The following is a 50271-nucleotide window of genomic DNA, read 5'->3' as shown; positions in this document are numbered from 1 at the left end:
TGGTGGTACCGGTGGTCTGGGAGGGAGTTTGGCTCGGCATGTGGTGGCCGAGCGTGGGGTGCGTCATCTGGTGTTGACCAGCCGTCGGGGGTTGGATGCTCCGGGTGCGGTGGAGTTGCGGGCCGAGTTGATCGCGCATGGGGTGGAGGTCACGGTCGCGGCCTGTGACATGGCCGACCGCGACCAGGTCGCGGCCCTGCTGGCGCAGGTGGACGACGAGCACCCGCTGACCGCGGTCATTCACACCGCCGGTGTGCTGGCCGACGGCACGATCCCGTCGCTCACGCCTGAGCGGCTGGAGACGGTCCTTCGGCCGAAGGTCGACGCGGTCTGGCATCTGCACGAGCTGACCCGGGATCTGGATCTGGCGGCGTTCATCATCTACTCGTCCCTGTCGGGCGTGATGGGCTCCGCCGGGCAGGGCAACTACGCGGCCGCGAACACGTTCTTGGACGCCTTGGCGCAGGTCCGCCGGGCCGAGGGACTGCCCGCGTTGTCGCTGGCCTGGGGGCCCTGGACCCAGGACACCGGATTGACCGGAACGCTGGGCGATATCGATATGCAGCGGATCACCCGTACGGGTATGCCGCCGCTCTCGGTGGAGCAGGGCATGGCGCTGTTCGAGGCCGCTACCGCGCTGAAGCACGCGGTGCTGGTTCCGGTTCGGCTGGATCTTCCTTCGATGCGCACCTATGGTGAGGTGCCGGCGTTGTTGCGGGGTTTGGTGCGGGGTGGTCGGCGGTTGGCGGCGTCGGGTTCGGTGGTGGCTGCGACGTTGTTGCAGCGGTTGGCTCCGTTGGGGGCGGCCGAGCGGGCCGAGGTTCTGGTGGACCTGGTGCGTGTCGAGGCGGCGATGGTGCTGGGTCATGCTTCGTCCGACATGGTGGAGGTGCGTCGGGAGTTCCGCGAGCTGGGCTTCGACTCCCTTACCGCGGTCGAGTTGCGCAACCGGCTGAACGCCGCGACGGGTTTGCGGTTGCCGTCCACGCTGGTGTTCGACTACCCGACACCGACCGTACTGGCGGACTTCCTGCTGGCCGAACTGTTCGGCGAGGACGCCGATGTGACGGTTCCCGCGATGCTGGTGCCGGTAACGAACGATCCGGTCGTGATCGTGGGCATGGCGTGCCGTTTCCCGGGTGAGGTCGCCTCTCCGGAGGATCTGTGGCGGCTGGTGGCCGAGGGCGGGGACGGGATCTCCGAGTTTCCGACCACGCGAGGCTGGGATCTGGGGACCTCGTACAGCTCGGACTATGTGCGCGAGGGTGGCTTCCTGGAGAGTGCCACGCAGTTCGATCCGGGGTTCTTCGGGATCTCGCCGCGTGAGGCGCTCGCGATGGACCCGCAGCAGCGGTTGTTGCTGGAGACGTCGTGGGAGGCGATCGAGCGGACGGGCGTGGACCCGACCTCGTTGCGCGGCAGCCGTACCGGCGTGTTCGCCGGGGTGATGTATCACGACTACGGGATGAGCGCCGCACTCCCGCCGGAGGCGATGGGCTTCATCAGTACCGGTACGGCGGGCAGCGTCGCGACCGGCCGGATCTCGTACGCGCTGGGCCTGGAGGGTCCGGCGGTGACGGTGGACACGGCGTGTTCGTCGTCGCTGGTGGCGATGCACATGGCGGCGCAGGCGCTGCGCTCGGGTGACTGCGACCTGGCGCTTGCCGGTGGTGTGACGGTGATGGCCACCCCTGCGGTGTTCATCGGCTTCAGTGCGCAGGGTGGACTGGCAGGCGATGGGCGGTGCAAGTCCTTCGCCGACGCGGCGGACGGCACCAGCTACTCCGAGGGTGTGGGCATGCTGGTGCTGGAGCGGCTGTCGGACGCCCGCCGCAACGGCCACCGGGTGCTCGCGGTGGTGCGTGGTTCTGCGGTGAACCAGGACGGTGCGTCGAACGGGTTGACGGCGCCGAACGGTCCCTCCCAGCAGCGGGTGATCCGTCAGGCGTTGGCCGGGGCCGGGCTCTCGGTGTCCGAGGTGGACGCGGTCGAGGCGCACGGTACGGGGACGACGCTGGGCGACCCGATCGAGGCGCAGGCGTTGCTGGCGACCTATGGTCAGGATCGGGACGAGGACCGGCCGCTGTTGCTGGGTTCGGTGAAGTCGAACCTCGGTCACACGCAGGCGGCTGCGGGTGTGGCCGGTGTGATCAAGATGGTGATGGCTCTGCGGCATGGGGTGCTGCCTCGGACGTTGCACGTGGATGAGCCGTCGTCGCATGTGGACTGGGCCTCGGGTGCGGTGGAGCTGCTGACCGAGCAGGTGGAGTGGCCGCAGACGGGTCGTCCGCGTCGGGCGGGTGTGTCGTCGTTCGGGATCAGCGGCACCAACGCGCACGTGATCTTGGAGCAGGGGCCGGAGGCTCCTGAAACGGAGTCGCGTGGCAAGGATCGAGCTCCGGCAGCGGGCGTGGTGCCGTGGGTGGTGTCGGCGAAGACCGAGGAGGCACTGCGGGCGCAGGCCGGGCGATTGCTGACGCACGTGCGGGCGGCCGGTGAGCTTGACCCGGTGGATGTGGGGTCGTCGCTGGTGGGGTCGCGGTCGGTGTTCGAGCATCGTGCGGTGGTGGTCGGCGGGGATCGTGGGGGGTTGCTGGCGGGGTTGGGTGGGGTGGCGTCGGGTGAGTCGGTGCCTGGGGTGGTGTCCGGTGTGGCGGACGTTGATGGGAAGTCGGTGTGGGTGTTCCCTGGTCAGGGGGCGCAGTGGGTGGGGATGGGTGCGCGGTTGTTGGAGGAGTCGGGGGTGTTCGCGGCTCGGATGGCCGAGTGTGCGGCGGCGTTGGAGCCGTTCGTGGAGTGGTCGTTGCTGGATGTGGTCCGGCAGAGCGAGGGGGCTCCGTCGCTGGATCGGGTGGATGTGGTGCAGCCGGTGTCGTTCGCGGTGATGGTGTCGTTGGCGGCGGTGTGGGAGTCGTTGGGGGTTCGTGCGGATGCGGTGGTGGGGCATTCGCAGGGTGAGATCGCGGCGGCGGTGGTGGCGGGTGGTCTGTCGTTGTCCGACGGCGCGCGGGTGGTGGCGTTGCGTAGTCGTTTGATCGGTGAGCGGTTGGCGGGGTTGGGGGCGATGGCGTCGGTCGCGCTGCCGGTCGAGCAGGTCGCGGAGCGGGTGGCGGCGTGGGACGGGCGGATCTCGGTGGCGGCGGTGAACGGTCCGAACTCGGTGGTGGTGGCCGGTGAGGTCGCGGCGGTCGAAGGGCTGGTCGAGCGGTTGGCTGCTGAGGATGTGCGGGTGCGGCGGATCGCGGTGGATTACGCCTCGCATTCGGCGCAGGTCGATTTGATCGACGAGGAGCTGGCGCAGGTTCTGGCGGGGGTGGTGCCGCAGTCGGTGCGGGTGCCGATGCTGTCGACGGTGACGGGTCAGTGGCTGGAGGGTCCGGAGCTGGAGGCCGGGTATTGGTGTGAGAATCTGCGGCGCACGGTGGGCTTCGCTCCGGCGATAGGAGAGTTGCTGGAGCAGCGGTATCGGGTGTTCGTGGAGGTGAGTCCGCATCCGGTGTTGACGGTCGGTATCGGCGAGTGTGCGGACGAGACCGACAGCGTCACCGTGATCGCCGGGACGTTGCGCCGCGAGGACGGCGGCTTGGACCGGGTGCTGACGTCGGCCGCGGAGCTGTTCGTCCGGGGCGTGAAGGTCGACTGGCAGCAGGTGCTGACCGGTGGCCGACGGGTGGATCTGCCCACCTACGCCTTCCAGCACCAGCGGTTCTGGCCGAACGCCAAGCAGAGCGGTGATGCCCGCGTGCTGGGCCTGGCCGCTACGGATCATCCGTTGCTGGGTGCGGTGATGCCTCGGGCCGACTCGGACGGGGTGGTGCTGACCGGGCGGTTGTCGGTGAGTGCGCAGCCGTGGCTGGCCGACTACATGGTGGCGGGCTCAGTGGTGGTACCGGGCACCGCGTTCGTGGAGCTGGCGGTGCGGGCCGGTGACCAGGTCGGCTGCGAGGTGGTCGAGGAGTTGACGCTGACCGCGCCGCTGGTGCTGGGCGAGGACGACGCGGTGGCGGTGCAGGTGTGGGTGGGGGCTGCGGAGGAGTCGGGCAGCCGGTCGGTGAGTGTGTACTCGCGGTCGGCGGACGCGGCCGAGGAGGTGCCGTGGGTGCGGCACGCCACTGGCACGCTTGCCACGGATGCTTCGCCTGCCGAGCCGTTCGATGTGGCGGTGTGGCCGCCGGCCGACGCGGCTGTGATCGAGCTGGCGGGGCTGTATGAAGAGCTGGCGGGGGAGGGCTTGGGCTATGGCCCGGTGTTCCAGGGGCTGCGGGCGGCCTGGCGACGCGATGACGAGCTGTTCGCCGAGGTGAGATTGCCTGAGCAGGCCGGTGATGCGGATTCGTTCGGGTTGCATCCGGCGCTGCTGGACGCGTCGCTGCATATTGTGCCGTTCGCGGGGTTGGATGATGTCGCGGGTGGCCGCCTGCCGTTGTCGTGGGGTGGGGTGTGCCTGCACGCGGCCGGAGCCTCGGTGCTGCGGGTGCGGCTGGCCAGGACGGGCGGCGATGCGGTCTCGCTGAACGCGATGGATGCGACCGGAGCGCCGGTGCTGTCGGCTCGGTCGGTGGTACTCCGGCCGATGGCCGCCGAGCACTTGGCCGGCTCCGACCCTCGCGGAGTCAGGCAGGACGCGCTGTTCCGGGTGGAGTGGCCTGCCGCGAGCGGCCTGTCGCAGACCGACGAGGTGCCGGTGTCGATACCGGTGGCGGTGCTCGGCTTGGACGTCCTGGGTCTTGCCCCCGCCTTGCAGGCGGTCGGGGACGTGGTGCCGGTGCATGCGGATCTGCCCGCGCTGGCCCAGGCGGGCCCGGTGCCGAGTGTGGTGCTGATGGAAGTGGCCTCCGACCCGGCGGCAGGGGTGGTGGAGTCGGCGCATGCACTGACCGCCCATGTTCTGGACCTGCTGCAGCGGTGGCTGGCCGAGGACCGGTACGCCGACTCGCGCCTGGTTTTCGTCACCAGGGGCGCGGTCGCGACCGACGATGGCGAAGTGGTGGCCGATCTCTCGGCCGCTGGGGTGTGGGGCCTTGTCCGCAGTGCTCAGTCGGAGAACCCGGGCCGGTTCTCGCTGGTCGACGTGGATGATCAGGAGTCCTCGCTGTCGGTCCTGCTCGATGCACTGCCCGGGGTGTTGGCCTCGGGTGAGCCGCAGGTGGCGGTGCGCGAGGGTGAGGTGCGGGTTCCGCGCCTGGCGCGGGTGGCGCCAGGATCTGACGTTGGCGACGAGGTGGGCCGGGTCTGGGATCCGGAGGGAACCGTTCTGGTCACCGGTGGTACCGGTGGTCTGGGTGCGTTGTTCGCCCGGCATGTGGTGGCCGAGCGTGGGGTGCGTCATCTGCTGCTGACCAGCCGTCGGGGGTTGGACGCTCCGGGTGCGGTGGAGTTGCAGGCCGAGCTGATCGCGCACGGTGTCGAGGTCACGATCGCGGCATGCGACATGGCCGATCGGGACGCGGTGGCGGCCCTGCTGGCCGGGATCGATGCCGATCATCCGCTGACCGCGGTGATTCACACCGCCGGTGTACTGGATGACGGGACGATTCCGTCGCTGACGGCGGAGGGTCTGGATGCGGTGCTGCGGCCCAAGGTCGACGCCGCCTGGTATCTACACGAGTTCACCCAGGGCCTGGACCTGGCCGGATTTGTGATGTTCTCTTCGTTCGCCGGAGTGATGGGCAACGCGGGTCAGGGTAACTACGCGGCGGCGAACGCGTTCCTCGACGCGCTGGCCCAGGCGCGTCGGGCCGAGGGGCTGGCGGGGTTGTCGCTGGCGTGGGGCCTGTGGGAGCAGGAGACCGGGATGACCGGCACGCTGGGCGCGGTCGACCTGCGCAGGATGGCGCGGGCGGGGATGCCGGCGCTCTCGGCCGAGCAGGGACTCGCGGCGTTCGAGGCGGCCACCGCGTCGGGTCGGACGGCGGTGGTGGCGGTGCGACTGGATCTCTCGGTGCTGCGCACGTTCCCAGAGGTGCCGCATCTGATGCGTGGTCTGGTTCGTGCGGGCCGTCGGTCGGCGGTTTCCGTCCTCGCGGGTAAGGATTCGGAGCTGTTGCGGCGGTTGGCGGGGTTGGGTGAGGCCGAGCAGGTTCGGCTGGTGGTGGAGTTGGTGCGGGCGCAGGCGGCGGCGGTGCTGGGGCACGAGTCGGCGGAGACCGTCCAGGCGCGGCGGGAGTTCCGTGAGCTGGGCTTCGACTCCCTCACCGCGGTGGAGCTGCGCAACCGCCTCAACGCCGCTACCGGACTGCGGCTGCCCGCCACCCTCATCTTCGATTGCCCCACCCCCGTGAGCCTCGCCGAACACCTTTTGGCGGAAATCGCGCCCGGAACGAACACCGCGGTAGAGCTGTCGTTGCTGGCCGATCTCGACCGGTTCGAGACCGCTCTTTCCGGCTACACACTCGACGATCTCGCCCGGAACGGTATCTCGACCCGGTTGCGGCACCTGCTGGTGAAGGTGAGCGAGAGCGGTACGGAAACTAGTGAAATCGCTGTCGCCGGCATGCTCGAATCGGCGAGTACCGAGGAAATCCTCAGCTTCATCGACAACGAACTGGGCCGCTCGAAAGATCTGTGATTCGAGCCCGCGTCTGAACAATGTGAAGGGCCACTCTCATGTCCGAAGACCGGAAGCTCGTCGAGTACTTGAAATGGGTCACCGCCGATTTGCATGAGACCCGTCGGCGGCTCGAAGAGGTGGAGTCGGGCAGGCAGGAACCGATCGCGATCGTGTCGATGGCGTGCCGTTACCCAGGTGGGGTCGACTCTCCCGAGGATCTGTGGCGGTTGCTGGTCGAGGGCGAGGACGCGATCTCGCAGGTCCCGGCTGATCGGGGCTGGGACCTGGAGTCGATGTCAGCGGTGGGTGTCGGGTCCGAGGGTGGGTTCCTGGCGGATGTGGCGGGGTTCGACGCGGGGTTCTTCGGGATCTCGCCGCGTGAGGCTCTCGCGATGGACCCGCAGCAGCGGCTGCTGCTGGAGACGACGTGGGAGGCGGTCGAGCGGGCCGGGATCGACCCGGCCTCGCTGAAGGGCAGTTCCACCGGGGTGTTCGTGGGCACCAACGGCCAGGACTACATGAGCGTGATCATGAGTTCTCCGGCGGACGCGCAGGGCAACGGCGTCACCGGTGTGGCGGCCAGTGTGCTGTCGGGCCGCCTGTCGTACACGCTGGGCCTGGAGGGTCCTGCGGTGTCGGTGGACACCGCGTGTTCGTCGTCGCTGGTGACATTGCACCTTGCGGCGCAGGCGCTGCGGTCGGGGGAGTGCTCGCTCGCGCTGGCCGGCGGTATCACGGTGATGACGTCGCCGATGGTGCTGGTCGGCTTCGGCATGCAAGGCAGCGGGGTGGCGCCCGATGCTCGGTGCAAGGCGTTCTCCGACAGTGCGGACGGCACCAGCTGGTCCGAGGGTGTGGGCATGCTGGTGCTGGAGCGGTTGTCGGACGCCCGCCGCAACGGCCACCAGGTGCTCGCGGTGATGCGTGGCTCTGCGGTGAACCAGGACGGCGCCTCCAACGGTCTGACCGCGCCGAACGGTCCCTCGCAGCGACGGGTGATCCGCCAGGCGCTGATCAGCGCCGGTTTGTCGGCGTCCGAGGTGGACGCGGTGGAGGCGCACGGGACCGGCACGGTTCTGGGTGACCCGATCGAGGCACAGGCGCTGCTCGCGACGTACGGCCAGGACCGGGACGAGGACCGGCCGCTGCTGATAGGTGCGATCAAGTCGAACCTTGGTCACGCGCAGGCGGCGTCGGGTGTGGTCGGTGTGATCAAGATGGTGCTCGCGATGCGGCACGGTGTGCTGCCCAAGACGCTCCATATCGATACTCCTTCCTCGCATGTGGACTGGTCGGCGGGTGCGGTGAAGCTGCTGACCGAGTCGGCCGAGTGGCCGAAGACGGGTCGTCCGCGCCGGGCGGGTGTGTCGTCGTTCGGGATCAGTGGCACCAACGCGCACGTGATCCTCGAACAGGGGCCGGAGGTGCCGGAGTCCGGAGAGGTTTCGCAGGGCGAGGTAGTCGCGGGTGTGGTGCCGGTGTTGGTGTCGGCGAAGACGGGGCAGGCGTTGCGGGCGCAGGCCGGGCGGTTGGTGTCCCTCTTGGGGGGTGAGCCTGGTCTGGGGGTGGTTGATGCGGCGTTCTCGCTGGCGACGACGCGGTCGGCGTTCGAGCATCGGGCGGTGGTGCTGGCCGATGGTCGTGAGGGTGTGCTGGCTGGGCTGGCCGGCCTGGCCGAGGACCGTGCGGGTGCGGGCGTGGTGCGCGGGGTGGCCGCGGGCGAGCCGCAGCTGGCGGTGTTGTTCACCGGTCAGGGTAGCCAGCGGGCGGGGATGGGCCGGGAGTTGTATGACCGTTTCCCGGTGTTCGCGACGGCGTTGGACGAGGTGATCGCGGAACTGGAGCCGCTGCTTGAGGGCTCGTTGCGTGAGGTGGTGTTCGCCGAGCCGGGGTCGGCGGAGGCGGAGGCGCTGGATCGGACCGGGTGGGCGCAGCCGGCGCTGTTCGCGGTGGAGACGGCGCTGTTCCGGCTGGTCTCCTCGTGGGGAATCCGGCCGGATGTGCTGGCCGGTCATTCGGTCGGGGAGATCACCGCTGCTCATGTGGCGGGGGTGCTGTCCTTGAAGGACGCGTGCGCGCTGGTGGCGGGCAGGGCGCGGTTGATGCAGGCGCTTCCCGCGGGTGGGGCGATGGTGGCGGTGCAGACCTCCGAGGAGGAGGTCGCCGAGCTGCTCGCCGGGCGGGAGAAGGAGGTCTCGGTCGCGGCGGTGAACGGCCCGGCCTCGGTGGTGATCTCCGGTGCTGAGCAGCCGGTCCTCGACATCGCCGCTGCCCTGGAGGAGCGAGGGGCGCGGACGAAGAGGTTGCGGGTGTCGCACGCGTTCCACTCGCCGTTGATGGATCCGATGCTGGAGGACTTCCGCACGCTGGCGAGCGGGCTCACCTACGGGGCGCCGAGGACTCCGATCGTGTCGACGCTGACCGGGCGGGCGGCCACGGCCGAGCAGTTGTGCTCGCCGGACTACTGGGTGGACCAGGTCCGTGGTGCGGTTCGCTTCGCCGACGGCGTGAGCACTCTGCGCGCGCAGGGCGTGCGGGCGTATCTGGAGCTGGGCCCCGACGGGGCGCTGACCGCTATGGCCCAGGACATCATCGCGACCGAACCGGAGACGCATGCGCATGAGTTGCCCACGGTGCTGGTGCCGGTGCTGCGCAAGGGCCGCGATGAGCATGTGGCGGTGATGGCGGCGCTGGCCGAGTTGCATGTGCACGGGGTGCCGGTGGACTGGCGCTCGGTGCTGCCGGGTGGGCGCCGGGTCGACCTGCCGACCTATCCCTTCGAGCACCAGCGGTTCTGGCCCGACAACCTCGGTTCCGACATAGGGAATGTGGCGGCGGCGGGTCTGGCCGCGACGGATCACCCGTTGCTGGGCGCCGCGATGCCGCTGGCCAACTCCGACGGGGTGGTGCTGACGGGTCGGTTGTCGCTCTCGTCGCATCCGTGGCTGGCCGATCACGTGGTGGCGGGTTCGGTGGTGGTGCCGGGTTCGGCGTTCGTGGAGCTGGCGGTACGTGCCGGGGACCAGGTCGGCTGCGAGGTGGTGGAGGAGCTGACCCTGGACGCGCCATTGGTGCTGGGCGAGCGGGACGCGGTCATGGTGCAGGTATGGGTGGAGGCCAAGGAGGAGTCGGATCGTCGGAGTGTGAGCGTGTATGCCCGTTCGGTGGAGGCCGCCGAGGAGGTGGCGTGGACGCGGTACGCCACCGGCACGCTCGCGACCGGAGTGGCGGAGGTCGTGCCGTTCGAGGCGGCGGAGTGGCCGCCTGCGGGGGCGTCCGCGATCGAGCTGGAGGGGCTGTACGAGGAACTGGCCGAGGACGGTTTCGCCTACGGTCCGGCATTCCAGGGGTTGCGCGAGCTTTGGCGCGGTGCCGACGGTGAGGTGTTCGCCGAGGTGAGGCTGCCCGAACAGGCGGCCCCGAGCGCGGGCTCGTTCGGGATGCATCCGGCGCTGCTGGACGCGGCGCTGCACGCGGTGGCCTTCGCTGATCTGGACGGTTCCGAGAGCGGTGTGCTGCCGTCTGCGTGGGAGCAGGTGTGTTTGCACGCGGGTGGGGCGTCGGTGTTGCGGGTGCGGTTGGTCAAGACGGGGCCGGATGCGGTGTCGTTGAGCGCGGTGGATGTTGCCGGTGGGCCGGTGGTGTCGGCGCGCAACGTGGTGTTGCGGCCGGTCGCGATCGAGCAGCTGGGTCTCTCCGAGGGTGTGGGTGCGGGCTGGGAGTCGTTGTTCGGGGTGGAGTGGGCGCCGGTGGGTGCTGTGGCGCAGGCGGAGCAGGCGTCGATACCGGTGGCGGTGCTCGGCGTGGACGCGCTGGGTGTGGCGGCGGCGTTGCGCGAGGCCGGGGACGCGGTGCCGGTGTATGCGGATCTGTCCGCGCTGGCCGAGGCGGGGCCGGTCCCGGCCGTGGTGATGGTGGAGGCGCTCTCGGATCCGGCGGTCGGGACGGTGGAGTCGGCGCATGCGCTGACGACTCACGTGCTGCACCTGCTGCAGCAGTGGTTGGCCGATGAGCGGTTCGCCGATTCGCGCCTGGTGTTCCTCACCCGGGGCGCGGTCGCGACCGACGGTGAGGTGGTGGCCGATCTTCCGGCTGCTGGGACGTGGGGTCTGGTCCGCAGCGCGCAGTCTGAGGAACCGGGCCGGTTCGCGCTGGTCGACGTCGATGACCGGGAATCCTCGCTGTCCGGATTGCCGGCGGTGCTGGCCGAGGCGTTTTCCTCGGGTGAATCGCAGGCGGTGGTGCGCGATGGTGAGGTGTGGGTACCGCGCCTGGCGCGGGTGGTGCCCGGCTCTGACACGGAGGGAGCGGCGAGCCGGGTCTGGGACCCGCAGGGGACGGTGTTGATCACCGGTGGTACCGGTGGTCTGGGTGCGTTGTTCGCGTGGCATGTGGTGGCCGAGCGTGGGGTGCGTCATCTGCTGCTGACCAGCCGCAGGGGCCTGGATGCTCCGGGCGCGGTGGAGTTGCAGGCGGAGTTGATCGCGCATGGAGTCGAGGTCACTATCGCCGCCTGTGACGTGGCCGACCGGGATCAGGTGGCGGAGCTGCTGGCCGGGATCGATGCCGATCATCCGCTGACCGCGGTGATTCACACCGCCGGTGTGCTGGCCGACGGCACGATTCCGTCGCTGACGGCCGAGGGGCTGGGGGCGGTGCTGCGGCCGAAGGTCGACGCGGCCTGGCATCTGCACGAACTCACTCGGAACACGAACCTCGCGGCGTTCGTCCTGTTCTCCTCCTTCGCTGGTGTGCTGGGAGCGCCTGGTCAGGGCAACTACGCGGCGGGCAATGTGTTCTTGGACGCGCTGGCTCAGGTGCGCCGGGCCGAAGGACTGGCGGGGTTGTCGCTGGCGTGGGGCGCGTGGGCTCAGGACGCGGGAATGACCGGCACGTTGAGTGCGGTCGAGATGCGGCGGATCAACCGGCCGGGGATGCCGGCGCTCTCGGCCGAGCAGGGCCTCGCGGCGTTCGAGGCCGCCACCGCGTCGGGCCGGGCGATGGTGGTGCCGGTGCGGTTGGAGCTGTCGGTGCTGCGGGCGGTGGGCGAGGTGCCGCATCTGATGCGGGGCCTGGTCCGCGCGGGGCGTCGTTCGGCGGTCTCGGCTGTGGCGGGCGGGGAAGCGGAGCTGGTGAAGCGGCTCGCCGGCCTGGAGCACACCGAGCAGGTACGACTGATGATGGACCTGGTGCGGACGCAGGCGGCGGTGGTGCTGGGACACGAGTCGGTGGACGCGATCCAGCCCGGACGAGAGTTCCGCGAGCTGGGCTTCGACTCCCTCACCACCATGGAACTGCGCAACCGGCTCAACGTGGCCACCGGGCTGCGGCTGACCGCGACCCTCATCTTCGACTACCCGACCCCGGCCAGCCTCGCCGAATACCTCCTGGAGGAGATCGCGCCCGGAGCGAACGCCGCGGTAGAACTGTCGTTGCTGGCCGACCTCGACCGGTTCGAGACCTCTCTTTCCGGTCTTCCCGGCAACGCACTCGACGATCGCACCAGGAACGGCATCTCGACCCGGCTGCGGCACCTGCTGGCGAGGGTGAGCGAGAGCGGCACGGAGAACGGCGAAGTCGCCGTCGCCGACATGCTCGAATCGGCGAGTACCGAGGAAATCCTCAGCTTCATCGACAACGAACTGGGGCGCTCGAAAGATCTGTGATCCGAGCCCTCGTCTGAACAATGTGAAGGGCCACTCTCATGTCCGAAGACCGAAAGCTCGTCGAGTACCTGAAGTGGGTCACCGCCGATTTGCACGAGACCCGCCGGCGGCTCGAAGAGGTGGAGTCGGGCAGGCACGAGCCGATAGCGGTCGTGTCGATGGCGTGCCGCTTTCCAGGTGAAGTCGCCTCTCCTGAGGATCTGTGGCGGTTGCTGTCCGAGGGGCAGGACGCGATCTCTACACACCCGGTCGATCGGGGCTGGGATGTGGAGACGATATCGATGCTGGGCGCGGAGTGTCAGGGCGGGTTCCTGTCGGATGTGACGGAGTTCGATCCTGGATTCTTCAGGATCACGCCGCGTGAGGCTCTCGCGATGGACCCGCAGCAGCGGCTGCTGCTGGAGACGACGTGGGAGGCGGTCGAGCGGGCCGGGATCGACCCGGCCTCGCTCAAGGGCAGCTCCACGGGCGTCTTCGTGGGCACCAACGGCCAGGACTACGGGAACCTGTGCCTGGAAGCCGGGGAAGAGGTGCGGAACTACATTCTCACCGGTACGGCGGCCAGTGTGCTGTCGGGCCGCCTGTCCTACGTCCTGGGCCTGGAGGGCCCGACGATGACGATCGACACCGCGTGCTCGTCGTCCCTGGTCGCCATACACCTGGCGGCGCAGGCGTTGCGCTCGGGCGAGTGCAGCCTGGCGCTGGCAGGCGGTGTCAAGGTGATAGCCACCCCGCTCGGGTTCCTTGGCTTCGGAGTGGACGGCGGGATGGCGCCCGACGGGCGGTGCAAGGCGTTCTCCGACAGCGCGGACGGCACCGGCTGGTCCGAGGGTGTCGGTGTGCTGGTGCTGGAGCGGTTGTCGGACGCGCGCCGCAACGGTCATCAGGTGCTCGCGGTGGTGCGCGGGTCGGCGATCAACCAGGACGGCGCCTCCAACGGTCTGACCGCGCCGAACGGCCCTTCGCAGCAGCGGGTGATCCGCCAGGCACTGGCCGGTGCCGGGCTGACCGCCGCCGAGGTGGACGCGGTGGAGGCGCACGGGACCGGTACCAGGCTGGGTGACCCGATCGAGGCGCAGGCGCTGCTCGCCACCTACGGCCAGAACCGTGAAGCCGGTCGTCCGCTGCTGCTGGGATCGATCAAGTCGAACATCGGCCACACGCAGGGCGCGGCGGGTGTGGCCGGTGTGATCAAGATGGTGCTCGCGATGCGGCACGGGGTGCTGCCCAAGACGCTGCACGTGGACGCGCCGTCGTCGCACGTGGACTGGTCGGCGGGCGCGGTGGAGCTGCTGACCGAGCAGGTCGAGTGGCCGAAGACGGGTCGTCCGCGCCGGGCGGGTGTGTCGTCGTTCGGGATCAGCGGCACCAACGTTCACCTGATCATCGAGCAGGAGCCGGAGGTGCCGCAGGCAGAGCCGGGGGTGCGGGACCGGACGCCGACGGGTGTGGTGCCCTGGGTGGTGTCGGCCAGAAGTGACGAGGCGCTGCGTGAGCAGGCGCGACGGCTGGCGGCGCAGGTGAGTGCGCACCGCGAGCTGGACCAGGTGGACATGGGTTTCTCGCTGGTGGCGACGCGGTCGGCGTTCGAGCATCGGGCGGTGGTGCTGGCCGAGAGTCGTGATGGTGCGCTGGCCGGCCTGCGGGCTGTCGCCGAGGATCTGCCGGGTGCGGGTGTGGTGCGCGGGGTGGCGGGGGTGGAGCCGAGGCTGGCGGTGTTGTTCACCGGTCAGGGGAGTCAGCGGGCGAGGATGGGCCGGGAGCTGTATGGGCGGTTCCCGGTGTTCGCGCAGGCGCTGGACGAGGTGTTCACCGAGCTGGAGCCGCTGCTGGAGAGGTTCGACCGGGAACGCGAGCAGGCTGAGCGGGCGGGGCACCACCGGGGTTGTTCGTTGCGGGAGGTGCTGTTCGCCGAGCCGGGGTCGGCCGAGGCGGAGTTGCTGGATCGGACGGGGTGGGCGCAGCCCGCGTTGTTCGCGGTGGAGACGGCACTGTTCCGGTTGGTGGAGTCCTGGGGGCTGCGGCCAGGTGTGCTGGCGGGGCATTCGATCGGGGAGATCGCGGCGGCGCATGTGGCCGGGGTGCTGTCGCTCGCCGACGCGTGTGCGCTGGTGGCGGGCCGGGCTCGGTTGATGCAGGCACTTCCTGCCGGTGGGGCGATGGTGTCGGTGAGGACCTCCGAGGAGGAGGTCGCCGCTCTGCTGGTGGGACATGAGGGTGAGGTGTCGATCGCGGCGGTGAACGGTCCCGCCTCGGTGGTGATCTCCGGCGCGGAGGAGCCGGTTCTCGGGATCGCCGCGGTGCTGGAGGATCGGGGGGTGCGGACGAAGCGGTTGCGGGTGTCGCACGCGTTCCATTCACCGTTGATGGATCCGATGCTGGAGGACTTCCGTGCCCTGGCCCGCACGCTGACCTACAGCGCGCCGCGAATCCCGGTCGTCTCGAACGTGACCGGCGAGGTGGCCACGGCCGAGCAGCTGTGCTCGCCCGACTACTGGGTCGACCAGGTCCGCGGCGCGGTTCGTTTCGCCGACGGCGTGCGAGCCCTGCACCACCAGGGCGTGCGGGCGTATCTGGAACTGGGCCCCGACGGGGTGCTGGCCGCGATGGCCGGCGAGACCCTCGCCGCGCTCGCCGACTCGCCCGCCAACCGGCATCGGTCGGACACGGTGCTGGTGCCGGTGCTGCGTAAGGACCGGGACGAGCATATGGCGGCCACGGTTGCGCTGGCCGAGCTGTACGTGCGCGGGGTTCCCGTCGACTGGCGCTCGGTGCTGCCGCCTGGCGGGCGCCGGATCGACCTGCCCACCTATGCCTTCCAGCGACGGCGTTACTGGCTCGGCGGAACCGGTTCGCCCACCGGGAACCTGGCGGAGACAGGGCTGGCCGCGGTGATGGGGCCGGCCGATTCCGAGTCGACCCCCGAGACGGACACCGCCCGGGAGCGGTTGCGGGGGCTTGGAGAAGCGCAGCAGCACGAGGTGTTGCGGGAACTGGTGCAGCGCCACGCGGCCGCCGTTCTCGGCCACGGCGACTCCGCGGCCGTCGATCTCGAACGTGATTTCTTCGAGCTGGGCTTCGACTCGTTCAGCGCGACCGAATTGCGTAACTCCCTTGTCAGGGCGATCGGCTGGGAATTCCCGTTGATGGCGGTGTTCGAGAACAAGAACTCCGCCGGTCTCGCCCACTGGCTGCGGCATGAGCTCCTCAACCGGACGAACGACGGTACGGCGACCACCTCGACGACGGGCCAGGTGAACGACACCTTGGCGGAGTTGTTCCGCGGCGCCTTCCGCTCCGGGAAGACGCAGGAGGCGTTCGGACTGCTGTATGCCGTGGCGAGGGCCCGGCCCACGTACGAGGCGCCTGTCGACCCGAAGGAAACACCCCGGCCGGTGACGTTGGCCGGTGGTGCGGCGCCGCCCCGCTTGATCTGCGTGAGTTCGTCCACGGTGACCGGTGGCGTTCACCAGTACGCGCGGTTCGCCGCGCACTTCCGCGGGGAAAGGCACGTCTCGGCGCTTCCCCTGCTCGGCTACGCCCTCGGTGAGGGCCTTCCCGCCACGATCGATGTCGCCCTCGGGAGTATCGCGGAAAGCATCGTGCAGGCCAGTGAGGGGGAACCGTTCGTGCTCGTCGGTCATTCGGCCGGCGGCATCCTCGCTTACGGCGCGGCCGGTGTGCTGGAGAAGTCGGGGATCTCCCCGGAGGCGGTGGTGATGATGGACTCCTTCCATCCCCGCGCGGGTGGCGATTCGCAGATGCTGTCCGAGCAGGTGCTGCAGTACATCATGCAGATGGAGACGGTTTTCGGCGGGTTCAACACCGCGCGACTTTCCGCGATGGGGCACTGGTCTGCCATTACGCACGGTATCGAACTGGCCGATGTGAGAGCGCCCGTGCTGTTCGTGCAGTGCACGGAGCCGTTCTCCGAGGTCGAACCTGAATCGGATTACTGGCGGGCGACACCGTTCGACCCGTCGCACACCGTACGGACGATCGAGGCGAACCACTTCTCGATGCTCGCCGAGAAGGCGGAGGACACGGCCCGCCTGGTCGACGGCTGGCTCCGATGGGCAGGTTGAGGGATGTCCGGTGAAGAACAGACGGATCGGGGGCCTGTGGAAGGCGCGGTAGGTCTCGAACTGTCCACGTTGCGGCTTGAGCAGTCGGGTCGGGTGCTGACGGCGCGGGTGGACGCTCCGCCGTTCAACTACATGACCCTGCCGATGCAACGGGACTTCATCCGGCTCGTCGAGGCGGTGGAGCACGACGTCTCGGTCGGCGCGGTCGTCGTCACCGGCGCGCGCCCCGGCCGGTTCATCACGCACTTCGACATCGCCGACATCTCTTCGCAGGCGGACGGCACGCCGGAGATCTCCCGCGCGGTCGCTCAGAACCTGTACCGGAGTGTGCGGGCCATGACGGGCCGGGCGGGTGAACGTCTGATCGCCCGTTCCTCGCTCAAAGGACTGCTCGCGGTGACCCGGTTCCATGACATGGCGCTGCGACTGATGCACTCCCCGGCGGTGTGGATCGCCGCGGTGAACGGGCCGTGCGGCGGTGGTGGCCTGGAGATGTCGGTCTTCTTCGACATGCGCGTGTCCGCTGACCGCGGTGCCGGTTTCAGCCTGCCCGAACTGTCGCTGGGGCTGAACACCTCCCTGGGCGGGCAGCGGCTCGTCCAGCTCGTCGGGCCGTCCCGGGCTCTGGAGATGATGCTCGAAGCGCGTTTCTACACGCCGCAGGAGGCTCTGGAGCTGGGCCTGGTGAACCGGGTGGTGCCGGCCGAGGACCTGCTGGACACGGTACAGCGGATGGCGGAACGCTATGCCAGGCGACCGCGGAAGGCCGTGGCCCTGCAGAAGCGGATCTTCAATGACGCCCCTTCCCTCTCGGCCCGGGCCAGTCTCAACCAGGAGGCCGTCGCCGCGTTGATGAGCATGTCGTCACCGGTCACCCAGGCCGCCATGCGGCGGTGGGTGCGGATGCAGGAGGGCACTGACGGCGACTCGGTGTTCCTGACCCGGCCGGAACCCTGGACCGAGGGCACCGCGCTCGACATGAACGTTCCCGCGCACGGGCCGACACCGTCATGATCCGTGCTCTCCCCGTCGCGACGGGGAGAGCACGGTCGGCGGATCTCACGATCGAAGGTTCGAGCGCCCCACCGGAGCGACCTCACGGCTGTCGCCACGAATGCCGCGCCGGCTGCCCGGAGCATCAGGACGTGACGAGGAACTGGGTCGCGGCGAGCTCACGGTAGAGGTCGTCGGCGTCGACCAACTCGTCATGGGTGCCGTAGGCGCGGACCCGGCCCGCCTCCATGAGGATGATCCGGTTGGCGCCGGTGACGGTGGAGAGCCGATGGGCGATGACCAGGACCGTGGTCTCCCGCGCCACCTCGGCCACCACCTCGCGCAGGCGCAGCTCGTTCACGGCGTCGAGCTGCGAGGTGGCCTCGTCGAGCAGCAGCAAACGGGGTTTGCGAAGCAGCGCCCTCGCGATGGCCACTCGCTGGCGTTCCCCGCCGGAGAGCAGGACGCCGCGGTGGCCGACAGGTGTGTCGAGGCCTTCGGGCAGGCGGGCGACCAGATCGTCCAGGCGGGTGCGGGCCACGGCGTGGGCGATCTCCTCCTCGGTGGCGCCGGGCGCTCCGAAGACGAGGTTCTCCCGGAACGTGCCGGCGAGGACGGGGGCGTCCTGCTCCACGTAGCCGAGCGAGGCGCGCAGCTCGCTCAGTGGCCATTCGCGGATGTCCCGGCCGTCGATGAGGATCCTCCCGGCCTGTGGTTCGTAGAACCGTTCGATGAGCCCGAACACCGTGGACTTGCCGGCTCCCGATGGGCCGACCAGGGCGGTCATGCCACCCGCGGGCACCTCGAAGTCCACCTGGTCGTGGACGATCGACCGGTTTTCGCCGTACCGGAAGACCACGCCGCTGAAGACGAGGCCGACGGGGTCGGTGCTCTCCGGCTCCCGCGTCTCGGGGACGGGCGGCTCGGACGGAAGCTCGGAGATCTCCCGGATACGGATTATCGCGGCCAGGCCGTTCTGCATCTGGGTGAGGTTCTCGATCAGCGTCCCGATCGGGGAGACCAGGTAGAACATGTAGAGAAGGAACGCGACCAGCGAAGAGATCTCCAACGCCCCGCCGGCGACGCGCGCGCCGCCCACTCCGAGCACGGCGAGGAACGCCAGCTGGGTGGCCATCCAGGTGCCGACGCTCGTGACCGAGGTCCACGCGGCGGCGGCCACACCGCGGTCACGTGCCTCGGAGGCCGCGACGCCCACCACCGCGATCTCGCGTGCCTCGGCCCCGCTGGCCTTGACCGTGCGGAACGCCTGGAGCGCGCGGTCGAGTATGGAGCTCATCTCGCCCAGGGCGACCTGGGCCTGAAGCGACGCCCGGCCGATGCGCGGCACGATCGACGCCGCTATGAGGCCGATCAGGGCGACCACCGCGAGCGTGACCATGAGGAGCAGGCCGTCGATGACGGCCATCAGCACCACCGCGCCCAGGAACATGAAGATCGCGTTCACCGAGCTGGCCAGCGCGTCCGTGCAGACGGCGCGCAGCAGCGTGGTGTCGGAGTTGACCCGGGAGAGCAGGTCTCCCGGCTTGAGCCGGTCCACGTCGGCCACTCTGAGCCGCAGGATGCGGTCGACGAGGCTCATGCGCGAGGTCAGCACGATTCCCTCGCCCATCCGCTCGAGCAGGAAGCGACCCGCCCCCAGGAGCAGGGCCGCCAGCAGGACCGCCACCGACAGCCAGAGGATCGGGCCGGCGAGGTCGCCACCCTCTCCGAAAGCGTCGATCACGCTCTTGGCGAGGATCGGCATCGCCAGCCCGGCGGAGCTCCCCACCAGGGTGAACACGCCACCCAGCAGCAGCACGCGTTTGTGCGGCCGGACCAGGTCGAACAGCGGCCGCCACGCGTTCCACCTGCCCAGGCTGCCGAGGCGCACCCGCCCGCGCAGTACCTTCTCCATCCGAGGCGCTGGTATGCCGCCTGCCTGCTGACCCCGAGGGTCTCCGCTGTCTGCGTCCATGACATCCTCTGTACGGCGCGTACCCGGCGCACCCGGACGGTGGCCAGCCGATCGACCTGGCGGCGCGACTCGGCGGCGGCGCGCAGCGACGGCCAGTGGTGAGAGTAAATGTCGAAAGACCAGGAAATCACCGGAGTTCGTGGCCTGAAGACAGGTCGGCGGCCTCGGGGCGAGACCCACCGGCCCGGCTTCTAGTGTTTTTGTGAGTCGCGATGGGCTTCACTGGTCCGAGTGCTATTCGGCGAGATGAAGGGGTCAACGGATCGTGAGTATCGCGGACGACGTCAGCACCGCATGGGTCCGTCGCTACCATCCGGCAGCGGGGGCGGGTAAGCGCCTGGTGTTCTTCCCGCACGCGGGCGGATCGGCCAGCTTCTTCCGTCCGGCCTCGGCCAGGTTCTCGCCGGGTGCCGATGTGGTGGCCATCCAGTACCCCGGGCGGCAGGATCGGTTGCGGGAGCCGTGCATCACCGACATCGGCACCCTGGCGGATCGGATCGTCGACGAGCTGATCACACTGTCGGAGAAGCCGACGGTCTTCTTCGGCCACAGCATGGGGTCGGTGATCGGCTTCGAGGTGGCCTGCCGGCTGGAGCGCAAGGGTGTCAACGCGCCCCACACGCTGATCGCCTCGGGGCGCCGAGGACCGTCCACCTATCGGGACGAGTCGGTGCACCGGCGCGACGACGACGGCATCATCGCCGAGCTCAAGCTGCTGAACGGCACGGACGCCGGGCTGCTCGGCGACGAGGAGATCCTGCGGATGGCATTGCCCGCGCTGCGAGGTGACTACCGCGCGATCGAGACCTATCGCGGAGATCCGGAGCAGAGCATGAGTGGTTCGATCACCGTGCTGACCGGTGACGCCGACCCGAGGACGACCGTCGAGGAGGCGGAGTCCTGGAGCCGGCACACCTCGGGGCGTTTCCGTATCAGGGTGTTCTCCGGCGGTCACTTCTTCCTCACCAGTCACCAGCAGGCGGTGAACGAGGAGATCGCCAGGGAACTCGGGGCGTAGCCGCGTCGGCCCGTCGCGAACGGCGGGCCTCGACCGCGCAGCCGATCGTCAGGCGTTCCAGGCGCTCCACGCCTCGGCGACCATCTCGGTAAGGCCCGATCGCTCGGGAAGCCATCCGAGCTCTTTCACGGCGCGGCCGTTGTCGGCCGTGAGGATCTGCGGTTCCGGCTTGGGCGGCGCCTTTCTGACCGGTACCGGAAGCCCGGTCACGGCTTCCGCCGTCGCCACGACCTGCGCCATGCTGGACGCGGTGCCGCTCCCTATGTTGTAGACGCGGTGCTCGCCCGCCTTCACGGCGGCGAGGGAGAGCCGTACCGCCGCCGCCACGTCGAGGATGTGGACGAAGTCGCGGACCGCGGACCCGTCGCCGTTGAGGGTGACGTACGGCGACTCGCCGGTGAGCGCGCGGAATATGTTCGGGATGATGCGCGCGGTGTCGGTGTCGGCGCGCCCGTCGGCCGCTCCGGCGATGTTGAAGCACCGCAGCGTGACCGCGCCGATCGCTCCGGTGGCGGCGTACGCCGCGACGAGCTGCTCCGCCCCGACCTTCGATGCCGCGTAGGGACTTTCCGGATGGGGCTCCACATCCTCGCCCAGGGCGCCGACGTGCCGCGAACCGTAGACCTTGTCGGTCGACGCGAACACGAAACGAACCGGCGGCACCGATTCGCGGATGTCGTCGAGCGCCATGAGGAGGTTGAGGGTACCGGCCACGTTCACGTCGTAATACGTCAGCGGGTCGGCGAACGAGTCCCGCCCCCGGGACACCGCGGCGAGGTGGCACACCGCGTCGAAGCGTCCGGCGGCGACGATCTCCCGGATGCGGCCGCGGTCGCGGACATCGCCTTGCACCAGGCCGACGTCGGCGGGCCGCTCCGCGTCCGGGTGGCCCCTGGTCAGGACGGTGACCTGGTGACCGGCGGCGAGAAGCCCGGGGGTGAGCGCACGGCCGAGATAGCCCAGACCTCCGGTGACCAGGACGTGCACGTCAACTCCTCCAGACGATCGTCATGCGATGTGCCGGACCAGCAGGATCGGCCTCACCTGATGGACAGTTCGGGGAACGGCACGACGAACGAGCCGCCGGCCGCGGAGAACGCCGCCGACCGTGCGCGGATACTGGCCTCGAAGTTCCAGGCGAACAGCACGCAGTAGTCGGTCGAGCCCGCGACGAGCCGCTCGGAGCCCACGATGGGGATACCGTCGCCCGGCGTGAACTTGCCCACCTTGCGCGGGTTGTCGTCGACGATCCAGTCGATCTCGCCGCCCACTCCCGCCTGGGAGAGGAGGGTGACGGCCCGCGCCGACGCGCCGTACCCGCTGATCCGCCGGCCGGTTTTCGACAGGCCGCCCAGCACGTCGTTGAGGGTCGTGCAGACCCGGTCGACGCGGTTCGCGAAGCCGTCGAGGAAACCGCCGTCGGGCACCCCCGCGTCGACCTCGGCCCACAGGATCCGGTCGAACTCGGCGCTCGGGGAGCGGCCGTCGTCGTCGCGGCCTATCCAGCAGCGCAGCGAGCCTCCCTGGGTCGAGATGAGCTCGGCGTCGAACACCGCGAGGCCGTTCGCCTCGGCCGCCTGGGCCAGCACGTGCAGGGAGAAGTAGGAAAGGTGCTCGTGGTAGACGAACTCGAAGATACCGTGCTGGACCATCGGCAGGACGTGCGCGACCTCGATGACGGCGCAGCCCCCCGGTTTGAGGAGCATGCGGATCGCGCGGAGGACTCCGTTCACGTCGTTGACGTGGGCGAGCACGTTACTGCCCAGCACCGCGTCGACGGGTCCGATGTCGTCCAATATCCTCTCGACCGTCTCCACACCGAAATGGGTGGTCAGCGTCGGAACCCCGTGCTCCTGGGCGTAGGTTCCCACCTCTACCGCCGGGTCGACGCCGAGCACCCGCATGCCGCGCTCGCCGAAGAAGCTCAGTTGCGTGCCGTCGTTCGAGCCGATCTCCAGAACCTTCGCCCCGGCGGCGAGCCCCAGCCGATCCGTGACCAGGGTGGCCAGCGCACGGCAGTGGTCGACGAGGGCGGGAGCGGCACCCGTGGCGTACCGGTAGTCGGCGAACAGCACCGACCGGGGAATGACGTCCACCAGCTGGACCAGACCGCATCCGGCGCAGCGCACGAGGTCCAGCGGGTATCGGTCCTGGGATCGGGCCAGCTCGGCCGTGGGCGCGATGTCGTTGGCGGGCGGAGTCGGGGTGAGCGAGACCACCTCCTCCAGGCGGTCGGCCCCGCACACCAGGCACCGGCTGGTGGTGTCCATCAACGTTCTCTCCCTCCAGCTGTCGGGTCGCCCGGCCGCCGTGGCCACCGCGCTCGATCTACCGGAAGGCGTTTCGACAGCTCACGACCAGTCCTCGATCGGCCGGCGGTCGGAGCCTACGTCCGACAACACTAGGGGAATTACCTGATCGGCTGAGGCACAATCACCTGAACGAAACCCCTTGATCTGGGGGAATCACATGATCGCCGACACCGTGTTTCCGTCCGAGTTGTCCGCCAGAGGCGAGGCAGGTAACGCGGATGAAGGAGTATCAGATGCGAATCCTGGTCACTGGCGGAGCTGGGTTCATCGGATCCCATTTCGTTCGGTCAATGCTGGAAGGCCGATATCCCGGCCACGAGGACACCCGAATCACCGTTCTGGACAAGCTGACCTACGCCGGCAGGAGGGAGAACCTGCCCGAGGAACATCCGAGGCTGACCTTCGTACGCGGTGACATCTGCGATCGGGAACTGCTCGCCGATCTCGTGCCGGGGCACGACGCGGTCGTGCATTTCGCCGCCGAGTCGCACGTCGACAGGGCGGTGGACGACGCGGAGCCGTTCGTCTGGGCCAACGTGATGGGCACCCACCGGCTTCTCGAACAGTGCGGGATGAACGGGATCCAGCGGGTCGTGCACGTGTCCACCGACGAGGTGTACGGGTCGATCGAGCAGGGGTCGTGGACGGAACGGTTCCGGCTTGAGCCCAACAACCCGTACTCGGCGTCGAAGGCGGCCAGTGACTGCCTCGCCCGATCGCACTGGCGCACCTACGGGCTGGACCTCTCGATCACCCGATGCTCCAACAACTACGGGCCCCGGCAGTATCCGGAGAAGATCATCCCTCGCTTCGTCACCCGCCTGCTCCAGGGGCGTGACCTCACCCTGCACGGCGACGGCAGCGCCGTCCGCGAGTGGCTGCACGTCGACGACCACTGCCGCGGCATCTCCATGGTCCTCGACAAGGGCCGCGCCGGTGAGATCTACAACATCGGCGGCGGGATCGAACTCACCAACCGCGAACTGACCGGCCTTCTGCTCGAACTGTCAGGTGCCGACTGGGACCGGGTTCGTTACGTGCCGGACCGGCGCGTCCAGGACTACCGGTACTCGCTGGACCACGGGAAGATCACCGAGGAGATCGGGTACGAACCCGTGATCGATTTCAAGGAGGGCCTCGCGGACGCCGTTACCTGGTACCAGGAGAACCGATCCTGGTGGGAGTCCCTTGACGCGTAGGGATCGCGACCGGAGGTCCCGGTGACGCTTCGCGGGTTGGTGTGAGGGCCAGCCCGCGCGGTGACGCGATCTCCGACGGCCCGCCGCACGGACACCCTCGACGCCTTCGATCGCCGCACCCCGGCAACACCCCGAAGGCACGGCCGCGCCCAGGTCATGCGCCTCGCCGCGCGGGTTTCGGGTGCGATGCGACTGCCACCGGGGCCATCCTCACCCGGCCGCGAACACCTTCTCGATCGCGCGAACCGCCATACCCGTTCCGTCCTCCTCACGGATCGCGGTGCCCAGCGCCCGGGCACGGGCGGCCATATCGCCGTTGTTGAGCAGGCTGTCGAGCGCGCCCCGCAACCAGCCGGCCTTGAGGGCGTGCTGGGAACGAGGAGACGGCCCGACGCCGAGCTGCGCGATCCTTCTTCCCCAGTGGAGCTGATCGCCTTGAAGCCACACGACCGCCTGCGGGATACCGGCGCGGAACGCCGCCGCGGTCGTGCCGGCACCCCCGTGATGGATGACGCACGCGGCGCGGGCATAGAGCCACCCGTGCGGGACGAAGCCCGCCAAGAAGACGTGGGGCGGGAGCTCCTGGTCTCCGAGCCCTGCCCAGCCGGACAGCAGGACGACGCGCCGGCCCAGGCCGCGAACCGCGTCGAGCAGCTGCTCGGTGACCGCGTTGGCGTCGAACCCGTTGTTCGAGCCGAAGCCGATCACGACCGGCGGCTCGTCGGCCACGAACGCCGCGAGGTCGTCCGGGGGCACGTAGTCCGGCTCGTCGAGAAACCAGTACCCCGTGTTGAGGTAGGCGGGACCGAAGAGCGGATCGTGCTCAAGGGTGTGCGGGCTGATGGCGATGAGGTTGAGCAGGCGCGAATGGCTCGCGTCGAAGAGGATGTCGCGCCAGGGGGGAAGGCCGGCCGCGGCGACGACGTGGTTGAGGAGCTTGTCGGTCGCGAGCCTGACTCCTGCGCCGGTGACCGCCCAGGCGAGGGCGTTGCCGACGGGGCCGAGATCGACATTGGTCGGGCCGTGCCCGCGTGCTCGGCGCAGCGGCCAGGTGTGGTGCACGCTCACGTGGGGCGTGCCGACCGCGCGTGCCGCGGCGACCGCGCCGATGGCCAGCGGTGAGTGGATGACGACATCTGCCTCACGGGCCAGCGCCATCAGCTGAGGTATCGCGGCACGCTGCTCCTGCGCCAGAAATTCGATCACGACGGTCAGTTGCCGCAGCTTGTTCTTCTCGCTGATGATGCGGAGGTAGTTCGCCTGGAATTCCGTCTCGTTCCAGGTCGGCCTGCCGACGAAAGGAACGCCGACGGCGTCGGCGCGTGCGGTGTAGCTGTCGGAGGCCGAGAACACGACGTCGTGACCCTCGGCGAGCAGGCGCTTTCCGAGGGCGAGAAAAGGCTGGACGTCCCCCTCGGAGCCGACGGTCGCTATGAGGGCGCGCATCGCGTCACAGTCGGACGTTCAAGGGCCGGGCCGGTGGCGGTCGAAGTCGGATTCACCCTTGGTTGCCTCCCTGGATCGGCTGCCGAGGTGACATGTGTGACGGATCCGAGCAGCGATCTTGAATTTCCTGTCCGGCACATCCTGGTGTGGCCGATTCCCGGAAATCATTAGATTTGTGAAGTCGATGCGGATGCTCGCTGCCGCCTGCCTCCGGTGTGTGGTCGGATGTTAACGGCCCGCCCGACCCTTCTGTGGCGCGGTGTCCGTTTCCTGGGGTCGGCGTGTCCGCGGGTCCAGAATGCCGCTGTCCTCCCAGGTCGGGGGCGTATTACAGGTGGCGGCGAATTTTCGGGTTCATTAGGCGTTTTCCTAGTCGAACGTTCATAGCATCAGGTTTGTGTAGAGTGCCGGAGCCGGTACCTGCATTACCGGGGCGGAAGTGGACGATGATGTCTCTCCGATGTCGCCCCAGGTCTCCAGTCGACAGAATAAGTGTCGGGTATGGGCCGCCCCCGATAAAAGACCAGGTGTCCGGCATTCCCTCGACCTTCATCGGTGATCTGCCGGGATCCGGACCGGGCAGGCCGCTCATGAGAGCCGCGGTCGATTTCTTCGACGGACAAGGAGAGAACCCTTTATGTGCGGGATCACCGGCTGGGTGTCCTATGACGCGGATCTGACCGAACGGCAGCCCACGATCGACGCGATGACCGCCACCATGGCGCTGCGCGGGCCCGACGCCTCCGGAACATGGCTTCAACGACACGTCGCGCTCGGTCATCGAAGATTGGCGGTCATCGACCTGGACGGTGGCGTGCAGCCGATGGAGTTCGCCACGCCGAACGGTCCCGTGGTCCTGGTGTACAGCGGTGAGGCCTACAACTTCATCGAGCTGCGCAAGGAACTGCGGGCCAAAGGGCACCGGTTCCTCACCGCGAGCGACACCGAGGTCGTGTTGCACGGTTATCTCGAATGGGGGGAAGGCGTCGCCGACCACCTCAACGGGATGTTCGCATTCGCCGTCTGGGATTCCCGTGACCAGAAGCTCGTCATGATCCGTGACCGGCTGGGGGTGAAGCCGCTCTACTACTACCCGACTCGCGACGGTGTGCTGTTCGGATCGGAACCGAAGGCGATTCTGGCCAACCCGCTCGCTCGCAAGGCCATCGACCTCGACGGAATCCGCACCGCGGTGACCGGAATCGGGCAGGGCCAGGCGATCTGGAAGGGGATGCACGAGGTCGAGCCGGGCACGATCGTCACCGTCCAGGCGAGCGGAATCCGCAACAGGACGTACTGGAGACTCCAGACGGCGCCGCACACCGACGACCAGAAGAAGACGGTCGAACGAGTGCGGCAGTTGCTCAACGACACCGTCAGCCGACAGCTGATCTCCGACGTGCCCCAGTGCGTTCTGCTCTCCGGTGGGCTGGACTCCAGCGCGATCGCCAGTCTCGCGTCGCCCAGGCTGGCCGCGAGCGGTGATCGGCTACGTACGTTCTCGGTCGACTTCGTCGATCACGTCGACCGTTTCAAGGCGGATGTGTTTCGGAGCACCCCGGACGCGCCGTTCGTCAAGGACATGGTCGACCTGATCAAGCCGGTACACCAGCAGGTGGTGCTGAGCGCGGATGATCTGGCCGATCCGACCATTCGCCGCTCCGTGATCACGGCACGGGACACGCCGAACGCGTTCGGTGAGTCGGACATCTCGATGTACAGACTGTTTCGAGAAATACGCAATGAATCGACGGTGGCCCTGTCCGGCGAGGCGGCGGACGAAAACTTCGGCGGCTACCGGTGGTTCCACGACGACATGCGCGCACTTCCCATCTTTCCCTGGATGGCAGCGGTGCTCAACTCGCAGCCCAGTGCTTCTGCCGTCATGCCTTTTACGGCGGAGGCACTGCAGGCCATGGGATTGGAAGGCTACCTCGGGGATCAGTACTCGACGGCGGTGGCGGCCGTCGATCACCTCGACAGCGCCTCGCGGGTCGAGCGCCAGATGCGCGTCATGTTCCACATGCATCTGACCCGGTTCCTGCGGATGCTGCTCGACCGTAAGGACCGTCTGTCCATGGCGGTCGGCCTTGAGGTGCGGGTTCCTTACTGTGATCACCGTCTCGTCGAGTACGTCTACAACACGCCCTGGAAGCTCAAGTCGTTCGACGGCAGGGAGAAGAGCCTGCTGAGGCACGCCGTGAAGGATCTGCTTCCGCCGTCGGTGGCCAATCGGGTGAAGAGTGGTTACCCGACGATGATGCATGACGTCCGCTATTCGAGCACTTTGCAGATTCAGGCCAAAGAGGTGCTGTCGGACGTCCACAGCCCGCTGTTCACGCTGTTCAACCGAGAATGGCTGAAGTCCATTGTCGAAATGGACTCGGCGAAGATATCGCACGGGGACAAGCTTCTGCTCGACAAGATAGTCGACATGCATTGCTGGCTTGACATCTACTCGCCCGAGTTCGCCCTTTCCTGACCGTTTCCCGGTGGGGCGTTGTAGTTCAAGGAAGAACAGGACGGGTGAGGGATGGGCGAGCCGGTGATGAGGGCGCGGGCGGCGACAGTGAAGGCCGCCCGGCCTCCGGACACGATCGCACCTCTCGCCCGGGGTCCCGTGTCGGTCATCGCCGGGGCGGTCGCGGTGCTGCTGCTGGCGACGAGTGGCCGATACGGCTACTTCGCCGACGAGCTGTACTTCATGGCGGCCGGTGAGCGCCTGAGCTGGGGATACGCCGACCAGCCACCGCTGCTCCCGCTGATCGCGCACGTGATGGACACGCTGTTTCCCGGATCCCTGGTCGCACTGCGGCTTCCGGCGACGGTGATCACGGCGTTGGGGGTCGTCGTCGCCACCCAGATCGCGAGGGAGCTGGGCGGCCGGCGCCGGGCACAGGTGATGACCGCCGCGGTGTCCGCCATCGGCATGGTCGTCAACGGCCACCTCCTCGCGACGAACGCCTTCGACGGCTTCCTGTGGGCGGTGGTCTCATGGCTGGTGATCCGCTGGGTCCGGCTGCGTGAGGAGGGGCGGTCCGACGACCGCCCGCTGCTGTGGGCGGGTCTCGCCACGGCCGTCGCCCTGCAGGTCAAGTTCCTCATCCCGCTGCTGTGGCTCGCGCTGGCGGTGGCCGCGCTCGCGGTGGGGCCACGGGACCTGCCGCGCAGACCGCTGCTGTGGGCCGGTGCCGCGATCACCCTGCTCACGATGCTTCCCGGACTCGCGTGGCAGGCCGCCAACGGATGGCCGCAGTTCGAGATGGTCCGGACGGTGTCGGAGGAGGTGAGCCTGAACGGTGGCCGCGCGCTGTTCCTCCCGCTCGTGCTCGCCCAGCCCGGCCTGCTGGTCGGGGCCGTGCTCGCCTGGTACGGCCTGTGGCGGCTCCTGCGCTCCCCGCTGCTCAGGCCCTACCGGTTCTACGGTGTGGCCGCCGTCACGGTGATCCTGGTCTTCTGGCTGGCCGGTGGCCGGTGGTACTACGTGATCGGGCTCTTCCCCGTGCTGTGGTCCGCGGCCGCGGTCGAGTTGCAGCGGCGCCGGCCGGCGCGCTGGTGGCGTTGGGTGCCCACCTGGCCGGTCGTCGCGCTGTCGGTGCTGCCGTCCCTCTACTGGCTACCGGTGCTGCCGGCGGAGTGGGTGCGGCAGCCCAAGGCCGGCGAGAACCTCGGGGTCGACCTCATCACGATCGGCCAGTTCGGCTGGCCGGAGTTCGCCGACACGGTCAGCCGGGCGTACCGGACACTGCCGCCGGACGAGCGGCGGGACGCCGTGGTGATCACCAGGGTCTACTGGCAGGCCGCCGCCCTCGAGTTTTACGGCGGTGAGCGTGGGCTGCCGAAAACGTACAGCGGCAGCCGTGGCTACTGGTACTTCGGGATGCCTCCCGAGGGGACCCGTACGGTGCTGTACGTCGGCGACGAGGGCGAGCGGCTGCGAACGTACTTCGGCGACGTGCGGCAGGTGGGCACCGTGGACACCGGTCTCGGCCTGGAGCGCGGCACGCCCATCTGGCGGTGCGACGATCCGCGGGCCCCGTGGCCGCAGCTGTGGCCGGAGTTCCGGCGGACGGCCATCTGAGGCGACACACGAGCGGACGCACGAGCCGGACGGACGAGCGGTGACGTGTACGCACGGACGGACGAGCGGTGACGCAGGGACGGACGACCGTCCGGAGCGACCGGCGGACAAAGGCCCGGAGACGTACCGGCCTACGGGTCACATGCGCGTGTGCCGACCCTCCAGATGGAACTCTCGCACCTTCTCGATCACGAAGTCCTGGTCGGCCTCGGACAGCCCGGGGTCGGTGGGCAGGTAGAGCCCGTCGGCCGCGAAACGGGCGGCGTTCAGCGTCGGCCAGTCGGGGTTGAAGTACATCGGCTGACGGCTCATGGGCTGGAAGAACAGCCGGGTCTCGATCCCCGCGTCGGTGAGGAACTCCCGCAGCTCCTGCCGCCGCTCCGCCCGGATGTCGTACATCCACAGGACGTCGCGGGGCGGCATGAGGGTGAGCCCCTCGATGCCTTCGAGCCCGCTGTCGTAGTGGTTCTCGATCCGCTTGCGGATGGCGAGGATCTCGTCGATCTGCTCCAGCTGGGCGAGGGCGACCGCGGCCTGCATGTTCGTCATGCGGAAGTTGTAGGCCAGCTTCTTGTGGATGAAGTCGTGTTCCTTGCTGAAGGCCATGCTGCGCAGGTGGGCCATCTGCTGGGCGAGATGCTCGCTGTTGGTGACGCAGACACCCCCCTCACCGGCACTGATGATCTTGTTGGCGAACAGCGAGAAGCATGCGATGTCACCCACGGGACGCACGCCGTGCGCCTCCGCCGAATCCTCCACCACCCTCAGGTTGTACTCGTGCGCCAGCTTCATGATCGCGTCCATGTCGCACCGCCGGCCGTAGACGTGCACCGGCATGATGACCTTGGTACGGGGGGTGATCCGGGACTCGATCAGCGAGACGTCGATGTTGAGGTCGTCGCCGCAGTCCACGAACACCGGCACCGCGCCGGTGTAGGTGACCGCCCACGCGGTGGCCACCATGGTGAACTCGGGCACCAGGACCTCGTCGCCGGGGCCGATCCCGAGCGCCCGCAGCGCGAGGGTGAGAGCGGTCGTTCCCGAGGAGCACGCGACGCCGTACGAGACGCCGTTGTACTGGGCGAACTCCTCCTCGAAGCGCCTGACGAAGGGGCCCTGCGAGGATATCCAGCCGGAGCTGACGGCCTCGGTGAGGTACTCCATCTCTCGTCCTGCGAGGTACGGTCTCGAAACCTGATATCTGAACGCCATGGGGTTCCTCACTCATCAGCCGGCCGGGCTCGTTGGCACGGGACGATAGGAGGCGCTCAGAAAATCCCGCCTTCCCCGCCGCGACGCGGGACTCTCCGGGCACGTGCCGGGCCAACCAAAGAAGAACCCGGACGGCACTCGTGAAAACACTAGGATCCGCGCCGGTCCGTCCCACACCGGCTTCTCGCGCCGCCTGACCTGCGGTGGCCGCACAACTAGTGAAACGCGCAGCCCGTGCTCGGCATAGTTCGTGCTGGCCGTGAGGCCACGAGCCGAACGCGGTGATCCGAGCGCCCACCCTCGCCGGGCGGCGAATCGAGTCTCCGCGTATCGGCATGACGACGTGTATGGGGAGCGGTGCGTGAATCGACCCGAGTTCATGCCTGACCATGACTCCGGCACGGAGGACGATCGCATCGCGATCGTCGGAGTGTCCTGCCGGTTGCCCTCCGCGCCAGGTCCGGCGGAGTTCTGGCGGCTGCTGCGCGACGGAGTGAGCGCCGTGTCCACGGTGCCACCCGGCCGCTGGAGCGCGAACACCGAGCCGGGTCCCGGCGAGCACGGCGCCTTCCTGGACGCGGTCGACCGGTTCGACGCCGGATTCTTCGGGATCTCCCCCCGTGAGGCCCGTGCGATGGACCCCCAGCAGCGGCTGATGCTGGAACTCGGCTGGGAGGCGCTGGAGAACGCGCGTGTCGCGCCCGCGCTCCTGCGCGGCACCGACGTCGGCGTGTTCATCGGCGTGATGGCCGACGACTACGCGTTGCTGAGCCGCCAGAACGGCGCGGCGGGAATCGGCCACCACTCGCTCACGGGCGTCAACCGCAGCATCCTCGCCAACCGGGTGTCGCACTTCCTCGCCCTGACGGGCCCGAGCATGGCCGTGGACACCGGCCAGTCGTCATCGCTGGTCGCGGTGCACCTCGCCTGCGAGAGCATCCGCAGCGGCGAGTCGGACATGGCCCTCGCGGGCGGGGTCCAGCTCAACCTCGCCGCGGAGAGCGCCCTGGCGGCCGCGGAACTCGGCGCGCTGTCCCCCGACGGCAGGTGTTTCACCTTCGACGAGCGGGCGAACGGTTACGTCCGCGGCGAGGGCGGCGCCGTCGTCCTCCTCAAGCCGCTGTCGCGCGCCCTCGCGGACGGCGACCACGTGTACTGCGTCATCTCGGGCAGCGCGGTGAACAACGACGGTTCCGGCGAGACGCTCACCACCCCGAGCCCTCGGGCGCAGGAGCGGGTGCTGCGCTCCGCGTACCGGCGCGCCGGTGTGGACCCGGCGAGCGTCGGCTACGTCGAGCTGCACGGCACCGGCACCAGGGTGGGCGACCCCGTCGAGGCCGCGGCGCTCGGCGCGGTGCACGGTACCGGCCGCTCGGACGCGCCGTTGTGGGTGGGATCGGCCAAGACCAACGTCGGCCATCTGGAGGGCGCCGCCGGCATCGTCGGGCTGCTCAAGACCGTGCTGGCCATCGAGCACCGGCTGCTGCCGCCGAGCCTGAACTTCGAGCGGCCGAACCCCGCGATCCGCTTCGACGAGTGGAACCTGCGGGTGGTGGGCTCTCCGACGCCGTGGCCGGTGAACGACGGTGACGGTGACGGGCGGATCATCGCGGGCGTCTCCTCGTTCGGTATCGGCGGCACCAACTGCCACGTCGTGCTGACCTCCGCCCCCGAGCGCACCTCGCCGGCCCCGGTGGCCGCGGGCGGGATCGCCGTACCCGAGGGCGCCGAGGCGCCGGCCCCGGTGACCTGGCCGCTGTCCGGCCACACCGAGGGCGCGCTGCGGGCGCAGGCGGCGCGGCTCGCCCGCCACGTCAGGGAACGGGAGGACCTCTCGACCGGCGACGTGGCCTTCTCGCTGGCCACGACGCGGGCCGGTCTGCGCCATCGAGCGGTCGTCGTCGGCGACGGACGCGAGCAGCTGCTCCACGCGCTGGACGCACTGTCGGAGGGGCGCTCCGCGCCGGGAGTGGTGCGCGGCAGGACCGAGGTCGAGTCCGCTTCCGGTGGCGTGCTGTCCGACCGGGTGGAGCGCCTCGATCAGATGCGTCTCGTCCTCGGCCTCGGTCAGCACACCGCGCCGCTGGCCGGCGTGTGGCAACGCCCCGGCCAGCAGGTCTTCGTCTTTCCCGGTCAGGGATCGCAGTGGGCCGGGATGGGGGCGGAGCTGCTCGACTCCTCCCCGGCGTTCGCCGCCGCCATGGCGGAATGCGAGGCGGCGCTGGCGCCGTTCGTCGACTGGTCGCTGACGAGCGTCGTACGGGGGGAGCCCGGTGGCCCGCCCAGGGAGCGCGCCGACGTGATCCAGCCCGTGCTGTGGGCGATCATGGTCTCCCTCGCGGCACTGTGGCGGTCGTACGGTGTGGAACCGGCCGCGGTGGTGGGCCACTCGCAGGGGGAGGTCGCCGCCGCGTGCGTCGCGGGCGCGCTGTCACTGGAGGACGGCGCGTACCTCGTGACCGCCAGATCGAAGCTGATCACCGAGGTCCTCTCCGGCAGAAGCGGCATGGTCTCGGTGGGACTTCCCCTGGAGGTCGTGGAGGAGCGGCTGGCCCGCTGGGCGGGCCGCCTGTCCATCGGCGCCGTGAACAGCCCGTCCTCCGTGGTGGTGTCCGGGGACAACGAGGCGCTGGCCGAGATGACGGCCGAGTGGGCGGACACGGTGCGGATGGGCCGGGTCAACATCGACTACGCCTCGCACTCCTCCGTCGTCGAGCAGATCGAGGAGCGCCTGGCACCGCTGCTGGCGCCGATCCGGCCGCGCGGCTCGGCGATCGCCTTCTACTCGACGGTGACCGGTGCCCCCCTCGACACCGCCGAGCTCGACGGCGACTACTGGTACCGCAACCTGCGCAGGCCGGTCGACTTCCAGGGCGCGGTGGAGCGGCTGCTCGCCGACGGGTTCGGTCTCTTCGTCGAGGTGAGCCCGAACCCCGTGCTGGTCGGCAGCATCCACGAGAGCGCGCGGGCCGTCGGCCGTCCGGCGGTGGCCGTCTGCACCCTTCAGAGGCACAACGCGGGGATCTCCCGCGTGCTGACCTCGATCGCCGAGCTCTACGCGAACGGGGTGGAGGTCGAGTGGGAGAGGTTCCTGCCCGCCGCCTCCCGGGTCGAGCTGCCGACGTACGCCTTCCAGCGGGACCGCCACTGGCTGGAGGAGTCCGGCAGGGAACGGGAGTGGACGGCACCGCGGGCGGGATCGGCGGCGACGGACGACGCGAGGCCGGACGACTCGGACGGGCCAAAGGAGTCGGACACCGTTCGGCGGCCCGGCTCCGGCGGCCCGCTGGACCTGGTCCGCGACGCCTGCGCGGCGGTCCTCGGCACCTACGATCCCGACGGGATCGACCTCGGCCTGCCGTTCAAGGAGCTCGGCTTCGACTCCGCGATGCTCGTCGAGCTCACGACCCGGCTCGACACGAACGGCGGGCCGGCGCTGACCGCCACCGCCCTCTTCGACCACCCCACGCCGGCGAGACTCGCCGCGTTCCTGGGGTCCACAGCCGCCACCGGTTCCGAACCTCCGCCTCCGGAACCGGTGGCCTCAACTCCCGCGGCCGGTGAGCCCATCGCGATCATCGGGATGGCCTGCCGCTACCCGGGCGGTATCGACTCCCCGGAAAGCCTGTGGCGGCTCGTCGACACCGGCGAGGACGCCGTGTCCGCGCTGCCCGCCGACCGCGGCTGGCGGATGGGAACCCTCGCCGCGGACCATCCCGGAGGCTTCCTCCACGCCGCGGGAGACTTCGACGCCGGATTCTTCGGGATCTCGCCGCGCGAGGCGCTCGCGATGGACCCGCAGCAGCGGCTGGCGCTGGAGGTGACCTGGGAGGCGGTGGAGCGTGCCGGGATCTCGCCCTCGTCGCTGGACGGCACCCGCACCGGCGTGTATCTCGGCGCGATGGCGCAGGACTACGGCGCCCGGATGCACGAAGCGTCAGGAGACGCCGAAGGCTACACGCTGACGGGCACCTCGCCCAGCGTCCTGTCCGGCCGGGTCGCCTACACCCTGGGGCTGGAGGGCCCCGCGATCACGGTGGACACCGCGTGCTCGTCGTCGCTGGTCGGCCTGCACCTGGCCGCGCAGGGGCTGCGGTCGGGGGAGTGCTCGCTCGCGCTGGCGGGCGGAGTCACCGTGATGTCGACGCCCGGCATCTTCCTGGAGTTCGCCAAGCAGGGCGGCCTCTCCCCGGACGGGCGGTGCAAGGCGTTCGCCGACGCCGCGGACGGCACGGGCTGGGCCGAGGGCGCCGGCGTGCTGGTGCTGGAACGCCTGTCGGACGCCCGCCGCAACGGCCACCGGGTGCTCGCCGTACTCCGCGGATCCGCGGTGAACTCCGACGGCGCCTCCAACGGCCTGACCGCTCCCAGCGGTGTCTCCCAGCAGCGGGTGATCCGCCAAGCCCTCACCGGCGCCGGGCTCTCCCCGTCGGATGTGGACGTGGTGGAGGCGCACGGCACGGGCACCAGACTGGGCGACCCGATCGAGCTGCAGGCCCTGCTGGCGACGTACGGGCAGGACAGGGAACGGCCGCTGCTGCTCGGGTCGATCAAGTCGAACATCGGTCACACCCAGGCGGCCGCGGGGGTCGCGGGCGTGATCAAGATGGTGATGGCCATGCGGCAGGGAATCGTGCCGCGGACGCTGCACGTCGACGCCCCCACCTCGCGCGTGGACTGGTCGGCCGGCGCGGTCGGGCTGGTGACCGAACGCGCCGGATGGCCGGAGGCCGGGCGGCCCCGCCGGGCCGGGGTGTCGTCGTTCGGTATCAGCGGCACCAACGCGCACGTGATCGTCGAACAGGTGCCGGACCCCTCCGCCGAGCGATCGCCCGGGCAGGCCGATCCCTCCGAGCCCGCCGCGACACCGAGCACGACACCGAGCACGACACCGGGGGCACCCGCGCCGGTGCCCTGGGTGGTCTCCGGCAAGACCGAGGCCGCGCTCGGCGCCCAGATCGACCGGCTGGCGTCCTTCGCCGCCGAGAGCGGAGCCGATCCGGCCGACATCGGGTACTCGCTGGTGACGGGCCGCTCGGAGTTCGCCCACCGGGCGGTACTGCTGTCCGGAGCCGACGGCGTGACCGAGGTGGCCCGCGGCGTCGCCGGCACGCCCGGCTCGCTCGCGATGCTGTTCGCGGGACAGGGCGCGCAGCGGATCGGAATGGGCCGCGAACTCGCCGCCCGCTTCCCGGTCTTCGCCCGCGCGCTCAACGAGGTGTTCGCGCGGCTCGCCGGCAGGCTGGAGAGATCCCCTGTCGAGGTGATGTTCGGCGCGGACGCCGGGCCGCTGGACCGCACCGAGTACGCCCAACCGGCGCTCTTCGCGATCGAGGTGGCGCTCTTCCGCCTGGTCGAGTCCTGGGGCGTGACCCCCGACCTGCTGGTGGGGCACTCGATCGGCGAGATCGCCGTGGCCCACGTGGCAGGCGTGCTGTCGCTGGACGACGCCTGCACGCTCGTCGCCGCCAGGGGCCGGCTGATGCAGCGCCTGCCCGAAGGCGGGGCGATGGTGTCCGTCCAGGCCGGCGAGGCGCAGGTCGAGGCGGCGCTGGAGGACGGGGCCGTCATCGGCGCGGTGAACGGCCCCTCCTCCGTCGTGATCGCCGGAGCCGAGGAGGCCGTCCTGCGCGTCGCCGCGCGCTTCGACGGGGCCAGGCGCCTGCGGGTGAGCCACGCCTTCCACTCGCCGCTGATGGAGCCCATGCTGGCGGAGTTCAGGGAGGTCGCCGAAGAGCTGACCTTCCACCCGCCGAAGAGGGCCATCGTCTCCACCGTGACCGGCGCTCCCGTCGACGCCGCGTACCTGTGCTCGCCGCAGTACTGGGTGGACCACGTCACGCGTCCGGTGCGCTTCGCCGACGCGATCCGCGCCGCCGCGGCGGCGGGGGCCACGGTCTTCCTGGAGCTCGGCCCCGACGGCGGGCTGTCGGCGCTCGTCCACCAGAACCTCGCCCCGGAGGCCGGCCGTAACCTCGCCCCGGCCACCGGCCGGAACCCGTCTCCGGAGACCGGCCGGAACCCTGCGGGGACGCCGGAACCGCAGGCGTTCCCCATCCTGCGCAGGGACCGCGGCGAGGCCGCCGCCGCACTGGCGGCGGCCGCCCGGCTGTACGTGCGCGGGACGCCGGTGCGCTGGCCGGAGCTGTTCTCAGGTACCGCGGCTCGCCGGGTGGACCTGCCGACGTACGCGTTCCAGCGGGAGCGGTACTGGCCGGACCCCTCGGCGACCGTGGGCGACGTCACCTCGGCGGGGTTGGACCGGCCGCGACACCCGCTGCTCGGCGCGGCGGTGGAACTGCCCGACACCGGCGGGTTCCTGTTCACCGGCCTGGTCTCGACGGCCGCGCACCCGTGGCTGTCCGACCACGTGGTGGCAGGACGGGTGCTGTTCCCCGGCACGGCCTTCGTCGAGTTGGCCACGCGGGCGGCCGCCGAGGTCGGATGCGGCCTGGTGGAGGAACTCACCCTCACCGCGCCACTCACGCTGCCCGAACGGGGCGACGTGCGGCTGCAGGTCGCGCTCAGCGCCGCCGACGGCGACGGAGCCCGGACGATCGGCGTGTACTCCCAGGCGGTGGACGAGCCGGAGGCACCCTGGACCCGGCACGCCACCGGCGTGCTCACTCCCGGCGTGCCGGGCGTCCCCGACCCCGGCATGGGTGAATGGCCCCCCGCCGACGCCGTCCCGATGGACCTCGACGGTTTCTACGAGCGGCGGGCGGAGGCGGGCTTCTCCTACGGCCCCGCGTTCCAGGGGGTGCGCGCCGTCTGGCGTACCGGCCGGGACGTGTTCGCCGAGGTCGCCCTGCCGGAAGGCCCCGCCGCCGACGCGGGCTCTTACGGGCTGCACCCGGCCCTGCTCGACGCCGCGCTGCACGTGGCGTCCCTCACCGGGATCGACGAGGCGAACGGTGGGCTGCTCCCGTTCGCCTGGGCCGGGGTGTCCCTGCACGCGTCCGGCGCCTCGACGCTCCGCGTCCGGATGAGCGGAACCGGTACGGACGCCATCACGCTGGTCGTGGCCGACGCCGAGGGCGGCCTGGTCGCCTCGGTACGATCCCTCGCGCTCCGGCCGAACGATGCGCGGCCCGCGACGCGCACCGGCGGACCTCTGCTGCGACTGGACTGGCCGCTCGCACCGGAATCCGGGAGCGAGGACCATCCGGCGAGGCGCTGGTCGGTGCTCGGCTCCGACGAACGCGGTCTCGTCGCCGCCCTGCGCGCGGCCGGGCAGACGGCGGACCTCGTACACGAGCCCGACCCGGCCGCGGACGTGACGCTGGTCGAAGTCATCACACCGGCCGAAGACGACGTTCCGGCCGCCGTACGGTCGGTGACCTCGGCGGTCCTGGCCCGGCTGCGGGAGAGCGGGCGCGACGAGCACACCGACACTCCCGTGATCTTCGTGACGCGTGGGGCGGTTGCCGTCGACGCCGAGGCCGAGCCCGATCCCGTCGCCGCGGCGGCCTGGGGTCTGGTGCGCTCGGCGCAGGCGGAGAACCCGGGGCGGTTCCTCCTGCTCGACCTCGACGTCGAGCGGGTGACCGGTGAGACGCTGGTCGCGGCGCTCGACTCCACCGAGCCGCAGATCGCGGTACGCGACGGCCTGCTCCGGGTGCCGAGACTCGTCGAGGTCGGCGCCGCCGCCTCTCTCACACCGGCCACCTTCCGTACCGGGGGCACCGTCCTCGTCACCGGTGGCCTGAGCGGGCTGGGCGCGCTCGTCGCCCGCCACCTGGTGACCGAGCACGGCGTACGTCACCTGACACTGGTCGGTCGTCGCGGCATGGACACCGAGGGCGCCGCGGAACTGACCTCGGAGCTGACCGTCCTGGGGGCCGAGGTCACGGCCGTCGCCTGTGACGTGTCCGACCGCGAAGCCCTCGCCGAACTGATCGCCGGGATCTCCCCGGAGCACCCGCTCACCGGGGTGGTCCACGCCGCGGGCGTGCTCGACGACGGGCTGGTCGAGGCACTGACACCCGAGCGGATGGACACCGTGCTGCGGCCGAAGGCGGACGGCGCCTGGCACCTGCACGAGCTCACCCGCGATCTCGATCTGACCGCCTTCGTGCTGTTCTCCTCGGTGTTCGGAACGCTCGGCAACGGAGGCCAGGCGAGCTACACCGCGGCGAACGCCTTCCTCGACGCCCTCGTGCGGCAGCGCACCGCCCGAGGACTGGCGGGCCTGTCGATCGGGTGGGGGCCGTGGCGGCAGGACACCGGCATGACCGCCGCCCTCACCGAGACGGACATGCGGCGCATGGCACGGGTCGGACTGCGCCCCCTGTCCGGCGAGCAGGGGCTCGCCTTCCTCGACGCCGCGCTGGCGAGCCCGGAGCCGGCGCCGGTGGCGGCGCGGTTGGACCGGGCCGCACTACGGGCGCGGAGCCATGTGCCGGAGGTCTTCCGCGCCCTGGTGCCCGCTCCCATCCGGCGGGCCGCCGTCGCCTCCACCGGCTCCGACGCCCTCGGCGCCCTGTCGGGAGAGGAACTCGGCGAGGCCGTCTCCACGCTGGTACTCGGTCAGGTGGCCGCCGTGCTGGGGCACGCCTCGGCGGACGCGATCTCGCCGCATCTCACCTTCCAGGACCTCGGCCTGGACTCCCTCACCTCGGTGGAACTGCGCAACCGGTTGACCGAGGCGACCGGCATCCGGCTGCCCGCCACGCTGGTGTTCGACCAGCCCACCCCGACGGCGGTGACCGGCTTCATCCGCGAGCGCCTCGACGGCGTCGAGGCGGCCCCCACGCCCTCCGCGCAGGTCACGGCCCCCCTCGCCGGGGACCCGATCGTCATCGTCGGCATGGCCTGCCGCTATCCGGGCGGCGTCACCTCTCCGGAACAGCTCTGGGAACTGGTCACCGAGGGCAGGGACGTCATCTCGGACTTCCCCGCCGACCGAGGCTGGGAGCTTCCCGACACGTCCTTCGCCCGCGCGGGCGGATTCCTGTACGACGCGGCCGAGTTCGACGCGCCGTTCTTCGGGATCTCGCCGCGCGAGGCGCTGGCGATCGACGCCCAGCAACGACTGCTGCTCGAGACCTCCTGGGAGGCCGTCGAACGGGCGGGCATCGACCCGCTCACCCTGAAGGGCAGTCGAGCCGGTGTCTTCGCCGGGATGATGTACCACGACTATCCGTCGACGGGAGACGGCGCACCGGAGGAACTGCGCGGGATCGTGGTCAACGGGACCACGGGCAGCGTGACCTCCGGGCGGGTGTCGTACACGCTGGGTCTGGAGGGTCCGGCGGTCACGGTGGACACCGCGTGCTCGTCGTCGCTGGTGGCGTTGCATCTGGCGGCTCAGGCACTGCGCTCGGGTGAGTGCTCGCTGGCGCTGGCCGGTGGGGTGACGGTGATGGCGACCCCGGACACCTTCGTCGACTTCTCCCGCCAGGGCGGTCTGAGCTCTGACGGGCGGTGCCGGTCGTTCGCCGACTCGGCCGATGGGGTCGGCTGGTCGGAGGGTGTCGGGGTGCTGGTGCTGGAGCGGCTGTCGGACGCGCGCCGCAACGGCCACGAGGTGCTCGCGGTGGTGCGCGGCTCTGCGGTGAACCAGGACGGCGCGTCCAACGGTCTGACCGCGCCGAACGGTCCGTCTCAGCAGCGGGTGATCCGTCAGGCCCTGGCCGGAGCGGGGCTCTCGACGTCGGATGTCGACGCGGTGGAGGGGCACGGGACCGGTACGACGCTGGGTGACCCGATCGAGGCCCAGGCCCTGCTGGAGACCTACGGCCAGGACCGGCCGCAGGACCGGCCGGCGCTGCTGGGGTCGATCAAGTCGAACATCGGTCACACGCAGGCGGCGGCCGGCGTGGCCGGTGTGATGAAGATGGTGCTCGCGATGCGGCACGGGGTGCTGCCCCGGACATTGCATGTGGACGAGCCTTCCTCGCACGTGGACTGGGCCTCGGGCGCGGTGCAGCTGCTGACCGAGCCGGTGGAATGGCCGCGGACGGGCCGTCCGCGCCGGGCCGCGGTGTCGTCGTTCGGGATCAGTGGCACCAACGCGCACGTGATCATCGAGCAGTTCCCCGAGTCCGAAACCGACGAGGCGCGGCGGGAGCCGAAGGCTCCGCGAGGCGAGGTCGAACCGGGCGCGGTGCCGGTGCCGGTGCTGGTGTCGGGTCGTTCTGCGGGGGCGTTGCGGGCGCAGGCCGGGCGGTTGGCGTCGTTCCTGGAGGGTGAGCCTGATCTTGGCCTGGCCGATGTGGCGTTCTCGCTGGCGACGACGCGGTCGGCGTTCGATCATCGGGCGGTGGTGGTCGGTGATCGTGACGGCGTGCTCGCCGGGTTGGGTGCGCTGGCCGAGGACCTGCCGGGTGCGGGTGTGGTGCGCGGGGTGGCCGGGCCGGAGCCGAAGCCGGCGTTCCTGTTCACCGGCCAGGGCAGTCAGCGGGCGGGGATGGGCCGGGAGCTGTATGACCGTTTCCTGGTGTTCGCGCAGGCATTGGACGCGGTGATCGCGGAACTGGATCCGTTGCTTGAGGGGGTGGAGCGTGGATCGGCCGGAGGGCTGGGTGGCCGGTCGTTGCGTGAGGTGTTGTTCGCCGAGCCGGGGTCGGCTGAGGCTGAGGCGCTGGATCGGACCGGGTGGGCGCAGCCGGCGCTGTTCGCGGTGGAGACCGCGTTGTTCCGGCTGGTGTCCTCGTGGGGGGTGCGGCCGGGTGTGCTGGCGGGGCATTCGGTCGGGGAGATCACTGCGGCCCATGTGGCCGGTGTGTTGTCGCTCGCCGACGCGTGTGCGCTGGTGGCGGCCCGGGCGCGGTTGATGCAGGCGTTGCCCGCGGGTGGGGCGATGGTCTCGGTGCGGGCCTCCGAGGAGCAGGTCGCCGAGTTGCTCGCCGGGCGCGAGGGTGAGGTGTCGGTCGCGGCCGTGAACGGCCCGTTCTCGGTGGTGATCTCCGGTGTTGAGCAGGCGGTGCTGGAGGTGGCCGCCGCCCTGGAGGAGCGGGGGATCCGGGCGAAGCGGTTGCGGGTGTCGCACGCCTTCCACTCGCCGTTGATGGACCCGATGCTGGAGGAGTTCCGGGTGGTGGCGGGGTCGCTCACCTACGACCCGCCGCGGATTCCGGTGGTCTCGACCCTGACCGGGGAGCAGGCCACGGCCGAGCAGTTGTGCTCGCCGGAGTACTGGGTGAAGCAGGTCCGTGGCGCGGTCCGCTTCGCCGACGCCGTCCGTACCCTGCACGAGCAGGGTGTGCGGGCGTACCTGGAACTCGGCCCCGACGGTGTGCTCACCGCGATGGCGTCCGACACCCTCGCAGCGCTCGCCGACGTGGAGGCCGGAACCGCTTCCGGTCCGGACGCGCTGCTGGCGTCGGTACTGCGCGGAGGCCAGGACGAGCAGAAGACGATCGTGACGGCGCTGGCCGGGTTGTACGTGCGTGGAGTACCGGTGAGCTGGCCGGCCGTGCTCCCCGACGCCCGCCGGGTGCAGTTGCCCACCTACGCCTTCCAGAAGGAGCGGTTCTGGCCGAGCGGCAGGCGAGGCGGGGACGCGCGGGGTCTGGGGCTTGAGACGGCGCTCCACCCGCTGCTGGGAGCGGTGATGGTGTCACCGGAGTCGGACGGGGTGGTCCTGACCGGGCGGATGTCGGCGTCGACCCACCCGTGGATTCGCGACCACGAGGTTCTGGGCCGGGTGCTGCTGCCGGGAACGGGATTCGTGGAACTGGTGGTCCGCGCGGGCGACGAGGTCGGCTGCGCGGTGCTGGAGGAACTGGCGCTGCAGGCGCCGCTGGTGCTTCCGGAGACCGGTGGGGTGCGGGTCCAGGTGGTGGTCGACGGCCCCGGTGAGGCCGGAAGGCGCGCGGTCCGGGTGTATTCCCGGGCGGACGGGCGAGAGGGCGGCGACTGGACGCTGCACGCCCAGGGAGTGCTCGCAGAGCGAGCGGAGGAGCCGGGATTCGATCTGGTGCAGTGGCCGCCGGCGGGGGCGGCCGAGGTGGACGTGACGGGGGCCTACGAACGGCTGGCCGAGGTCGGCTACGGCTACGGTCCGGCGTTTCAGGCGTTGCGCGCGGCGTGGCGGCGAGGGGAGGAGCTGTTCGCCGAGGTCGTGCTGGGTGAGCGGATGGCCACGGAGGCGGGGCGGTTCGGTGTGCATCCGGCCCTGCTGGACGCGGCGATGCACGTATCACTCATCGATCCCTCGGGCGTGGCGAGCGGCGGGCGGGCGGTGTTGCCGTTCGTGTGGCGGCAGGTGGTGCTGCACGCGGCGGGCGCCTCGACGCTGCGGGTGCGGGTACGGCATTCGGGCGAGCACACGCTGGTCCTGGACGTGGCCGACGAGAACGGCCGACCGGTGCTGTCGGCGGGATCGATGGTGGGGCGTCCGGTGTCGGCGGAGCAGTTGGGCGCGGCAGGGGAGCGGTCCCTGTTCCTGGTGGAGTGGAACCCGATCGAGATGCCCACGGCCGGTTCGGCGCGGGTGACGGAGTGGTCCGCGCTCGCCGCCGACCAGGCCTCCGACGTGTCCGGCCCGGCTGTCGGTGCCGATGACTCGATCGCGGTGGTGGACTGCGCGGCACCGCCGACCGGCGAGACGCCGGACGTGGTGCGCTCGGTGACCGGAGACGTGCTTGAGGCGCTGCAGGCGTGGCTGGAGCGGGAGAGCCGGGGATCGGCACCTCTGGTGGTGGTGACCAGGGGCGCGGTGGCGGTGAGCGAGGGCGCGGACGTGGATGTGACGGTCGCGCCGGTATGGGGACTGGTGCGGGCGGCGCAGGCCGAGCACCCCGGGCGCTTCGTGCTGCTGGATCTTCAGGAGGACCAGGAACGGGACGCGGCGGTGCGGGCGGCGGTGGCCTCCGGCGAGCCGGAACTCGCGGTGCGGTCGGAGACGTTCCTGGTGCCCCGGCTGGTCAGGATGGCCAGGCCTGAGCGGCCCGCCGACGGCTCGGGCCCGGACTCCGCCGAGCCGGCCGACGGCTCCGCCGGGTTGGCGGCGGGGACGGTGCTGGTGACGGGAGGTACGAGCGGATTGGGGGCGTTGCTGGCTCGTCGTCTGGTGACCGATCACGGCGTGCGTTCCCTGCTGCTGGTGAGCCGGCGAGGGCCGTCGGCGGAGGGCGTCGAGACGCTGGTGCGGGAGCTGACGGCGCTGGGCGCCGAGGTTCGCGTGATGGCGTGTGACGTCGGGGATCGGGAGTCGCTGGTACGGGTCGTGGAGTCGATTTCCGACTCGGCCCCGCTGGTGGGTGTGGTGCACGCGGCCGGAACGGCGGACAACGGCGTGCTGGAGGCGCTGTCGCGAGACCGGCTGGAGACGGTGCTGCGGCCGAAGGCGGACGCCGCCTGGCATCTGCACGAGCTGACCAGGGATCTGCCGCTGGAGATGTTCGCGCTGGTGTCCTCGGCCGGCGGGCTGGTCCTGGCGGCGGGGCAGGGCAACTACGCGGCGGCGAACGTGTTCCTGAACGCGCTGGCGGCCCATCGACGGTCGCGAGGACTGGTGGCGACGTCGCTGGCGTACGGGCTGTGGGATGTGGCCACCGGCATGAGCTCCGAGCTGTCCGACGCGGACCGGGACCGGCTGGCCAGGCTCGGGCTGCCCGTGCTGTCCGCGGCCGAGGGCGTGCGGCTGTTCGACGTGAGCGTGCGGACGGACGCGGCGTTGACGGTACCGCTGCGGGTGGACACGGAGGTGATGCGGGGCCGTGGCGGCGAGGTACCGGCGTTGCTGCGCGGGCTGGTACCGGCGAGGCGGCCGATCCGGGTGGCCGCAGGTGGCGGCGGAGAAGACGGCTTGCGGCGGCGCCTGGACGGGTTGGACACGGCCGAACGCCGGCGGGTGCTGGAGGAGCTGGTACGGCGACACGTGGCGGTGGTGCTGGGGTACGCGTCGGGGGATGCGGTGGAGCCCGATCAGGCGTTCAGCGCGATGGGGCTGGATTCGCTCGCCGCGGTGGAACTGCGCAACCAGCTGGCCACGGCGACGGGGCTGTCGCTGCCCGCGACGCTCGTCTTCGACTACCCGACCTCGTACGGCGTGGCGGAGTTCCTTCACGGGGAGCTGTTCGGCTCGGTGGACGCCGAGCAGGTCGATGTGGGTGTGCTCTCGCCGGTGGTGCGGTCGGTGGCCGACGATCCGGTGGTGATCGTGGGGATGGCGTGTCGTTATCCGGGTGGGGTGTCTTCTCCGGAGGACTTGTGGCGTCTGGTGGTTGAGGAGACTGACGCGATCACTGGGTTCCCGACGAATCGGGGGTGGGATCTGGAGGGGATCTATGATCCGGATCCTGGTCGGGTGGGGACGTCGTATACGCGTCATGGTGGGTTTTTGCATGATGCGGATGAGTTTGATCCTGGGTTTTTTGGGATGTCGCCGCGTGAGGCGTTGGCGGTTGATCCGCAGCAGCGGTTGTTGTTGGAGGTGTCGTGGGAGGCGGTGGAACGGGCGGGGATCGAGCCGGGGTCGTTGCGGGGGAGTCGGACCGGGGTGTTCACCGGTTTGATGTACAACGATTACGGTCTGGCGTTGGGCAACGCGGCCGGTCGGGTGCACCAGGCGGCCGTCGGCGAGGTGGTCGAAGGTCTCGGCCAGCGTGATGCCGTCGAGGGTTACGAAGGCACCGGGACGGCGCCGAGTGTGGCGTCGGGTCGGGTGTCGTACACGCTGGGGTTGGAGGGTCCGGCGGTGACGGTGGACACCGCGTGCTCCTCCTCGCTGGTGGCGGTGCATCTGGCGGCGCAGGCGTTGCGGTCTGGGGATTGTTCGCTGGCGTTGGCGGGCGGGGCGACGGTGATGTCGACGCCGAACACGTTCATCGGGTTCGCTCGGCAGCGGGGTTTGTCGGTGGATGGGCGGTGTCGGTCGTTCGCGGAGTCGGCCGATGGGGTGGGGTGGGCCGAGGGCGTGGGCATCCTCGTGCTGGAGCGGTTGTCGGATGCTCGGCGTAATGGTCATCGGGTGCTGGCGGTGGTGCGTGGTTCTGCGGTGAATCAGGATGGTGCGTCGAACGGGTTGACGGCGCCGAACGGTCCCTCGCAGCAGCGGGTGATTCGTCAGGCGCTGGCGAGCGCCGGACTGTCGGCGTCGGATGTCGACGTGGTCGAGGCGCACGGCACCGGGACGCGGTTGGGCGATCCCATCGAGGCGCGGGCGCTGATGTCCACCTACGGACAGGGCCGCGACACCGCGGAGCCGCTGCTGCTGGGATCGATCAAGTCGAACATCGGTCACACCCAGACGGCCGCCGGTGTGGCGGGGATCATCAAGATGGTCATGGCGATGCGCGAGGGCATGGTGCCGCGCACGCTGCATGCGGACGAGCCGTCCTCGCATGTGGACTGGAGCGAGGGCGCGGTCGAACTGGTGACCGAGGCACGGGCGTGGCCTCGGGTGGAGCGGTCGCGCCGGGCCGCGGTGTCGTCGTTCGGGATCAGCGGCACCAACGCGCATGTGATCTTGGAGCAGTCTCCGGTGCCGGTGGAGGTACCGGTGGATGCCGGTGGTGAGGAGGTCGACGGCGGGGCTGTCGCGTGGGTGGTGTCGGGGCGTAGTGAGGTGGCGTTGCGGGCGCAGGCGGAGCGGTTGCTGTCGCACGTGGAGGGTTTGTCCGGGTCGAGGTTGGCTGGGGTGGGGGTGTCGCTGGCGACGGTTCGGTCGGCGTTCGAGCATCGGGCGGTGGTGGTGGGTGCCGGGCGTGCGGAGTTGGTGGGAGGCCTGGCGGCGCTGGCGCGGGGGGTGGTGGATCCGGGCGTGGTGACCGGTTCGGTGCGGAGCGGAGGCAAGGTCGCGTTCCTGTTCACCGGTCAGGGCAGCCAGCGCGCCGGGATGGGCCGGGAGCTGTATGAGCGTTTCCCGGTGTTCGCGGCGGCGTTGGACGCGGTGTTCGCCGAGTTGGATCCGCTGCTTGAGGGGTCGTTGCGTGAGGTGTTGTTCGCCGAGCCGGGGTCGGTGGAGGCGGGGTTGCTGGATCGGACGGGGTGGGCGCAGCCGGCGTTGTTCGCGGTGGAGACGGCGTTGTTCCGGTTGGTGTCGTCGTGGGGGGTGCGGCCGGATGTGCTGGCGGGTCATTCGGTTGGGGAGATCGCGGCGGCTCATGTGGCGGGGGTGTTGTCGCTGGCGGATGCGTGTGTGTTGGTGGCGGGTCGGGCGCGGTTGATGCAGGCGCTTCCTGTGGGTGGGGCGATGGTGGCGGTGGCGGCTTCTGAGGAGGAGGTCGTCGAGCTGCTGGCCGGGCGGGAGAAGGAGGTGTCGGTCGCGGCGGTGAACGGCCCGTCCTCGGTGGTGATCTCCGGGGTTGAGGAGGCGGTGCTGGAGGTGGCCGCCGCCCTGGAGGAGCGGGGTATCAGGGCGAAGCGGTTGCGGGTGTCGCACGCGTTCCACTCCCCGCTGATGGACCCGATGCTGGAGGAGTTCCGCGCGGTGGCCGGGTCGCTCTCCTTCAGCCCGCCGGAGATCCCGATCGTGTCGACGTTGACCGGGGAGTCGGCGACGGCGGAGCGGTTGTGTTCGCCGGAGTACTGGGTGGAGCAGGTGCGTGGCGCGGTTCGCTTCGCCGACGGCGTGCGCACCCTGCACGCTCAGGGGGTGCGGGCCTACCTGGAACTCGGCCCCGACGGTGTGCTCACCGCGATGGCCGACGACACCCTCACCGCGCTCGCTGACACGAACACCGGTGGGATAACGCGTGGGGCTGCGTTCGCGGGATCGGCGAGCGGCGCGGAGGCGAGGTCGGCGGCGGATCCGGACGTGCTGCTGGTACCGGCCCTGCGTAGGGGCCAGGACGAGCAAAAATCGATCATGATGGCGCTCGCCGCGCTGCACGTGCGCAGGGTGCCGGTGAACTGGCCGGCGGCGCTTCCCCGGGTCGCCCGAGTGGATCTGCCGACGTACGCCTTCCAGCGCGAACGGTTCTGGCCCGATGGCGTCGGCTCGCAGATGGGAGACGTGACGGCGGCGGGACTCGCGGCTGCGAGCCATCCGCTGCTGGGAGCCGCTGTGGGAGTGGCCGGTTCGGATGGGGTGTTGCTGACCGGCCGTGTCTCGCTGACGTCGCATCCGTGGCTGGCCGATCACATGGTGGGCGGGACGGTGATCTTCCCGGGTACCGGGTTCCTGGAGTTGGCGGTACGGGCCGGTGATGAGGTCGGCTGTGACCTGGTCGAAGAACTCACCCTGACCGCTCCGCTGGTGCTCGGCGAACGGGACGCGGTGGCGGTGCAGGTATGGGTGAGGACACCGGACGAGTCAGGCCGGTGTGAGGTGAGCATTCACGCCCGCCCTGCGGAGGCCGGAGACGAGGAACCCTGGGTACGGCACGCGATCGGCGTGCTGGCGTCCGACGGCCAGGCCGGGGAGCGGTTCGAGCCTTTCGAGGGTGGGGTGTGGCCGCCGAAGGGTGCGTCGGTGCTCGAGGTGGATGGGTTGTACGAGCGGCTGGCCGAGGGCGGGCTGGGTTATGGGCCGGTGTTCCAGGGGTTGCGGGGAGCCTGGCGTGGCGAGGACGGTGTGGTGTTCGCCGAGGTGGTGTTGCCTGATCGGGTTGCCGATGCGGGTGGTTTCGGTTTGCATCCGGCGTTGCTGGATGCGGCGTTGCATGTGGTGGCTTTCGCTGATCTGGGTGGTTTTGAGGGTGTGCGGTTGCCGTTCTCGTGGGGTGGGGTGTGTCTGCACGCGGGTGGGGCGTCGGTGCTGCGGGTGCGGTTGGCGTGGGTGGGTGATGGTGAGCTGTCGTTGAGCGCGGTGGACGTGGTCGGGGAGCCGGTGCTCTCGGTGCGCTCACTGCTGCTGCGCCCGGTATCGACGGAGGACCTCCCCGTCGCCGACGGTCGGGTGCTGGGGCGGGACGCGCTGTTCCACCAGGAGTGGGTGCGGAGGCCGGAGACGGCGACCTCCTCGGTGTCCGGCTCCGTCAGTCGTACGGCCGAGCTGTCCCTGGATCCGGCATCGGATCCGGTGGCGGAGTTGGCGGCGCTGGAGGTGGTGCCGGAGGTGGTGACCGTCGTGGTGGGGTCTGACGGGGATGTGGTGGGGGCGGTGCGTGCTTTGACCGTTCGTGTTCTGGGGTTGGTGCAGGGGTGGTTGGCCGATGAGCGGTGTGTGGGTTCGCGGTTGGTGGTGGTGACGCGGGGTGCGGTGGTCGCGGGTGAGGGTGAGGTGGTCGTGGATTTGGGGGCTGCGGCGGTGTGGGGGTTGGTGCGTTCTGCGCAGGTGGAGAATCCTGGTCGGTTCGTGCTGGTGGACATCGACGATGAGTTGTCGTCGTCTGTGTTGGCGGGGGTGTTGGCCTCGGGTGAGCCGCAGGTGGCGGTGCGCAGGGGTGAGGTGTGGGTTGCCCGGCTGGTACGGGCGGCGTCGTCCGGCTCCGGGGCTGACTCTGATTTGGGTGAGGGGCGGGTCTGGGATTCCGAGGGGACGGTGTTGATCACTGGTGGTACGGGTGGTCTGGGGGGTTTGTTCGCGCGGCATGTGGTGGCCGAGCGGGGGGTGCGTCGTCTGCTGCTGACCAGCCGTCGGGGGTTGGATGCTCCGGGGGCGGTGGAGTTGCGGGCCGAGTTGATCGCGCATGGGGTCGAGGTCACCATCGCGGCGTGTGATGTGGCCGATCGGGATCAGGTGGCGGCGTTGCTGGCCGAAGTGCCGGAGGAACACCCGTTGACGGCGGTGATTCATACCGCGGGTGTGCTGGATGACGGGACGATTCCGTCGCTGACACCGGAGCGGTTGGACACGGTGTTGCGGCCGAAGGTGGATGCGGCGTGGCATCTGCATGAGCTGACCCAAGATGAGGATCTGGCCGATTTCATCGTGTTCTCGTCGGTGGCGGGGACGTTCGGTGGGGCGGGGCAGGGCAACTACGCGGCGGCGAACGCGTTCTTGGACGCGCTGGCGGAGCATCGGCGAGCGCGAGGGCTGGCCGGGCGTTCGTTGGCATGGGGTCCGTGGGCGCAGGACGCGGGGATGACAGGCGGGTTGGATGAGGTGGATCTGCGGCGGATGGCGCGTTCCGGGATGGCGCCGTTCTCGCCTGGGCAGGGACTGGCGTCCTTCGACGCGGTGAGTGCGACGGATCGTCCGGCGCTGGTGATCGCGCGGTTGGATCTGGCGGCGGTGCGGGTGGGTGGTGAGGTGCCGCATCTGCTGCGCGGGCTGGTGCGGGGCTCGCGCAGATCGGCGGCGTCGTCGGTCATGGTCGGTGACGGTGCGCTGGTGGGGCGGCTGGCCGGGTTGGGTGAGGCCGATCGGGTGCGGTTGATGGTGGAGACGGTGCGGGCGCAGGTGGCGGTGGTCCTGGGGCATGCCTCGCCGGAGGCGGTGGATGTTCGGCGGGAGTTCCTTGAGCTGGGCTTCGACAGCCTGACCGCGGTGGAGTTGCGCAATCGGTTGAACGCGGCGACCGGGCTGCGCCTGCCGGCGACGCTGGTCTTCGATTACCCGACTCCGGTTGGGCTGGCGGAGTTCCTGCTGGGTGAGTTGCTCGGTGAGCGGGCCGATGCGGATGTGCTCTCGCCGGTGGTGCGGTCGGTGGCCGACGATCCGGTGGTGATCGTGGGGATGGCGTGTCGTTATCCGGGTGGGGTGTCTTCTCCGGAGGACTTGTGGCGCCTGGTGGTCGAGGAGACCGACGCGATCACCGGGTTCCCGACGTCACGCGGCTGGGACCTCGGGACGTTGTACAACCCGGATCGGGAGAGCCGGGGGACCAGTTATGTGCGTGAGGGTGGGTTCCTGCACGAGGCCGGGGAGTTCGATCCCGGGTTCTTCGGGATCTCGCC

At 70.1% G+C, this 50271-nt stretch carries 14 protein-coding genes; 9 read left to right on the top strand and 5 right to left on the bottom strand.

The genetic code is table 11. The features are described from left to right. The 4 genes from ABZ664_RS37505 to ABZ664_RS37490 all read left to right on the top strand — a co-directional run. The coding region (locus ABZ664_RS37505) for an SDR family NAD(P)-dependent oxidoreductase (RefSeq protein ID WP_362521651.1) at positions 1 to 6568 on the top strand (6568 nt) is incomplete at its 5' end. Between the two features lie 38 nt (positions 6569 to 6606). Continuing rightward, the gene (locus ABZ664_RS37500) at positions 6607 to 12216 is read left to right on the top strand and encodes an SDR family NAD(P)-dependent oxidoreductase (RefSeq protein ID WP_362521649.1); all 5610 of its coding nucleotides are present in this window, start codon (positions 6607 to 6609) and stop codon (positions 12214 to 12216) included. A gap of 38 nt (positions 12217 to 12254) precedes the next feature. Further along, on the top strand, positions 12255 to 16301 hold the full coding sequence (locus ABZ664_RS37495; RefSeq protein WP_362521647.1) for a beta-ketoacyl synthase N-terminal-like domain-containing protein: 4047 nt from the start codon (positions 12255 to 12257) through the stop codon (positions 16299 to 16301). 36 nt (positions 16302 to 16337) lie between these two features. After that, positions 16338 to 17315, top strand: coding sequence for an enoyl-CoA hydratase/isomerase family protein (locus ABZ664_RS37490; protein ID WP_362521645.1), 978 nt, complete (start codon positions 16338 to 16340; stop codon positions 17313 to 17315). Between the two features lie 124 nt (positions 17316 to 17439). Here ABZ664_RS37490 and ABZ664_RS37485 read toward each other — a convergent pair whose 3' ends face one another. Beyond that, the gene (locus tag ABZ664_RS37485) at positions 17440 to 19209 is read right to left on the bottom strand and encodes an ABC transporter ATP-binding protein (protein WP_362521643.1); all 1770 of its coding nucleotides are present in this window, start codon (positions 19207 to 19209) and stop codon (positions 17440 to 17442) included. Between the two features lie 325 nt (positions 19210 to 19534). On the opposite strand from ABZ664_RS37485, the gene ABZ664_RS37480 reads away from it, so the two are divergent. Then, entirely contained in the window at positions 19535 to 20287 is a 753-nt protein-coding gene (locus ABZ664_RS37480; RefSeq protein ID WP_362521641.1) for an alpha/beta fold hydrolase, read from the top strand. A 48-nt stretch (positions 20288 to 20335) separates the two neighbouring features. Here ABZ664_RS37480 and ABZ664_RS37475 read toward each other — a convergent pair whose 3' ends face one another. Then, entirely contained in the window at positions 20336 to 21274 is a 939-nt protein-coding gene (locus tag ABZ664_RS37475; protein ID WP_362521639.1) for an NAD-dependent epimerase/dehydratase family protein, read from the bottom strand. Between the two features lie 53 nt (positions 21275 to 21327). Further along, positions 21328 to 22557: a class I SAM-dependent methyltransferase gene (locus ABZ664_RS37470; RefSeq protein ID WP_362521637.1), complete on the bottom strand. Its 1230-nt coding sequence runs from the start codon at positions 22555 to 22557 to the stop codon at positions 21328 to 21330. Positions 22558 to 22889: 332 nt separating this feature from the next. Here ABZ664_RS37470 and rfbB point away from each other — a divergent pair, with 332 nt between their 5' ends. Beyond that, entirely contained in the window at positions 22890 to 23798 is a 909-nt protein-coding gene (gene rfbB / locus ABZ664_RS37465) for a dTDP-glucose 4,6-dehydratase (protein WP_362521635.1), read from the top strand. Between the two features lie 210 nt (positions 23799 to 24008). Here rfbB and ABZ664_RS37460 read toward each other — a convergent pair whose 3' ends face one another. After that, positions 24009 to 25244, bottom strand: coding sequence for a glycosyltransferase (locus ABZ664_RS37460; protein ID WP_362521633.1), 1236 nt, complete (start codon positions 25242 to 25244; stop codon positions 24009 to 24011). A 637-nt stretch (positions 25245 to 25881) separates the two neighbouring features. Between ABZ664_RS37460 and asnB the strand changes: the two genes are divergently transcribed. Together asnB and ABZ664_RS37450 are read left to right on the top strand one after the other, a co-directional pair. Further along, complete coding sequence (asnB, locus tag ABZ664_RS37455) at positions 25882 to 27726, top strand: asparagine synthase (glutamine-hydrolyzing) (RefSeq protein WP_362521630.1); 1845 nt, start codon at positions 25882 to 25884, stop codon at positions 27724 to 27726. 51 nt (positions 27727 to 27777) lie between these two features. Then, entirely contained in the window at positions 27778 to 29325 is a 1548-nt protein-coding gene (locus ABZ664_RS37450) for a glycosyltransferase family 39 protein (protein ID WP_362521627.1), read from the top strand. 138 nt (positions 29326 to 29463) lie between these two features. Here the strand turns inward: ABZ664_RS37450 and ABZ664_RS37445 are convergent, their stop codons facing one another. Beyond that, entirely contained in the window at positions 29464 to 30489 is a 1026-nt protein-coding gene (locus ABZ664_RS37445; RefSeq protein WP_362521624.1) for a DegT/DnrJ/EryC1/StrS family aminotransferase, read from the bottom strand. 409 nt (positions 30490 to 30898) lie between these two features. Between ABZ664_RS37445 and ABZ664_RS37440 the strand changes: the two genes are divergently transcribed. Continuing rightward, positions 30899 to 50271, top strand: a 19373-nt coding sequence (locus ABZ664_RS37440) for an SDR family NAD(P)-dependent oxidoreductase (protein ID WP_362521622.1), incomplete at its 3' end; no start/stop codon positions are given.

The sequence above is a fragment of the Streptosporangium sp. NPDC006930 genome (genome assembly GCF_040635605.1).
In the GTDB taxonomy this organism is placed as follows: Bacteria; Actinomycetota; Actinomycetes; order Streptosporangiales; family Streptosporangiaceae; genus Streptosporangium.
Note: the sequence above shows the minus strand (reverse complement) of the source record. Positions and strands in the feature narration are given on the sequence as shown.

Bases quoted from the DNA above. Each gene is read 5' to 3' on its own strand.
- ABZ664_RS37500 (WP_362521649.1), top strand. From the start codon at position 6,607: ATGTCCGAAGACCGGAAGCTCGTCGAGTACTTGAAATGGGTCACCGCC.
- ABZ664_RS37495 (WP_362521647.1), top strand. From the start codon at position 12,255: ATGTCCGAAGACCGAAAGCTCGTCGAGTACCTGAAGTGGGTCACCGCC.
- ABZ664_RS37485 (WP_362521643.1), bottom strand. From the start codon at position 19,209: ATGGAGAAGGTACTGCGCGGGCGGGTGCGCCTCGGCAGCCTGGGCAGG.
- ABZ664_RS37470 (WP_362521637.1), bottom strand. From the start codon at position 22,557: ATGGACACCACCAGCCGGTGCCTGGTGTGCGGGGCCGACCGCCTGGAG.
- rfbB (WP_362521635.1), top strand. From the start codon at position 22,890: ATGCTGGAAGGCCGATATCCCGGCCACGAGGACACCCGAATCACCGTT.
- ABZ664_RS37460 (WP_362521633.1), bottom strand. From the start codon at position 25,244: ATGCGCGCCCTCATAGCGACCGTCGGCTCCGAGGGGGACGTCCAGCCT.
- asnB (WP_362521630.1), top strand. From the start codon at position 25,882: ATGTGCGGGATCACCGGCTGGGTGTCCTATGACGCGGATCTGACCGAA.
- ABZ664_RS37450 (WP_362521627.1), top strand. From the start codon at position 27,778: ATGGGCGAGCCGGTGATGAGGGCGCGGGCGGCGACAGTGAAGGCCGCC.
- ABZ664_RS37445 (WP_362521624.1), bottom strand. From the start codon at position 30,489: ATGGAGTACCTCACCGAGGCCGTCAGCTCCGGCTGGATATCCTCGCAG.